Source organism: Streptomyces sp. ST2-7A (genome assembly GCF_021390475.1).
Lineage (GTDB): Bacteria > Actinomycetota > Actinomycetes > Streptomycetales > Streptomycetaceae > Streptomyces.
This window is the reverse complement of the sequence record NZ_JAJUWS010000037.1, coordinates 1-57,671: the sequence shown is the minus strand read 5'-3', so window position 1 is coordinate 57,671 and position 57,671 is coordinate 1. Positions and strand designations below refer to the sequence as shown.

Annotated in this window: 41 protein-coding genes, 2 rRNA genes and 1 other RNA gene (1 of these 44 running past the window's edge); 17 read left to right on the top strand and 27 right to left on the bottom strand. The window is 73.6% G+C overall.

The window, feature by feature from the left end; genetic code table 11:
- Positions 1–420, top strand: the 3' end of a protein-coding gene (locus tag LZF96_RS20235) for a helix-turn-helix transcriptional regulator (RefSeq protein ID WP_233874714.1). Its footprint begins 450 nt before the window's first position; the window shows 420 of its 870 coding nt (coding positions 451–870); its start codon lies beyond the left edge, outside the window; the stop codon is at positions 418–420.
- A 4-nt stretch (positions 421–424) separates the two neighbouring features.
- A complete protein-coding gene (locus LZF96_RS20230; RefSeq protein WP_233874712.1) occupies positions 425–706 on the top strand; it encodes a DUF397 domain-containing protein in 282 nt (93 codons plus the stop codon).
- Positions 707–755: 49 nt separating this feature from the next.
- On the opposite strand, the gene LZF96_RS20225 is transcribed toward LZF96_RS20230, so the two are convergent.
- Positions 756–1,430: a response regulator transcription factor gene (locus LZF96_RS20225; RefSeq protein ID WP_233874711.1), complete on the bottom strand. Its 675-nt coding sequence runs from the start codon at positions 1,428–1,430 to the stop codon at positions 756–758.
- A complete protein-coding gene (locus LZF96_RS20220) occupies positions 1,427–2,632 on the bottom strand; it encodes a sensor histidine kinase (protein WP_233874708.1) in 1,206 nt (401 codons plus the stop codon). The genes LZF96_RS20225 and LZF96_RS20220 overlap by 4 nt, the downstream gene beginning before the upstream one ends.
- A gap of 162 nt (positions 2,633–2,794) precedes the next feature.
- Here LZF96_RS20220 and LZF96_RS20215 point away from each other — a divergent pair, with 162 nt between their 5' ends.
- Positions 2,795–3,403, top strand: coding sequence for a VanZ family protein (locus tag LZF96_RS20215; protein WP_233874705.1), 609 nt, complete (start codon positions 2,795–2,797; stop codon positions 3,401–3,403).
- A gap of 68 nt (positions 3,404–3,471) precedes the next feature.
- Here LZF96_RS20215 and LZF96_RS20210 read toward each other — a convergent pair whose 3' ends face one another.
- From LZF96_RS20210 to ftsE, 6 genes are all read right to left on the bottom strand, one after another.
- Positions 3,472–4,062 carry a hypothetical protein gene (locus tag LZF96_RS20210; RefSeq protein WP_233874703.1) on the bottom strand — a complete coding sequence of 197 codons (591 nt, stop codon included), beginning with the start codon at positions 4,060–4,062 and terminating at the stop codon, positions 3,472–3,474.
- A 308-nt stretch (positions 4,063–4,370) separates the two neighbouring features.
- Positions 4,371–4,744: a transfer-messenger RNA gene (gene ssrA, locus LZF96_RS20205) on the bottom strand.
- A gap of 151 nt (positions 4,745–4,895) precedes the next feature.
- On the bottom strand, positions 4,896–5,405 hold the full coding sequence (gene smpB / locus LZF96_RS20200) for an SsrA-binding protein SmpB (protein WP_233874695.1): 510 nt from the start codon (positions 5,403–5,405) through the stop codon (positions 4,896–4,898).
- A gap of 83 nt (positions 5,406–5,488) precedes the next feature.
- Complete coding sequence (locus LZF96_RS20195; protein WP_233874691.1) at positions 5,489–6,751, bottom strand: S41 family peptidase; 1,263 nt, start codon at positions 6,749–6,751, stop codon at positions 5,489–5,491.
- A 127-nt stretch (positions 6,752–6,878) separates the two neighbouring features.
- On the bottom strand, positions 6,879–7,790 hold the full coding sequence (ftsX, locus tag LZF96_RS20190) for a permease-like cell division protein FtsX (RefSeq protein ID WP_233874688.1): 912 nt from the start codon (positions 7,788–7,790) through the stop codon (positions 6,879–6,881).
- A gap of 121 nt (positions 7,791–7,911) precedes the next feature.
- Positions 7,912–8,601: a cell division ATP-binding protein FtsE gene (ftsE, locus tag LZF96_RS20185; protein ID WP_233874685.1), complete on the bottom strand. Its 690-nt coding sequence runs from the start codon at positions 8,599–8,601 to the stop codon at positions 7,912–7,914.
- Positions 8,602–8,991: 390 nt separating this feature from the next.
- Between ftsE and LZF96_RS20180 the strand changes: the two genes are divergently transcribed.
- Positions 8,992–9,186: a hypothetical protein gene (locus tag LZF96_RS20180; protein ID WP_233874682.1), complete on the top strand. Its 195-nt coding sequence runs from the start codon at positions 8,992–8,994 to the stop codon at positions 9,184–9,186.
- 297 nt (positions 9,187–9,483) lie between these two features.
- On the opposite strand, the gene LZF96_RS20175 is transcribed toward LZF96_RS20180, so the two are convergent.
- The 4 genes from LZF96_RS20175 to LZF96_RS20160 form a co-directional block, all read right to left on the bottom strand.
- Positions 9,484–10,218: a hypothetical protein gene (locus LZF96_RS20175; RefSeq protein ID WP_233874680.1), complete on the bottom strand. Its 735-nt coding sequence runs from the start codon at positions 10,216–10,218 to the stop codon at positions 9,484–9,486.
- A gap of 279 nt (positions 10,219–10,497) precedes the next feature.
- Complete coding sequence (prfB, locus tag LZF96_RS20170) at positions 10,498–11,613, bottom strand: peptide chain release factor 2 (RefSeq protein ID WP_233874678.1); 1,116 nt, start codon at positions 11,611–11,613, stop codon at positions 10,498–10,500.
- 262 nt (positions 11,614–11,875) lie between these two features.
- Positions 11,876–13,435, bottom strand: coding sequence for a serine/threonine protein kinase (locus LZF96_RS20165; RefSeq protein WP_233874676.1), 1,560 nt, complete (start codon positions 13,433–13,435; stop codon positions 11,876–11,878).
- A gap of 125 nt (positions 13,436–13,560) precedes the next feature.
- Complete coding sequence (locus LZF96_RS20160) at positions 13,561–15,303, bottom strand: serine/threonine-protein kinase (protein WP_233874747.1); 1,743 nt, start codon at positions 15,301–15,303, stop codon at positions 13,561–13,563.
- Positions 15,304–16,360: 1,057 nt separating this feature from the next.
- Here LZF96_RS20160 and LZF96_RS20155 point away from each other — a divergent pair.
- The 4 genes from LZF96_RS20155 (at position 16,361) to LZF96_RS20140 (ending at position 23,776) form a co-directional block, all read left to right on the top strand.
- A complete protein-coding gene (locus tag LZF96_RS20155; RefSeq protein WP_233874674.1) occupies positions 16,361–19,240 on the top strand; it encodes an FtsK/SpoIIIE domain-containing protein in 2,880 nt (959 codons plus the stop codon).
- 431 nt (positions 19,241–19,671) lie between these two features.
- Complete coding sequence (locus LZF96_RS20150; RefSeq protein WP_233874672.1) at positions 19,672–21,012, top strand: extracellular solute-binding protein; 1,341 nt, start codon at positions 19,672–19,674, stop codon at positions 21,010–21,012.
- Between the two features lie 297 nt (positions 21,013–21,309).
- Positions 21,310–22,611, top strand: coding sequence for a carbohydrate ABC transporter permease (locus LZF96_RS20145; protein ID WP_233874663.1), 1,302 nt, complete (start codon positions 21,310–21,312; stop codon positions 22,609–22,611).
- 154 nt (positions 22,612–22,765) lie between these two features.
- The gene (locus tag LZF96_RS20140; RefSeq protein ID WP_374203283.1) at positions 22,766–23,776 is read left to right on the top strand and encodes a carbohydrate ABC transporter permease; all 1,011 of its coding nucleotides are present in this window, start codon (positions 22,766–22,768) and stop codon (positions 23,774–23,776) included.
- Positions 23,777–23,969: 193 nt separating this feature from the next.
- On the opposite strand, the gene LZF96_RS20135 is transcribed toward LZF96_RS20140, so the two are convergent.
- A complete protein-coding gene (locus tag LZF96_RS20135; RefSeq protein ID WP_233874660.1) occupies positions 23,970–24,329 on the bottom strand; it encodes a nuclear transport factor 2 family protein in 360 nt (119 codons plus the stop codon).
- Positions 24,330–24,753: 424 nt separating this feature from the next.
- Between LZF96_RS20135 and LZF96_RS20130 the strand changes: the two genes are divergently transcribed.
- Entirely contained in the window at positions 24,754–26,619 is a 1,866-nt protein-coding gene (locus tag LZF96_RS20130; RefSeq protein WP_374203285.1) for a stealth family protein, read from the top strand.
- A gap of 100 nt (positions 26,620–26,719) precedes the next feature.
- Here the strand turns inward: LZF96_RS20130 and LZF96_RS20125 are convergent, their stop codons facing one another.
- From LZF96_RS20125 to LZF96_RS20110, 4 genes are all read right to left on the bottom strand, one after another.
- Positions 26,720–27,583, bottom strand: a complete 864-nt coding sequence (locus LZF96_RS20125) for a polyprenol monophosphomannose synthase (RefSeq protein ID WP_233874656.1) — start codon at positions 27,581–27,583, stop codon at positions 26,720–26,722.
- A 267-nt stretch (positions 27,584–27,850) separates the two neighbouring features.
- A complete protein-coding gene (locus tag LZF96_RS20120; protein ID WP_233874653.1) occupies positions 27,851–33,037 on the bottom strand; it encodes an NAD-glutamate dehydrogenase in 5,187 nt (1,728 codons plus the stop codon).
- Positions 33,038–33,867: 830 nt separating this feature from the next.
- Positions 33,868–34,512, bottom strand: a complete 645-nt coding sequence (locus LZF96_RS20115) for an HAD family hydrolase (protein WP_233874741.1) — start codon at positions 34,510–34,512, stop codon at positions 33,868–33,870.
- Positions 34,513–34,886: 374 nt separating this feature from the next.
- Positions 34,887–35,393 (bottom strand): hypothetical protein, encoded by a 507-nt coding sequence (locus LZF96_RS20110; RefSeq protein WP_233874650.1) that lies wholly within the window; start codon positions 35,391–35,393, stop codon positions 34,887–34,889.
- Positions 35,394–35,656: 263 nt separating this feature from the next.
- Between LZF96_RS20110 and LZF96_RS26705 the strand changes: the two genes are divergently transcribed.
- The gene (locus LZF96_RS26705) at positions 35,657–36,580 is read left to right on the top strand and encodes an Rv3235 family protein (RefSeq protein ID WP_267941142.1); all 924 of its coding nucleotides are present in this window, start codon (positions 35,657–35,659) and stop codon (positions 36,578–36,580) included.
- A gap of 98 nt (positions 36,581–36,678) precedes the next feature.
- On the opposite strand, the gene secA is transcribed toward LZF96_RS26705, so the two are convergent.
- On the bottom strand, positions 36,679–39,504 hold the full coding sequence (gene secA, locus LZF96_RS20095) for a preprotein translocase subunit SecA (RefSeq protein WP_233874647.1): 2,826 nt from the start codon (positions 39,502–39,504) through the stop codon (positions 36,679–36,681).
- A gap of 222 nt (positions 39,505–39,726) precedes the next feature.
- Here secA and LZF96_RS20090 point away from each other — a divergent pair, with 222 nt between their 5' ends.
- Positions 39,727–41,142, top strand: coding sequence for a winged helix-turn-helix domain-containing protein (locus tag LZF96_RS20090; protein ID WP_233874644.1), 1,416 nt, complete (start codon positions 39,727–39,729; stop codon positions 41,140–41,142).
- 316 nt (positions 41,143–41,458) lie between these two features.
- Here the strand turns inward: LZF96_RS20090 and LZF96_RS20085 are convergent, their stop codons facing one another.
- The 7 genes from LZF96_RS20085 to mtnA form a co-directional block, all read right to left on the bottom strand.
- Positions 41,459–42,184: a response regulator transcription factor gene (locus tag LZF96_RS20085; RefSeq protein ID WP_233874641.1), complete on the bottom strand. Its 726-nt coding sequence runs from the start codon at positions 42,182–42,184 to the stop codon at positions 41,459–41,461.
- A gap of 382 nt (positions 42,185–42,566) precedes the next feature.
- A complete protein-coding gene (gene hpf / locus LZF96_RS20080) occupies positions 42,567–43,262 on the bottom strand; it encodes a ribosome hibernation-promoting factor, HPF/YfiA family (protein ID WP_374203282.1) in 696 nt (231 codons plus the stop codon).
- A gap of 549 nt (positions 43,263–43,811) precedes the next feature.
- Positions 43,812–44,627 carry a ComF family protein gene (locus tag LZF96_RS20075; protein ID WP_233874635.1) on the bottom strand — a complete coding sequence of 272 codons (816 nt, stop codon included), beginning with the start codon at positions 44,625–44,627 and terminating at the stop codon, positions 43,812–43,814.
- 156 nt (positions 44,628–44,783) lie between these two features.
- Positions 44,784–46,832 (bottom strand): LpqB family beta-propeller domain-containing protein, encoded by a 2,049-nt coding sequence (locus LZF96_RS27140; protein ID WP_233874632.1) that lies wholly within the window; start codon positions 46,830–46,832, stop codon positions 44,784–44,786.
- A 34-nt stretch (positions 46,833–46,866) separates the two neighbouring features.
- A complete protein-coding gene (gene mtrB / locus LZF96_RS20065) occupies positions 46,867–48,717 on the bottom strand; it encodes an MtrAB system histidine kinase MtrB (RefSeq protein WP_374203281.1) in 1,851 nt (616 codons plus the stop codon).
- 1 nt (position 48,718) lies between these two features.
- Positions 48,719–49,396 carry a two-component system response regulator MtrA gene (mtrA, locus tag LZF96_RS20060; protein WP_233874630.1) on the bottom strand — a complete coding sequence of 226 codons (678 nt, stop codon included), beginning with the start codon at positions 49,394–49,396 and terminating at the stop codon, positions 48,719–48,721.
- Complete coding sequence (mtnA, locus tag LZF96_RS20055; RefSeq protein ID WP_374203284.1) at positions 49,393–50,715, bottom strand: S-methyl-5-thioribose-1-phosphate isomerase; 1,323 nt, start codon at positions 50,713–50,715, stop codon at positions 49,393–49,395. Before mtnA ends, mtrA begins: the two co-directional genes overlap by 4 nt.
- A 127-nt stretch (positions 50,716–50,842) precedes the next feature.
- On the opposite strand from mtnA, the gene LZF96_RS20050 reads away from it, so the two are divergent.
- The 6 genes from LZF96_RS20050 to LZF96_RS20025 all read left to right on the top strand — a co-directional run bounded on the left by LZF96_RS20050 (position 50,843) and on the right by LZF96_RS20025 (position 57,232).
- Complete coding sequence (locus tag LZF96_RS20050; protein WP_233874616.1) at positions 50,843–52,060, top strand: glycerophosphoryl diester phosphodiesterase membrane domain-containing protein; 1,218 nt, start codon at positions 50,843–50,845, stop codon at positions 52,058–52,060.
- Positions 52,061–52,064: 4 nt separating this feature from the next.
- Positions 52,065–52,811: a DUF4129 domain-containing protein gene (locus tag LZF96_RS20045; protein WP_233874613.1), complete on the top strand. Its 747-nt coding sequence runs from the start codon at positions 52,065–52,067 to the stop codon at positions 52,809–52,811.
- A gap of 2 nt (positions 52,812–52,813) precedes the next feature.
- The gene (locus LZF96_RS20040; RefSeq protein WP_233874731.1) at positions 52,814–54,121 is read left to right on the top strand and encodes a DUF4350 domain-containing protein; all 1,308 of its coding nucleotides are present in this window, start codon (positions 52,814–52,816) and stop codon (positions 54,119–54,121) included.
- Complete coding sequence (locus tag LZF96_RS20035) at positions 54,118–55,083, top strand: MoxR family ATPase (protein ID WP_233874610.1); 966 nt, start codon at positions 54,118–54,120, stop codon at positions 55,081–55,083. The genes LZF96_RS20040 and LZF96_RS20035 overlap by 4 nt, the downstream gene beginning before the upstream one ends.
- Positions 55,084–55,099: 16 nt before the next feature.
- Positions 55,100–56,410, top strand: coding sequence for a DUF58 domain-containing protein (locus tag LZF96_RS20030; protein WP_233874608.1), 1,311 nt, complete (start codon positions 55,100–55,102; stop codon positions 56,408–56,410).
- A 291-nt stretch (positions 56,411–56,701) separates the two neighbouring features.
- On the top strand, positions 56,702–57,232 hold the full coding sequence (locus tag LZF96_RS20025) for a DinB family protein (RefSeq protein ID WP_233874728.1): 531 nt from the start codon (positions 56,702–56,704) through the stop codon (positions 57,230–57,232).
- Between the two features lie 120 nt (positions 57,233–57,352).
- Here LZF96_RS20025 and rrf read toward each other — a convergent pair.
- Positions 57,353–57,469: ribosomal RNA gene (gene rrf, locus LZF96_RS20020) — 5S ribosomal RNA — on the bottom strand.
- A 96-nt stretch (positions 57,470–57,565) separates the two neighbouring features.
- Positions 57,566–57,671: ribosomal RNA gene (locus tag LZF96_RS20015) — 23S ribosomal RNA — on the bottom strand; the annotation flags it as partial.

Below are 57,671 nucleotides of genomic sequence, written 5' to 3'. Positions count from 1 at the left end.
ATCCGCCTGGATCGACAACCCCTGCTGGAGCAGCCGGACGCCCCCTGGATCGTCTGCGTGCTCGACGAGGCCGTCCTGCACCGCCGGATCGGCAGCCGCGCCGTCATGGCCGACCAGTTGGGAAAACTGATCGAGGTGAACCGACTTCCGCGGGTCTCCATTCGCGTGGTGCCGTACTCCTCGGGCGCGCACGCGGGTACCGACGGCAGCTTCCGTTTGTTCGGCTACTCCTCGCCGGTGGATATGGACATCGTCTTTCTGGAACAGAAACAGAGTAGGATTTTCATCGAGGACGAAGCGGACCTGGTGCCCTACCGTGTCGCGGCGGAGCAATTGTGCGATCGCGCGCTCACCCCGGAGGCTTCCGAACGCCTCATCGCGGCCATCGCAGCCGATTTCCACGAGGATCAGCAGGAGTGACCCCATGCGACACGACCTTCCCACCGACCGGTGGCGGAGATCCAGCCGTTCCAGCGCCGCGAGCGGAAACTGTCTCGAGACGCAGACCACAGACGACGCGCTGATAGCCGTCGGCGACAGCAAGGCCCGCGACCACGGGGCGCTGGTCTTCCCCCCGGTCGCCTGGACGGCCTTCCTCTCCCGGACGGGAATCGGCATTCCCCCAGATCCCCCTTCCGGCCTCCCCCGTGATCACCACCGGGGCCGGTCGGCCCCCGGCGAACGGGGCCCGGCCGGAACCGGGTGACCATTCCCACTCCCGGCCCCCCTCGTCCCCGCGCCCCGACCGCGCCGGATCACACCCCGGCGGACGGGCCGTCGCGCCGCGCCAATCCCGTCTCCCACGCCCGAGCGGCGATCTCCACCCGGTTCCGGGCACCCCACTTGCGCTGCACGTTGGTCAGGTGCGTCTTGACCGTGCCCACGCCGATGGTCAGCGCCGCCGCCACCTCCGCGTTGGTCGCCCCGCGCGCCACCAGCGCCACCACCTCCCGCTCCCGCTCCGAGAGCGGATCGGCCCCGGGCCCGGGTTCCGGCCCCGGCTCGGCCGTCAGTCCGCGCAGCAGGGAGATGGTGATCGACGGGCTGATCAGCGCCTCCCCCGAGGCCGCCGCCCGCACCGCCTCCACCAGCAGGGTCGGGCCGGCGTCCTTGAGCAGGAACCCGTAGGCCCCGCCGCGCAGGGCCCGCCGCACGTACACGTCGTCGTCGAAGGTGGTCACCACGACCACCCGGGGCGGATCGACGACCCCCGGCCGGGTGAGCAGCCGCAGCGCCTCCAACCCGTCCAGCCGCGGCATCCGGATGTCCATCAGGACCACGTCGGGACGGTGACGGCGTGCCAGTTCGACGGCCTCCGCCCCGTCGGCGGCCTCCGCGACGACCTCGATGTCCTCCTCCGCGGCGAGGATCAGCCCGAACCCCGTGCGCACCATGGCCTGGTCGTCCGCGATCACCACCCGGATCGTCATCGGCCGACCGCCGCGCGGGCGAGGGGCAGTTCGGCGCGGACGGTCCAGCCGGCCCCCGGCTCCGGCCCGGCCCGCAACGTGCCGCCGATCAGCGAGACCCGCTCGTCCAGGCCCGTGAGCCCGAACCCGCGTCCCGCGCCGCGTCCGGGGCCGTGTCGGCGACGCCCGTCATCGGTCACCCGCACCACCAGACCCTCCTCCTCCCGTGCGAGGTCCACCTCCACCCGCCGGCAGTCCCTCGCGTGCCGGCGGGCATTGGTGAGGGCCTCCATGACCACGCGGTGCGCGGTCTCCACAACCTCCACCGGTGGCTCCCTTCCCGATTCCGCGACACCCTCGCCGATGGTCAGCCGGATGCGGGCGCCGTCGGGTGGCACGGCCCCGGAGACCAGCGCCTCGATCCGCTCCCGCAGGCCGCCCTCCCGGTCGGCGGCCCCGGGCACGGGAACGGCCGGTGACCCGCTCTCCCGCAATATCCCGACCATGCCCCTCATCGAGGTCAACGCCTCTCCCCCGGCCTCCTCGATCCGACGCAGGGCGGGCAGGACCGCCTCGGGACGCTTCTCGGCGATCGTCCGGGCGCCCTGGGCGAGCACCACCATGCCCGTCACGTGATGGGCGACGAAGTCGTGCAGGTCGCGGGCGAAGTCGGCGCGCTGCTCCAGCCGCACCGTCCGCTCCCGCCGGCGGCGGTCGATCGCCACGAACCGCACCGCCAGCCCGGCCCCGGCCACGACCATCACCACCACCGCCGACAGGAGCGCCAGGATGATCCCGATCTCCCCGACCCCGGGGGTCAGGGGACGCAGCACGACAGCCGTGATCATCAGTGGGACGGCACCGAACGCCACCGGCGCGGCGCCGCGCGCCGCGACCACGGCCAGCAGCGTCGTGAGGGCGAGGAGTTCGGCGAGGCCGTAGGGAGCGGCGCCGTTCCACCACGGCCGGGTACCGGCGGTGGTCACCAGTGAGAGGAGGGCGGCCCCCACACCGACCCATGCCAGGGCCCGGGCCCCGAGCAGGGGGGCCGGCGCGGCGAGTCCCGCGATGATCAGCCCGGTGTGGAGCACGAGCCCTCCCCTCGTGCCGTGGAAGGAGTCCGTCCACACGTACTCCAGGGCACCGACCGTGAGGAGGACCGCGCAGAGTCCGACCGCGAGGGCGGGGGCGAAACGGCCGACCGTTCCACGACGAGTGGTCATGCCGGGAGTTTAGGTCGGGCGGGGGACGGGACGGCTCGGCCGAAAGTCATAGCCGGGAGAGCGATGATCCCGCTTTCGGGAGATCCACCGGGCCGGGCGGGCCGAGCAGACTGCGGAGCGGGTCGGCAGGGTGCCGACCACAGCGCCCCCGAGGAGCCCCCGGTGAACGATTTCGACCTCTCCTTCCGTATCGACCCCGCCGTCGGGTTGGGCCCCCTGTTGGTCGCCTTCGCCGTCCTGGTGGCCGTGCGCGCCGCCCGGAACCGACCGGGATGGACGGGGCGCCACGCCGCCACCCGGCTGATGGCGGCCGGTTACGCGGCGGCCGTGGCAAGCATCACGATCTTCCCGATCGTGGCCACCTACGGCATGTACGCCAATCAGGTCGCCTGGTACAACATGCTCAACCCGATCCCGGTGCTGACCGTCGACTTCACCTTCCTGCCCAACATGATCATGTTCCTGCCATTGGGTGTCCTGCTGCCCCTGCTCTCCCGGCGGGCCCGCTCGGTGGGCCGGGCGACGCTGCTGTGCGCCCTGACGAGCCTGACCATCGAGACGGCCCAGTGCCTGTCCTACATCATGTTCAACAACGGCCGGTCGGTGGACGTCAACGACCTGCTGGCGAACACCCTCGGCGGGCTGCTCGGTCACCTGACCCTGCGCGGGGCGCTGCGCGTGTCCTTCATCGCGGACACGCTGCGCACCCTGGCGCTCCCCGGTTCGGCCCTCGCCCCGGAGCGGACGCCCACCGCCCCCGTCGCCGCGTGACGGTCCGGGGCCCCCGACCCGGGATACCGGGCCGGGGCCTCGTCGGGCGAACGGAACGGGGTCGCGGGTCAGTGCACCACGGCGCAGAGTCGCCTGAGGGGACGCGCGAGGACCGTGTCCATCCGGGTGTCCGGGGCCCCCGGGGCCTCCCGGGCGTGAACATCGCGAAGATGGTCGACGGCGGCCGTCACGGACGACTCCAGGCGCCGGAGGGAACGTTCGGTTCTCAGTAGGGAGATCCTGTTCCGCAGATCGAGAGGCCCCAGAGCCTCCCGCAGGGCGGTCGAGGCCGGGGGAAGCTCCCGGCGGGTGTAACGGAGGAACTCCCCCAGCTCATCGAGGGCCGCCGAGGCGTGCTCCCGCCGCTCCCGCTCATCTCCCGCCCCGGCCAGGGCGTCGATGTGTCCCTTCGCGTAGAGCAGTTGTTCCATCGCTCCCAGCGCGGTTTCCGTCACGAGTTCCCGGCCCCTGCGCACGGCGGTCGCCATTTCGAGCCGTTCCCCGGGGGACGGTGGTCCGTACCCCGGGCCGCGGTGGGCCAGCGCGTCCAGGAATCGCCCCGGGGAGGACCGCGTCTCCGGGAGGTTCCCGGGGTCGGATTCCGAGAGGTATCCCGGCCCGGAATGGGTGAGGGCGTCCACGAACCTCATCAGGGACATCGGGCATCACCTTCCTCGGACATCTCGGCCCCGCTTCCGGTCGCGTTCCCCTCCCGCGGGGCGGGGAGCGACCCGCCCGTCCTCCCCGGAGCCGATGGCATCGCCGGGTGACCCCGCTGCCATGCGTTGAAGAATGAGGGAGGCGCCGGCGCCGACCGCGAAAGCACCGAACGCGGTGAGTTGCCGTGAGGCCGCCAGGGCCCCGGCCACACCCGCGCCCCGCCCGGCGAGCGCCGGGCGGGGCGGGGCGGAACGAACACGACGAGGCCCCCGACCGGGAATCCGGGCGGGGGCCTCATTGTCATGGGGAGTGGAGATGGCGGGAATCGAACCCGCGTCCAACGGTGCGGAAGAAGGACTTCTCCGAGCGCAGTCCGCTTCGATTTTCTCGGCCCCGGAGATCACGCGGACAAGTCTCCGACGGGCTCAGTCACTGTTGAATGTCCCTATCGGCCCCCGTGACCGGGGTCGTAGGTAAAGTTCCCTAGCTGATGCCAGGACCCGGGACGGGAACACGCCCGGACTGACACTTCACGCTTGCTGCGTCAGGCAGCAAGCGCGAAGGAATCGCGCTTCTGGTTGGCGATTATTGTTTCACGGCGGGTGGTTAACGAGATCATCGCCGTGCTTCCTCGGCTCGCTTCCCCTGCCTCGACAGCCGCTGTCGAAACCGATCATCCCCATGTTGAGTTGACAAGCGGTGCTCCGGCCGAAGCCGATGCCACCGTTCACCTGCGGCCCATGATACAGGAGCCGCCGTCGTTCCGGCCGGCGGTTTTCCCCCCGATGTCCGGGGGGTGTGCCGGGGCCCGACCGCCGACCCTCCGGGACGCTCAGGAGCGCTGTCGCCGCCGGGCGGCGGACATCGCCCGGTCCGACTCGCGCCGGTCCTGCTTCTCGCGCAGCGTCTGCCGCTTGTCGTACTCCTTCTTGCCCCGGGCGAGGGCGATCTCGACCTTCACCCGGCCGTTGAGGAAGTACAGGCTCAGCGGCACCAGCGTCAGGCCGGTCTCCTGGAGCTTGCCGATCAGCTTGTCGATCTCCGACCGGTGCATCAGGAGCTTGCGCTTGCGACGGGCGCTGTGGTTGGTCCATGTGCCCTGCGCGTACTCCGGGATGTGGGCGTTGTGCAGCCACACCTCACCGGCGTCGATCTGTCCGAACCCGTCCACCAGGGAGGCCCGACCCTGGCGCAGCGACTTCACCTCGGTACCGGTGAGCACGACCCCGCATTCCCAGGTGTCCAGGATCTCGTAGTCGTGCCGCGCCTTCTTGTGCTGCGCGATGAGCTTGCGCCCCTCGGCGTCGGCCTTCTTCTTGTCAGCTTTCTTGGTCTTTGCCATGGCCGCACCATCCTACGATCCGGAAGCCCCGGGGGCCCCCGGTTTGTTCCCCACTCCGGTCACCCCACTCCCCGGGGCGGTCCTCAGGCGCCGCGGGAGAGCGCGGAGAGCACCCGCCCGGCCCGCACGACCGGATCCTCCCCCGGCTCCACCGGCACGTCCGGCTCCAGGCCCTCGCCCTCGACGGGCGTGGTGCCCGCCGGGGTCGCGTAGGTGCCGACCGTCAACTCCGCCACGCTGCCGTCCGGCTGCCGGCTCGGCATCTGGACGCTGCCCTTGCCGAAGGTGGGCCGTCCCACCACGACGGCCCGGTTGCGGTCCCGCAGCGCACCGGTCAGCAGTTCGGCCGAACTCATCGTTCCGCCGTCCACCAGGAGGACCACCGGGCGCTCGGTGTCCCCGCCGGGGTCGGCGCGCAGCGCGTGCTGGACGCCGCGCACGTCGTAGGTGCCCACCAGGCCGCCGTCGAGGAAGACCGACGCCGCCCCGGCCGCCTCGGTGATCAGGCCGCCGCTGTTGCCGCGCAGGTCGAGAACGACACCCTCGCCCTCCGGCATCCGACCCACCACCTCGCGCAGCCGCTCCGCCGACCCCTGCACGAAGGAGGAGATCCGCACCCGGGTCACCCCCGGCGCGTCCCGGTGGACGGTGACCGGCTCGCTGACGAGCACCGCGCGCTCCACCTCCACCTCGATCACCTCCCCGGCACCCGTGCCCACCCCGACGGCGCGGCCGGCGTCCGCGGAGCGGGAGACCCGGCCGGACGCCCCGTCGTCCCGAACCTCCCCGGGCGTCTCGGCCCCCCCGGGCGTGTCGGAGGTCCCGGCCCGGGCGGTTTCCGCACGCTCCACGCCCAGCCGCACCCGACTGCCCGGCCCCGCCTGCCCCGGCGGGAGAGCGCTGCCACGCAGGCGGGCGACCACCTCGGTCACCGGCAGATCCTCCACGGCCACGCCGTCCACGCTCCGCAGCGCGTCGCCCGGGCGCAAACCCGCGCGGTCCGCCGGGCCGCCCTCGTGCACGCGCTCGATCTCGATCCGGTCCTCGCCCACCCGACGCACGGAGATGCCGGTGCCCACGTACTCGCCCTCCAGGGAGAGCCGCCACGCCTCGTACTCCTCGGCGGTGTAGGAGGCCGACCACACGTCACCAGAACGACTCACCACGGCCTCGGCGTCGGCCGGGGCGGTGCTGCCCGGTCCGATGCCCGCCGGCGGGAGGTCGGCCACCACGTCGCCCCACGCCGCTCCCGCCGCACCCGCCGCGAGCGCGCCGACGAGCAGACCGGCGAGCGCCGTCCCGCGACGCACCGGACGGGTCGGGGTTCCGTTACGCACACGTGACATGGGTCGGGAGTCTAGACCGGCCGGCGGGAACGCGCGGCAGGATGCGCGGTGGCCGGAAGGTGATCTGTCACACCATCAGGCGGTGCGCGGCCGTACGGCACCGGAACCGGCCGGAGCCGGTGGGGCCTCAGACCTTCAGGTACTTGCGCAGCGCGAAGAGCGCCGCCACGGCGGGCATCAGAGCCCCCACCACCAGCAGGAACGGCAGCACCGAGAGCACCGCCTCCCAGCCGACGAAGTCGATCACCTGGATGCGCGAGTCGAGGAAGCCGTCGATCAGGAAGGACTTCCCGACCACCAGGATCAGACAGGCCAGCACCGCCCCGATGAGGCCGGCGATCGCCGCCTCCAGGATGAACGGCATCTGGATGTAGAAACTGGAGGCACCGACCAATCGCATGATCCCGGTCTCGCGTCTGCGGCTGAACGCGGAGACCCGGACCGTGTTCACGATCAACAACAGCGCCACCACCAGCATCAGCGCCATCAGTGCCAGGGCCGCGATGTTGACGCCGTTGAGGAGTTGGAAGAGGTTCTCCAACAGGGCGCGTTGGTCCTGGACCGAGTGCACCCCGTCCCGGCCCGCGAAGGCGGTCGAGATCACCTCGTAGCGCTCGGGGTCGCTCAGCTTGACCCGCAGCGACTCCTGCATCTGGTCCGGGGTGACGACGGCCGCGATCGGCGAGTCCTTCTGCTGCTCGGAGTAGTGCGCGTACGCCTCCTCCGCCGACTCGTGGAAGACGTCCTCGACGATGTCGTACTGCCGCAGCTCGGCCTCGAGTTCGTCGCGCTGCTCGTCGGTGACGGCGCCCCGGGCGCAGGCCGGGTCGGTCTCGGCGTCGATCTTGTTGCACAGGAAGATCGACACCTGGACCTTGTCGTACCAGAAGTCCTTCATGCTGGTGACCTGCTCGCGGGCCAGCAGCGACCCGCCCAGCAGGGACAACGACAGCGCGACGGAGACGATGACGGCCAGCGTCATCGTGACGTTGCGACGGAGACCGACGCCGATCTCCGACAGGACGAAGTTGGCGCGCATGGCGTCCTTCCCGTGGTGGTGCTCGTGGTCGGAAGCGGGAGCCCCGAAGGGGGCGGAGGGGGCGAGGGAACCGTCGGTGGGACGGTCCGGGCGCCGGAAAGGGGCCGAACCGTCCCGGTCGTCAGTTCTGGTAGCCGTAGACGCCGCGCGACTGGTCGCGGACGAGGCGGCCCTTGTCCAGCTCGATGACCCGCTTGCGCATCTGGTCCACGATCTGGGCGTCGTGGGTGGCCATGACCACGGTGGTGCCGGTGCGGTTGATGCGGTCCAGCAGCTTCATGATGCCGACCGAGGTCTGGGGGTCGAGGTTGCCCGTGGGTTCGTCCGCGATCAGCAACATGGGCTTGTTGACGAAGGCCCGCGCGATGGCCACGCGCTGCTGCTCACCACCGGACAGCTCGCCCGGCATCCGCTCTTCCTTGCCGGCCAGGCCGACCAGGTCGAGTACCTGGGGCACCGTCTTGCGGATCTCGATGCGGGACTTGCCGATGACCTCCATCGCGAAGGCGACGTTCTCCCCCACCGTCTTGTTCGGCAGGAGACGGAAGTCCTGGAAGACCGTGCCCAGCTTGCGGCGGACCTGGGGCACCTTCCAGTTGGAGAGGCGGCCGAGGTCCTTGCCGAGCACGTGGACGCTGCCCTGCGTGGCCCGCTCCTCCCGGAGGATCAGCCGCAGGAAGGTGGACTTGCCGGAGCCCGACGAGCCCACCAGGAAGACGAACTCGCCCCGCTCGATCTCCAGGGAGAGCTCGCGGAGGGCGGGCGCGTTCATCCGGGGGTAGGTCACGGAGACGCTGTCGAATCGGATCACGATTGCACCTGGCTGATACGGGGTAGATGCGGTAGGAGCACTGTGCGCGGCTCCCTCTTCGAGGGCCGACCCTACGCGACCGGGCGGGGCGCCGGCAGACACCGTCACACCCCGTGCCGATTACTCCCGCTTTGTCCCCACCGTTCTCCGCCGATCCCCGGCGTTCCGGCCGGGATTCGCCACGGGACCCAACCCCTCTCCCCCCGGGTCCCGCGCGCCTCCCCGTGCCCCGACGGGCGCCGTCCCCGTCGGCGACCGACCGGGTTCCCCGCCCCTCGGTTCCCCTGCCGGCGGGACGCCGCGTCGTGAACGCCGGCAGGATGGAGGGTGACGCGAACGTCACCGCCGCCCCTCGGGGAGGCGGAGAAGGTGACGGAAGGAGGCGATGGCATGACCGTCGGATGGGCCGAATGGCTGGTCTGCGCGAACTGCGCGGGCCGGGTGAGCGAGGGCCGCTGCGCGGTCTGCCGCGACCGGTTGGCCCGGATGCGCCGCGAGGGCGGACCGGTCGCCGGCTCGGCGATGCTGTTCGCCCTGTTGCTGGCCCTGCTCGCGGTGGCCCTGGTCGTGGCCCGTCCGGCCTGATCGGGCGCGGGAGGCCGGTGGGGCGGGAGAGGGCGCTCCGGGAGCGCACCGGGGGCCCCGGTGGGCCCCGGACGGGGACGGCACGCCACGACGACCGGGACGAAGCCGGATCGGGAACCGGATCGGGTGGGCGGGAACGCGGAACGGGCCCGGAGCGATGTGCTCCGGGCCCGTTCCCCTGCGCTGTCGCCGACGGGACCGTCCGTCCCGGTCACCGGCCGTGACCGGGTTCCGGCGACCCCGGAGGGCCGCCGAACCGCCGGGTGCCCGGGCCGTCCCGTCATCCCCGAAGGAGGATCAGGCGGTGGCGGAACCCTTGGCGACGATCTTCGGCAGGTAGCGGAAGGCCACCCCACCGGCGATCATCGTCGCGGCGCCGACCAGCAGCAGCATGTCGCCGCCGGAGGCACCGGTCTCGGCCAGCTCGCCGCGCTCCTCGCCACCGTCGGTGGTCGGGTCGTTCTGCACCGGCGGGGTGAGGCCCTCCTCGGCCTCGGGGGCCTCGAGACCCTCCTGGCCGCCGCTCAGCTGCGGGGAGCCGTTGCCACCGGTGCCACCGGTGGTGCCGTTGTCACCGGTGGTGCCTGTGGTGCCGGCGCCCTCGTCACCACCACCGGGAGTGCCGGGGCCACCAGTGGTGCCGGCGCCCTCGTCACCACCGCCCGGGGTGCCGGGGCCGCCGTCGCCACCCTGGTCGGCGCCCTCGTCACCACCACCGGGAGTGCCGGGGCCGCCGTCGCCACCCTGGTCGGCGCCCTCGTCACCACCACCGGGAGTGCCGGGGCCGCCGTCGCCACCCTGGTCGGCGCCCTCGTCACCACCACCGGGAGTGCCGGAAGCGCCCTCGTTGTCACCGCCGCCGCTGGTGTCGCAGTCGTCGTCGATGGTGGGAATGCAGTCCCCCGGCGGCGGCGTCGGGTCATCGCCCTCGTTCGCCTGGGCGACGCCCGCCACGGCGAACGAGGCGCCCGCCGCGAACACCGCGCCGGCTGCCACGCGGGCCGCCGCGATGCGAATCCTGGAATTGGCCATGAAAGCCACTACCCCCTGTGATTGATGGAGTTGTGTGTCAATGACGCGTCATCGAGGCAGACATACAGGGGCGACGGGCCGTGATCGAGGTCCCCGTCGTGCAGTTGAGCCCCCCGGGCCACACGCGCCCCGAACAGGGTCTGCCGAGCGAACAGCTTTCCCGTTCCACACAACCCCGTCAAGTCGGCTTTCCAGGGGGGTTCTCCGGGCATCCCGTGAAAAGGCCCGGCGGTGAACACCGCCGGGCCCGGGTCGTGATTCCCCCGAGGGGGTGGGGGGTTACACCCCCTCCTGCTCCCGCTGCTTGCGCCAACGGATGCCGGCCTCGAGGAAGTCGTCGATGTCGCCGTCCAGAACCGCCTGCGGGGTGCCGACCTCGTGCTCGGTGCGCAGATCCTTGACCATCTGGTACGGCTGCATCACGTACGAACGCATCTGGCTGCCCCAGGAGTTGCCGCCCTCGGTCTTGAGGGCGTCCATCTTGGCCTGGTCCTCCTCCTTGCGGCGGGCCAGCAGGCGGGCCTGCAGGACGCGCATGGCGGCGGCGCGGTTCTGGATCTGGGACTTCTCGTTCTGGCAGGAGACGACGATGCCGGTCGACAGGTGGGTGATGCGCACCGCCGAGTCGGTGGTGTTGACCGACTGCCCACCGGGTCCGGAGGAGCGGAAGACGTCGATCCGGATGTCGTTGTCCGGGATGTCGATGTGGTCGGTCTGCTCCACCACGGGCAGCACCTCGACGCCGGCGAAGGAGGTCTGCCGTCGCCCCTGGTTGTCGAAGGGGGAGATGCGGACCAGCCGGTGGGTGCCCTGTTCGACGGAGAGGGTGCCGTACGCGTAGGGGGCCTTGACCGTGAAGGTGGTGGACTTGATGCCCGCCTCCTCCGCGTAGGAGGTGTCGAGGATCTCGGTGGGGTAGCCCTTGCGCTCGGCCCAGCGCAGGTACATGCGCTGGAGCTGCTCGGCGAAGTCGGCGGCGTCCACGCCACCGGCCTCGGCGCGGACGCTGATCATGGCCTCGCGCTCGTCGTACTCGCCCGAGAGCAGCGTGCGGACCTCCAGCTCGGAGACCGCCTTGCGGACGGCGTCCAGCTCGACCCGCGACTCCTCCAGCGTCTCGGCGTCGCCCTCGGTCTCGGCCAGCTCGAAGAGGATGGCGAGGTCGCCGATGCGACCGCGCAGCTCCTCGGTGCGGCGCACCTGCCCCTGGAGGAAGGAGAGACGGGTGGTGACCTTCTGGGCGTTCTCGGGGTCGTCCCACAGGGAGGGGGCCGCCGCCTGCTCCTCGAGCACGGCGATCTCCGCCCTCAGCTTGTCCACGTCGAGGACGGCCTCTACGGACTCCATCGTGGTGGTGAGGGACTTCAGCGCTTCGGATACATCGACGACTGCCACGTCCCCCAGCCTAGCGGCTGGTGGGGCGCGGGCCCGCTCGCCGGGCACGCGGGTTTCCCGCCGGCCGATCGCCGGGGGTCGGTCCCGGCCCGGTGCCGGACGGTGCTGGACGGTGTCGGGGCAGGGTCCGGGGCAGGGTCCGGGCGGTGCCGGTGGGGGGTCGGGGCAGGGTCCGGGCGGTGCCGGGGCAGGGTCCGGGCGATGCCGGTGCGGTGCTGGACAGTGTCGGGGCGGGGTCCGGGACGACCGTGGGTGCCGGCGTTCAGCCGGTGAGCAGGATCACGACGAGGAGCAGCAGCGGGAGCAGCACGGCGACGAGGGTGAGGGCGAGCCGGCGACGGCGTTCGGCCGCGCCGTGGCGGGCCGAGCCGGCCCGGGGGCTGCGGGGGTCCCGGGGGACACGGGCGGTGCCCCGGGGCCCGCCGGTGAGCTCACCCGCGTCGGGGACCCTCATCCGGGTGTGGGTGACCCGTTCGTCGTCGGGGTCGGAACCGTCGACGAGGGGGACGGCGCCCCGGCGCGCGGCGGGGGCCTCGTCCTCCCCGTCCTGCTCGGGGAGGACGTGGGGCCCGGCGTGTCCGGCGTGATCGAGGCTCCCGGCGGGAACGCCGGGGCGTCCGGTCGTGCCGACCGGGCCGCCGGTCCGACCGCCGGGGGCGGGGGCGCCGACGGCGGAGGACGACGCGCCCCGCCCGTTGACGGCGCCGGGACGGCCACCGCCGGTGTGGGGCGCGCGGCCGTTGCGGGCCGCGGGCACGCCTCCCGCGGCGGAGCCGGCCTCCACCTCCAGAGCGGGCAGTCCTCGGAGCGCGGGGTGGATCTCGCGCAGCCGCGCGGCCAGTTCGGAGGCCCGCAGCCGTGAGGCGGGCGATTTGGCCAGACACTGCTGGATCAGGTGCCACAGTTCCCCGGGCAGGCCGGGCAGCGGGGCGGCCTGTTCGGTGACCTGCCGGCGCAACACGGCGCCGCTGTGGCCTCCACCGAAGGGGGTGAAGCCGGCGAGGAGTTCGTAGAGGACGGTGGCCAGGGCGTAGATGTCCACCGGCGCCCGGGAGGGCAGCCCCTCGATGATCTCGGGGGCCATGTAGTCGGGGGTGCCGACGACACCGGAGCCGGAGCCCCGCCGGGGCTCGTCGACGAGTTGGGCGACACCGAAGTCGGTGAGCAGTGCGACGGGGCGCTCACCGGCGGTGTCCAGCAGGATGTTCTCGGGTTTGACGTCGCGATGGACGATGCCCGCGGCGTGCGCGACGGCGAGTCCGGCGGCGATGTCCGCGACGATCGCGACCGCCCCGGCGGGGGCGAGCGGGCCGTGTTCGCGCAGGTGGGCCCGGAGGTCGGGGCCGCGCACGAGGTCCATCACCAGGGCGAGGTCGGGTCCGGGCCCGGTACGGGGCCCGGTACGGGGGCGGGGGACGCCGGCGGGGGCCCCGTCGGCGTCGGACTCCGTACCGGCGTCGGTGTCGCGGGCCGGCCCGCCGGTTCCGGGCGTGTCGCCGGTGGTCGTGTCGGCGCCGGGGGCCGGGGCACCGCCGGTCCCGCCGGCTCCGGACCCGCCACCCGTGCCCACGGGCTCGCGGCGGACGGGGTCCGAGACCGTGATCAGGTCGCGGACCCCCACGATGTTGGGGTGTTCCAGACCGAGCAGGGTGTGCCGCTCGTGGGCGAAGCGTTCGACCAGCTCGGGATCGGCGGCCAGGTCCTCCCGCATGACCTTGACGGCCACCGGACCGTCGGGCCCGTCCGCGAGCCAGACGGTGCCGGCGGCGCCGCGACCCAGGACTCGGTGGAGGGTGTACTGGCTGCCGATGTTCCGTGCCATGGCGGGAGGCTACGACGCGGGGCACGAATCGAGGGCCGAAGTCCAATGATTTTGTCCGTATCGTCCCGGAAAGACAGCCGGAAAATCTCCGGGGGAAGTCGACAAATTCCCTGGACGGCCGTCCCTCAGCCGCCGGGCAGGTTGTTCTGGAAATCCTCCACCGTGTCCCGGGCACCCTCGGCGAAGCCGAGCATCTCCTGCAGCGAGGCGAACCACTCCTGCACCGTCTCCCAGAAGCTCTGCCCCTCGGCGATCCAGTCGGGCAGCGGGGTGAAGTTCCAGGCGACGAAGACGAGGGCGGCCAGGACCAGCACGATGACCAGACAGCCCTTCAGGCACCCCAGACCGGGGATCCGGACCGGGTTGGCGCTGCGCCGCGGCTCCCGCGGCGGACGCGGTTCCCGCCGGGGCTCGGGCCTCGGCTGCGGACGTGGCCGGGGCTCGGGACGGCGCTCCGGGCGACGCGGTGGCTCGGGCTCGTAACGCTGCGGCCGGCCGTAATCGTCGGGACGCCGGGCGGGGGCCGACCGGCCGTAACCGGGATCGGCGGCCTGCCGGGGCCGCTGCGGCGGCTGCTGCTCGGGCCGGGGTCGCCGCTGCGGCGCCCGGTACAGGGGATCCTGCGCGGGGTCCAACGGTTGCACGGCGGTCTGTTCGTTGCGGTCGCGGGCCGCCCGCATCTGGCGCTCCCACGGATGGGGCTCCTCCCGGCCGCCGGGGCTCCCCGAGTCGTCGAAGCCGCCGGCCGGCATCGCCCGGGTGGCGTCCAAATCCCCCCGGTCACCCGGGCCGCCCGGCCCTCCGCCGGCGGCCGGGAGCACGCTGGTGGCGGCGTTCGGGTCCGTCCCGCCGAAGCCTCCGGAGCCGCCCGGAAGGGCCTGCGTCGGTTCGGCGCCGGGAGGGCCGGAGGGGGCGCCGCCGGTGCCGGGCACCCGCGCCGGGTCGGAGGGCGGGGCCAACAGCGCGGCGACGCCGAGTGCGGCGGTGCGCTCGTCGGGTCCGGCCCGGTCGGAGATGCCCGCCGCCACGGTGCGCAGGGCCCGGGCCAGGTTCTCGGCCGAGGGGCGCTCCGCCGGGTTCTTGCGCAGGCAGCGTTCGAGCACCGTCCACAGCGGACCGGGGACCTGCTCGGGGCGGGCGGGCTGCTCGGACAGGTGGCGCTGGAGGACCTCCAGGGCGGACCCGCCGCGGAACGGCGGCTGTCCGGTGAGGAGTTCGTACAACAGGATGCCGGCGCCGTAGATGTCCACGGCGGAGGTCTGACCGCGTCCCTCGGCGGACTCGGGAGCGACGTAGGAGGGAGTGCCGACGAACTCGTGGGCGCGGGTGACGCCCGGCGAGTCGGCGAGTCGGGCGATCCCGAAGTCGGTGAGCATCGGCCGCAGCGGTTCGTCGCCCCGGCCGCCGGCCAGCAGCACGTTGGCGGGCTTGAGGTCGCGGTGGACCACGCCCTTGGCATGCGCGGAGGCGAGCGCGTCGGCGATCTGCGCGGTGAGCAGGGCCGCGGCGATCGGGGTGAGCGGGCCGTTCTCGTAGAGGTGACGGTGCAGGTCTGGGCCGTCGACCAGGTCCATCACCAGGGCGAGGAGATCGCCCTCGACGACCATGTCGCGGACCCGCACGATGTTGGAGTGGTTGTCCTGGCCCAGACGCAGCAGCACGGAGCGCTCGCGCAGGAAGCGCATGACCACGTCGGGGTCGTGCGCCAACTCCTCCTTGAGGACCTTGATGGCGACCAGTTCGCCGGGGTGGCCGGGCACAGCGGCCTCGGCTCCGGCGGCCTCCCGTTGGCGGGCCCGCCACACGGTGCCGGTGGCACCGCGTCCGAGCGGTTCCTCCAGGAGGTACTTGCTCCCTACCGGCCGCACGCGCACTCCCGGGATCGTCTCGTCGGTGTCGCCGCCGGGGCGGTCCCCGCCGGCACGGTGGCGGGGCACGGGCGGGTGTCCCCGCGTCCGCTTCCCCGTCGTCGGGGTCGCCGTTCGGCGACCCCGGAGGCCCACTGTAATGCGCCCGTACGCGCGCACGTGTGTCGAACCCGAGGTCCGACGGTGCCGCGTCGGCCGTCCGGTCGCGGTGGGTCCGGAACGACTCGCCCCCGCCTCTCACCCCGTCACCGTCGGCGGCCGTCCCGGCACCGGCCGGCGCGGGTCCCCGGCCTCTCCCGACCGGCGTCGTTTCCCGACCACGACCGTTTCCCGACCACCGTCGCGTCGCGGACGACCACCCGACGGGAGGTGCTTCGCGCGCCCGGTGGGACGGGTCCTCCTGACGCGGCGCGTCGGTGGCGGGACGGGCGGTCGCCGATCGGTCGGAGGTGTCGGAGCCGCCCCCGGCCCGCGACCGTGGCACCTTCCCGCTCCGGCGACGCCGGAGCGCGGTCGCCGAACCCGGGAGGTGGGTGGCCGGGGTCCCGCGCCCCGGCGCCCGGGGGTGGGGGCCGCCGGGCGGGTCGTCCGTCGTCGCCGCCGAGGCCGGGATCGGGAGGCGGGACGCCCCTCCCGTTTTCCGGCCCCGCCGCCTCACCGGACCCCGGGGAGCGGGGCCGGGGCCGTGGTGCTCCTTCCGGCCCGGTGGCGCGGGATCGACCGGAAACGGACTTCGGGGGATGGGTGAACGGGCCCCGGGAAGGTCCGGGCACGGATCTGTCCGGATGTGTGCGTCCCGGTTTCCCTCCCACCGGTGGGGCGGCCGGCGGCGCGGCCCGTTTCCGGGGCCCGGGAGCGGTTTCGGGACCACTCCGGAACCCGCCCGATCGGTGGGTCCCGGCCGGCCGGATCCCGACGTCGCGGAGCGGTCGGATTCGGTCGGATACGACCAATCAAGATCAGCCCGGGAGGAGCCCGGAGCGGGGTGTCGGTGGGGGGTGCGAGGATGCCGGGGGCGGCCGGCGTGCCCGCCGTTGCGACCCGATCGGGAGGGCCGATGCAGATCAGGTTGACCGTTCTCGGCCCGCGGGGCGGCGAGGGTGCCGACGTGACCGTCACCGCACCCGTGGACACCCCCCTGGAAGCGGTGCTCGGCGATCTGGTGGCCGCGGCGGATCCCGCCGGCGGCGTCCCCGGGGTGGTCTGGTGCGGGGCCCGGCGCCTGGATCCGCGGCGCGCGCCCCTGGGCCGACCGCCGCTGATGGACGGCGCCGTGCTCGCCACCGACGGGCCGGTGGGGGTGGACCGCGCCGACGACTCCGTTCCCCGCCTGCTGGTGGTATCCGGCCCGGACGCGGGCGGCGTGCACCTATTGCACGGCGGCGAGGTCCGGATCGGCCGCTCCGCACGGGCCGACGTGCCCCTCGACGATCCCGATGTCTCCCGATTGCACTGCCTGTTGACCGTGCCCGACGGGCCCGGCCCGGTGACCGCGCGGGACCTCTGTTCGACCAACGGCACCACCCTGGAGGGTGTCGCCCTCCCCACCGATCGGGACCTGCCGCTGCCCCCCGGCTCCGAGTTGCGTCTCGGCGAATCCACGCTGCGGATCCTCGCCGCCCGGGGCGCCGACCCGGCGACGGAGGGGGCCGGCAGCGCCCCGGTCCCCCCACCGGAACCGCCGCCGGTGCCCGCCGCGGAGACTCCGCGCCGTCGACTCGGTGGTCGGTTGCTGCGCCGCGAGCGCCCCCCGGAGCCGTCCGCACCACCGGCGGAGGCCGGGGCGCGGACGCCCCGGCCCGCCGAGGAGGGAGCCGGACCGGATCCGGCGGAGTTGCTGCTGCGGGCCCTGGACGACCCGGCCGGGTTGTGGCCCGCCGCCCCGGCCCCCCGGAGGAAGACCCCTCCCCCGGCCGCGTCCCGACCGGCCCCCCGCGCCCGTTCCGGCTCCGACGCCATCCCCGAGCCGGCCGCGCCCTCGGCGCCCGCGGTGAGCCGCACCCCCGGCGGCCCGACCCCATGGGCGGGCGCCGTTCCCACCGGATCGACCCCCGCCCCGTCCTTCCCCTTCGCCCCCGACCTCCCGACCGGTGCCGTGCCGCGCGCCCGCACCCGGCCCGAGCACCCCACCGGACCGGCACCGGTCGCCCCCCGGCCGGACACCGGCGGGGCACCGACGCCCGCCGGCGCCTCGACCCCGCCGGCACCCCGGCCGCCGCTGATCGTGCGGCCCGGCACCGTCCACCGCTCCGGTGGCGGCCGGGAGCCGGTGGCCGTCTCCCTGGAGGCCATCGGTTCGCTGGGCCTCGTCGGCCCGCGTCGGCGACTGAGCGGCCTGGCACGCGGCCTGATCGCCCGTCTGATCGCCGAGCACCCGCCCGCCGCGCTGGAGTTGGTCGTGGTCGCCCCCGACCGGGCCGCCGAGTGGGCGTGGACCGGGTGGCTCCCGCACACCGCCCCCGGCCCCGGCCGGGCCTGCCGCCGACTGGTGGCCTTCGACCGTGAGCAGGCACTCGCCCGGCTGCGTGAGTTGGGCGAACGGGAGTCGGGCGAGCGGGACCCGGACGGTCCGCGCACCCTGCTGGTCCTCGACGGCGACCCCGGTGGCGCCGAGGCCCGCGCGGCGGCCGCCGAGTTGGTGGCGCGCGGTCGCGCGCGGGGGGTGCACGCCCTGTGCCTGGCCGAGGCGCCGGCCGCCACCCCGGCCTCACCGCTGGAACGCGGCCTGGCCTCGGCCCGGGCGGCGGTGCCCGCCCTGGTCGGTTGTGGCAGCACGGCCGTGCTGGTGGGCGAGGTGGCCACCACCGTCCGCCTGGTGTCGGCGGACGGCACGGTCGGACCGGCGGCGGCCGTGGACGCCGTCTCCAGCGCCTGGGCGGAGCGATTCGCCCGGGCGCTGGCGCCATTGGGCGGCGACCCCGACGAGCCCGACGAGGCGACGACCGGAGGGCCGTTGCCTTCCTCGGTCCGGCTGCTGGATCTGTTGGGGCTGCCCCGGGTCACCCCCGGAGTGCTGCGCGAACGCTGGAGCACGCCCCGGGCCGGGTTGCCGGTCCCGCTGGGCGTCGGCACCGGCGGCCCGGTGGTCCTCGACCCGGCCGCCCTGTCCGGGCCGCTGGTGGTGGAGGGCCCGCCGGGATCGGGGCGCAGCGAGACCCTGTGCTCGCTCGTCGTCGCGCTGGCCGCCGCCCGCGGGCCGCGTGAGCTGTCCCTGCTCCTGGTGGAGGGCGGTGGTGGAGGCCGTCTGGCCGCCTGCGCGGAGCTGCCGCAGACCGCGAGCCGGTTGCGGGCGAACGATCCGGTGCGGATGCGGGCCTTCGCCCGCGCCCTGCGGGCGGAGCTGAAACGGCGCGAGGACCTGCTCGACGGCCGGGGGTTCGCCGAGGACCGGCCGGGTGGGGGGCGGACCGGGTTCACCGTCCCCGAGCCGCCGGAGGAGGACGGCGTGCCCCTCCCGACGATGCTGGCTCCGGGCAGCGGGCCGCTGCCCCGCCTGATGGTCGTGGTGGACGACTCCGAGGCGCTGTGGGCGCCGGCGGCCGGTGATCCGGGCCGGCCGGCGGCGGGATCGATGGTGCGGATACTGGAGGCGGTCGCGGGTGCCGGCGCCCGGTTGGGTGTGCACCTGATCCTGGCGGGCGGACCGGCCCGGGCGCCCGGTGCCCGGGTCCGGTTGGCGGGTTCCCCCGCCGGGCGGGGGGAGTTGCTGCGGCCCGGTGCGGAGCCGGTGGAACTCCAGGTGGCCAGGGTGACCGGCCGCATCCCCCGCACCTCGACGCTGCGGCCCACCGTGGTGCCGCTGGACTGGGACCGGGCCGGGGATCCCCCCACCCGGCGGCCGGTGCGCGAGTTGGGGAACGGCCCCACCGACGCGGCGTTGTTGGCGAGCGCCGCCGCGCGGGCCGGAAGGAACGAACACGCCGCCTCGCCGGTGTGAGGCGGGGCCGGCGTGCCGCGCCGGGGCTCCGCCGGGCCCGCGTTCCCGGGGTACTCCGGTCGGCCCGGTCGCCCCGTCCACTCCGACCACCCCAAACGTCCCGAATGCCCCATGGGTCGGCCACGTGTACCCTCACCTGCGATTCCCCGAGCCCGGGGAATCGCTTCGGCTCGCCGCCTTCATTTTCCGATAACAGCCCTGTCACGAACCGGAGTTGAAGCAGTGCTCCGACTTGTGACGGGGGATGCCCCGGCGTAGGACCTTTGACGAACGGGACATGCGGCGTGGCGGTCCCGACCCCCGGTCGGTTCGCCACGCCCCGGGAAGAGAGCGATGACATGCGCGTGGTGAGGCGAGAGCCGGCGACGGGAATAACGAGGGCCGGTACGCGCCGGCGAGGGGGCGCGGCACGCACGGCGGGAGCCGTCGCGGTGGCCTCCGTCCTGGCCCTGACCACCGCCTGCGGCGGTGACAACGGCGATGACGGCGGAAACGGCGGAAACGGCGGTGACAACGGCGGGAGCGTCGAGTCCTCGATCGAACTGCCGGACCTGAGCGGTGAGAGTCTGGAGATCGCCGCGGTGTGGACCGGCGCCGAACAGGCCAACTTCATGGCGGCGGTCGCCGAGTTCGAGAGTCGAACGGGCGCGGAGGTGAACTTCGTCCCCTCGGGCGACAACGTGGCCACCTTCGTGGGCCAGAAGATCGCGGGCGGCTCGGCACCGGACGTCGTGCTGTTGCCGCAGGTCGGCGTGTTGCACGAGTTCGCAGAGCAGGGCTGGGCGGTTCCGGTGGACGACACCGTCATGGAGCAGCTGAACGCCAACTACGCCGATGGCTGGCGGGATCTGGGCGCCCATGACGGCGAGCAGTACGGCGTCTACGTCAAAGCCGCGAACAAATCACTGATCTGGTACAACACCACCTCCTTCGAGAACGCCGGGGTCTCCGAGCCGGGCACCTGGGAGGAGTTCATCGAGGTGGCGGAAACCATCTCCGACTCCGGCACCCCGCCGGTCTCCGTGGCGGGCGGCGACGGGTGGACCCTCACCGACTGGTTCGAGAACATCTACCTCTCGCAGGCGGGCCCCGAGATGTACGACCGACTCGCCGCCCACGAGATCCCGTGGACCGACGAGAGCGTCACCGAGGCACTGACCACACTGGCCGAACTCTTCGGCTCCGACCGCCTGTTGGCGGGCGGCGCGGACGGCGCGCTGCGCACCGACTTCCCGACCTCCGTCACGCAGACCTTCGCCGACCCGGAGAACCCGGCGGCGGGCATGGTCTACGAGGGTGACTTCGTGGCCTCGGTGATCGCCGACGGCACCGACGCCGTGGTCGGCGAGGACGCGCTGGTCTTCCCCTTCCCGTCGGTGGACGGTGACGCGCCGGTGGTCAGCGGTGGCGATGTCGCGGTCGCGCTGGCGCCCGAGGGCGAGGCGAGCGAGGCCCAGATGGCGCTGCTCGCCTGGTTCGCCTCCACCGACGCGGCCCGCATCTGGGCCGAGGGCGGCGGCTTCCTGTCCCCCAACCGCGAGCTGGACACCTCCGCCTACCCGGACGACGTGCAGCGGAACATCGCCGACGCGCTGATCGAGGCGGGCGACGACTTCCGTTTCGACCTCTCCGACCAGGCGCCGGCGGCGTTCGGCGGCACCACCGGTCAGGGCATGTGGCAGGCGCTCCAGGACTTCCTGCGCGACCCCGAGGACATCGACGGGGTTCAGCAGTACCTGGAGAACGAGGCGGCGCGGGCCTACGGGGACTGACCCCCGACTCCCGCCCCGCCGTCGGGGCCGGGGAGCCGTCCACATCGGAGCGGCTCCCCGGCCCCGGCCGGTCGGGGTGGGCCCCGACGGATTCCCGGTCGCCCCGGGCCGCCGTGCGCGGGGTCGCGGGCCACGCGCCGGCGCCGGGACGGGCGCCGGCCCGGAGCCGGGGACCCGTCCGCCCGTCCCCCTCGACCCGCCCGATCCCCGCGCGACGCGCGGGGACCCCACACCCGATGGGTCCGCGTCCGACGGACCCGCACCCGATGGACCGACATCCGATGGATGGAGTGACGGATGGCTGATGGCCGACCGGCGGTGATACGCGCCCGCCCATGGGCCGTGGCGTGCTTCCTGCTGCCCGCCCTGCTGCTGCTGGGGGCGCTGGTGGTGTACCCGATCGGGTACTCCCTGTGGCGCAGCCTTTTCGACGCCCCCGGTACCGGCTTCGTGGGGCTGGACAACTACCGGGAGATGTTCGCCAACCCCGCCATCCGGCGGGCCCTGCAGAACAACCTGATCTGGATCCTGGTGGCGCCGGCCGCGGCGACCGCCCTGGGTCTGATCTTCGCGGTGCTGACCGAGCGGATCCGCTGGTCCACCGCCTTCAAGCTGGTGATCTTCATGCCGATGGCCATCTCCATGCTGGCCGCCGGCATCATCTTCCGCCTGGTGTACGAGGCGGACCCGGACCGGGGCGTGGCCAACGCCATCCTGGTCTCGGTGAACGACACCTTCTCCGAGGGCGCGCCCTGGCCCGACGCCCGTCCCCGCCCGGACAGCGGGTTCGAGCCGGGACCGGAGGAGAGTCTGGTGGCCGCCGAACCGGCCGCGGTGGGCGAACCGGCGCTGCTGCCACTGGTCGGTGTGGCACCGCCGCGGGTGGCGGACGCCGGACAGGCGGTGACCCCGGAGCCCGCCCCGGACGCGGTGGTCGGCGTGGTGTGGCTGGACTTCGCCCCCGGTGGGGGTGGTGATCCCGGGGTGGTCGACGAGGACGAGCGGGGCCTGCCGGGGATGGTCGTGGAGGCGGTGCGCGACGGCACGGTGGTCGCCACCGCGACCGCCGGGGACGACGGGACCTTCTCGCTGCCCGCCGAGGCGGACGGCGCCGAACTGCGCTTGGCCGCAGGCAACTTCGCCGCCTCGTTCAACGGGGTGGACTGGCTGGGTCCGACTCTGGTGACCCCGGCCATCATCAGCAGCTACGTGTGGATGTGGGCGGGCTTCGCGATGGTCCTGATCGCCGCCGGGTTGGCCGGGGTTCCGCGCGAGATGTTGGAGGCCGCCCGGGTGGACGGCGCCAACGAGTGGCAGGTGTTCCGGCGGATCACGGTCCCGTTGCTGGCGCCGGTGCTGGCGGTGGTGCTGGTGACCCTGATGATCAACGTGCTGAAGGTCTTCGACCTGGTGCTGATCATCGCCCCGGGCTCGACCCAACCGGACGCCAACGTGCTGGCGTTGCAGTTGTACTTCTCCTCCTTCGGGACCAGTCCCAACCAGGGCCTGGGCAGCGCCATCGCGGTCTTCCTGCTGCTGTTGGTGGTGCCGGTGATGATCTTCAACATCCGACGACTGCGACAGGAGCGCAAGGGATGAGGCGGGACACGCACGCCCCCGGCCGGCCGGTCCGGCGCCCCGACGCGTCGGCCGCACCGGGACCGGGGGGAGAACCGGGACGGCGTCGAGGGGCACGCCCGGGACCCCACCGGGAAGCACACCGGGGAGCACACCGGGGACAGGAGGAATCACGATGAGCACACCCGAGATCCCCGCCTCCTCCGCCGACTCCGGCCGGGGGGACGGTTCGGACGCCGGCACGCCGGGGGCCCTGTCCCCCGCCCGGCCCGAGCCACCGCGCCATCCGGTGACCGACGGTCCGGCCGGGCCCGTCGGCCGTGACCGGGACACACGGCGCTCCCCGGCCTCCCGTCTGGTCTCGATGACCGCCGGCGGCGCGGCGCGGGTGACCCTGATCCTGTTCGGGTTGGTATGGCTGCTGCCGACCGCCGGTCTGTTCGTGTCCTCCTTCAGGAGCCCGCGGGACATCTCCGCCGACGGCTGGTGGACGGCCCTGACCGACGCCTCGCAGTGGTCGATGGAGAACTACTCGAACCTGCTGGGGAACTCCGCCTTCACCGGCTCCATCTGGACGACGGTGGCGATCACGCTGCCCTCGACGGTGCTGGTGGTGGCGGTCGGCGCGATGGCCGCGTACGTCTTCGCCTGGCTGGACTTCCCCGGTCGGGATTGGCTGTTCCTGCTGGTGGTGGCGCTGTTGGTGGTGCCCATCCAGGTGGCGCTGATCCCGGTGGCGCGGTTGTTCAACGTCCTGGGGATCTTCGAGACGATCCCCGGGGTGGTCCTCTTCCACGCCGCCTTCGGGTTGCCGTTCGCCATCTTCCTGCTGCGGAACTTCTTCGCGGAGATCCCCCGCGAACTGCTGGAGGCGGCACGGCTGGACGGGGCCGGCGAGATACGGCTGTTCACCCGGGTGGTGCTGCCGCTGGGCGGCCCGGCGATCGCGGCACTGGCGATCTTCCAGTTCATGTGGGTGTGGAACGACATGCTGGTGGCGTTGATCTTCGCCTCCTCGAGCAGCCCGCCGATGACGGTGGCGCTGCAACAGGAGATGCGGCAGTTCGGGGCGAACATCGACGTGTTGGCGCCCGGTGCGTTCATCTCGATGCTGGTACCGCTGGCGGTGTTCTTCGCGTTCCAGCGTCAGTTCGTGGCGGGGGTGATGGCCGGCTCCGTGAAGTGAGGACGACCGGCACGCCCGTGCCGGCGCCCACCCCCGCACGTTCGCCCCAACGGGCGGCGCGCGGGGGTTTTCTCACGCTCACCCGAAAGGGTGAGTTACACACCGCTTCCACGGACCGTTCGAACACCTGTCGACCGGGCGGGGGAGGCCCGCGGACGGTCCCCGGCCGATCGGGCCCCCGCGTCCTCCCCGCTCACGCCCCCGACTCCCGGCTCCCGCCGATCTCGACCCGTGACACCCGGTCCTCCCGCAACTCGAAGGCCCACCGGCCGGTCACCGGCTCGGCGCCTTCCCCCGCCCGGAACCGGCCGGACACCACGAGGCCGCCCACCTCCTCGTCCACCACCTCCACATGTCCGCCCGGGTCCAGGACCTCCCGGTCCAACCACGGCTCCACCTCGCGTTCCCCACCGTCCACCACCAGTACGGCGTCGGTGGTCAGCAGGGCGAGCAGCGCGGTGCGGTCACCGGTGTTGACCGCCTGGAAGAAGGCGCGGACGACGGGGTTCGAGGGGCGTGAGGGGCGATCGAGACGGATATCGGCGTCGGTCATGCGACCAGGAGACCCCCTTCGGACGCCCCGCGCATCCCGGCACGCCGCACACCCCGGCACTCCCACGCCCCCACCCCGCGTTCACCACCGGACGGCACCACCCACACGTGACGCGCACCTCTTCCCCACGCCGGCGACGCATGGGTTTCCGAAACCGTGGAAGGTGCCGATCGTGACATCACGCTGTGCACCGATTTCCACCTCATCCGCCGCCGCGTCGGACGCGAACCGAAGGCTCCCTCGGTCGCCGCGTCGTATCGTGACAGTTATGCGGCGTTTCATCAGGTATGCAGCTCTTGTTCAGGTCGGGCGGCCACGCGCCGTGAGCGACCGAGCCGAGACCGGGGCCCACCCGGTGTCGGCCGACGGCTCCGGGACGGGGGGCGCCGCCCGCGCGGCCGGTCGACCGGCCGGTTCCTCGGCCGTGTCCCGGGGGCACCACCCGCCGGTCAATCCCGAGGCGTCCCCCCTGGTGGCCCTCTACCGCCGGGTGGTGCCCCTGAGCGCCCGCCGCGCGGTGGTCGGCCGGGTCTCCCCGCAGGTACGGGGTTCCGTCAAGCGCACCCTCTCCGAAGCCGCCCGGGCCGTGCCCGAGCGGATGGCGGAGGTTCGCGCGGAGCGCGCCCGTCGCGGCCGACCGGATCTGTTCTCCGCTCCCGAACGCCGCATGGTGCAGGTCAACCGACAGCCCAAGGCCGCCACGGTGATGGAGTTCCCCACCCCCCTGGCCGTCCGGGACGAGTCCCTGCACAGGGTGTGCGAGGCGCTCGAGGAGGCCGGCGTCCACTACTTCTGTGTGCGCGGCGTGGACCCGGCGGGCTCCACCGTCGCCGTGCCGGAGCACGAACGGCTGCGGGCCGCCCGCGCGCTGGCCCGCCTGTGCTCGCGCACCGCCGGTTACATAGGGGTTCGTTCCCACCGCCGCCGGCGGCGGCGGGGGCCGCGCCACACCGTGCCCGGCGACTCACAGGCCGCCCGCCGGCTGTGGACCTCCGCCCCGCTGGTGCGGCTGTGCTGGTACGTCACCGACCGGCGCGGCACCCACGCCATCGGACAACGCTACGGCTGCACCGTCGAGTTCTGGAAGACCGACGAACGCGGCATGCTCGTCGCCCCGCGCCGCAATCGGTGCACCGAGGAGATCTCCCCCGACACCCCGCGGGTCACCGTGCCGCTCGCCCGGGTCGACCAACTGCACCCGGCCCCCGAACCCGCGACCGACACCGACGCCGGGCCCCCCACCCACACCGACATCATGACCGCCGGCGTCGCGGCCCCGGCGCGGAAGGGCGCCGTCGCCCGTCCGGTGGTCACCATCCCGGAGTTCTCCCGCCCCCTTCCCGACGACGTGCCCTTCCCCGTGGACGCCGTCTACACCTGGGTGGACGGCGCCGACCCCGAGTGGCTGGCCCGGCGCGCCCTGCATGCCGGCGAGACCTACCACGCCGAGGCCGCCAACGCCGCCCGCTACCTCAGCCGCGACGAACTGCGCTACTCGCTGCGCTCGCTGCACCAGTACGCGCCGTGGATCCGACACGTCTACCTGGTCACCGATCGCCAGGTGCCGTCCTGGCTGAACACCGACCACCCCGGGCTGACGGTGGTCGACCACCGAGAGATCTTCTCCGACACCTCGCTGCTGCCGACCTTCAACTCACACGCCATCGAGAGCCAGTTGCACCACATCGAGGGCCTGGCCGAACACTTCCTCTACCTGAACGACGACGTGTTCTTCGGCCGCCTGACGGTGCCCCAGCACTTCTTCCTGGGCAACGGCCTCACCCGGTTCTTCCTCTCCAAGGCACACATCCCCTACGGGCTGCCCACCCCGGACGACGTTCCGGTGTCGGTGGCGGGCAAGAACAACCGGATGCTGTTGGAGGAGCGCTTCGGCGCGGTCATCACGCAGAAGATGAAGCACGTTCCGCACGCCCTGCGGCGCAGCGTGCTGTACGAGATCGAGGAGGAGTTCGCGGACCGGCACACGACCACCGCCGCCAACCGCTTCCGTGACCTCGACGATCTGTCGGTGACCTCCTCCCTGCACCACTACTACGCGTTCCTCACCGGACGCGCGGTGCCCGGCGGCATCCCGTACGACTACTTCGACATGGCGCACCCGGCGATCGAGACGCGGTTGGGGCGACTACTGGCAGCGCACAACCGCACGGTGTTCTGTCTCAACGACACCGTCTCCGACGAGAAGAACCTGGCGACCCAGCTGTCGATCATGGAGCCGTTCCTACGGGCGTACTTCCCCTTCGCGAGCCCCTACGAGCGGGACGCCTGAGTACCGCGCCCCACCGGCCCCCGGGGCTTTCTCCCGTCCACCGCGCCCGCCCCGGCCAACGACCGCCCGGGGCGGGCGCGGTGGGGGCCGGTGTGGAGGACTACCGGCGCCGCAGCAGCAGGCGCCACGGCAACAGTGCCGCCTCCCACTGCACCGCGGCCGACAGCTTGGAGTGCCCGGCGCGGCGCGCCCCGAAGCGGATCGGCACCTCCACCACCCGCACCCCGCGCACCACCGCCCGGTGCTTGAGTTCCACCTGGAAGGCGTACCCCGCGCCGGCCGCCTCCTGCGGGGCCGCCGCCCGCAGCGCCTCCTCGCGCCACAGGTTGAACCCGCCGGTCAGGTCCCGGATGCCCGTCCCGAGCAGGGCCCCGGCGTAGACGTTGGCCCCGCGTGAGAGCATCCGCCGGTGCCGCTCCCAATCGGCGGCCAACCGCCCGCCCGCCACGTACCGGCTGCCGACCACCAGACCGGCCCCGGTACTGCGGGCCACCCCCAGCATCACCGGCAGCGCGGCGGCCGGATGGCTGCCGTCGGCATCCATCTGGACCACGTACCCGGCGGCAACCCCGGAGCTCCCCGGCTCGGTGACGAGCTCCCGGGCCCTGCGCATCCCCGCCACGTAGGCCCGCCCCAGCCCCAGCTTCGCGGGCCGGTGCAGCACCGTCACCCGCGCGGGGCGCCCCGGCACGGCGTACCTGCGGGCCAGGCCCTCGGCGATCCGGCCGGTGCCGTCCGGGCTGGCGTCGTCCACGACCAGCAGCCGCAGGCCGGACAGCGGCAGCGCCATCAACTCCGCCACCACCCCCGGCAGGGCACCCGCCTCGTTGTAGGTCGGCATCACCACCAGGACCGGGGTACGGGCCCACTCCCCCGGCAGGGTCGTCGCGGCCGGGGCCCGACCGGGGGCGGGCATCGGGGCGGTCGCCCGACCGACACCGCTGGTGGTCATCAGTGGCTCCATGCCCGTCACCCTAGGAACCGAGGGCTTGTCGTACCGCCTTTTCCCGGGCCGTGCGGGGGACCGGGCCATGCGGGGGACCGGGCCGTGCGGGGGACCGGGCCATGCGGGGGACCGGGCCATGCGGGGGACCGGGCCAAGCGGGGGACCGGGCCGTGCGGGGACGGGCGGCCCCCGGCCGACCCCGCCCGCACCCGGCACGGGTGCGGAAACACCCGCGCCCCCGGGCCGGTGGTTCCCGGCCCGGGGGCGCGTCGGCCTCCGTCGGCGTCAGCGGTTGCTGCGCAGCAGGGTGCGCATCGTCCGCATCGCCACCGAAAGGTTGGCCAGGTCGAAGCCGTCGGAGTTCTGGATCTCCGCCAGCGTGGAGCGCGCCCGGGTGAGGATCGCCCGGTTGCGGGAGGCCCACGCCTCCCACATCTCCTCCGGGTCGGCCCCCGGCTCCCCAGCGGCCAGTACGTCGGCCGTGATCAGCTGATGCGCCGCGTAGAGATCCTCGCGGATCGAGGTGCGCGCCATCGACTGCCAGCGGTCGGCGCGCGGCAGCATGCTGATCCGGTCCTGGAGCCGGGAGATCCCCAGCTGGTCGGCGAGGTGGTAGTACACCTGCGCCACGTCCATCAGGTCGCGCCCGGTACGGTCGGCGACGGCCACCACGTCCAGGGCCGGGAAGACCGCCGTGAACCCGGCGACCTGCTGGGCCAGCTCGGCCGGCACTCCGCTGCCCACCAGCTCGTCGTGGGTGGCGCTGTGCACCTCCAGGTCCCGGCCGCGCAGCAGCTTGGGCAGCTCGAGCCACACCTTCCCCAGCGGGTCGGAGAACACCTCGATGGTCTCCGCCAGCCTCAGCGGCTGCGGCCGGTTGTTCAGCAACCAGCGGGCGCCGCGCTCGACCATCCGCCGCGAGTGCAGCCGGATGCGGGTCAGGACGGTCGCCGGAACATCGTTGGCCAGCTGTTCGGCGGTGTCCCAGATCCGGTGCAGGCCGAAGATCGCCCGGGCGGCGCTGTGCGCCCGGACGATCTCCTCCACCGAGGCACCGGACTCCTCGTGCAGCCGGTGCAGGAAGGACGGTCCGCCGACGTTGATCGTGTCGTTGACCAGGAGGGTGGTGATGATCTCCCGGCGCAGCGCGTGGCGCTCGATCCGGTCCGGGAAGCGCTCGCGCAGCGGGCCGGGGAAGTACACCGCCAGCAGCCGTTGCAGGTACGGGTCCTCGGGGAGGTCGGTGTCGACCAGCGCCTCGGTGGTGGTGAGCTTGGCGTACGCCAGCAGCACCGCCAGCTCCGGCTGGGTCAGCCCCTCCCCCACGTGCAGCCGGTCGGAGATCTCCTCGTCGTCCGGCAGGAACTCCAGTCGCCGGTCCAGCCGGCCGTCCACCTCCAGGGAGCGGATGAAGCGCTGGTGGGCCAGGAGCAGGCCGGGCGCGGTGGCCTCGGAGGTGGCCAGCACCACGTTCTGCGCGTGGTTGTTGCGCAGCACGATGTCGGAGACCTCGTCGGTCATCTCCGCCAGCAGCAGGTTGCGCTGCTTGACGGTGAGGTCCCCGTTGGCGACCACGTCGTTGAGCAGGATCTTGATGTTCACCTCGTGGTCGGAGGTGTCCACCCCGGCGCTGTTGTCGATGGCGTCGGTGTTGCAGTGCCCACCGGATCGGGCGAACTCGATGCGGCCCAACTGCGTCAGGCCCAGATTGCCGCCCTCGCCGATCACCTTGACCCGCAGGTCCCGGCCGTCCACCCGGATCGCGTCGTTGGCGCGGTCGCCGACGGCGGCGTGGCTCTCCGTGGACGCCTTGACGTAGGTGCCGATGCCGCCGTTCCACAGCAGGTCCACCGGGGCCCGCAGGATCGCCCGCATCAGGTCGGCGGGGGTCATCGCCACAACCGTGGACGGGATGTCCAGGGCCGCGCGCACCTGCGGGGTGAGCGGGATGGACTTGGCCGAGCGCGGGTGCACGCCGCCGCCCTTGGAGAGCAGCGAGGTGTCGTAGTCGGCCCAGGACGAGCGGGGCAGCTCGAACAGCCGGCGGCGCTCCAGGTGGGAGATCTCGGCGTCGGGGTCGGGGTCCAGGAAGATGTGCCGGTGGTCGAAGGCCGCGACCAGCCGGATGTGCTCCGACAGCAGCATGCCGTTGCCGAAGACGTCACCGGACATGTCACCGATGCCGACGACCGTGAAGTCCTGCGTCTGGGTGTCGTGGCCCAGTTCGCGGAAGTGTCGGCGGACCGACTCCCAGGCGCCCCGGGCGGTGATGCCCATGGCCTTGTGGTCGTAGCCGGCGGAGCCACCGGAGGCGAAGGCGTCGCCCAGCCAGAAGCCGTACTCGCCGGCGACCTCGTTGGCGATGTCGGAGAAGGTGGCGGTGCCCTTGTCCGCGGCGACCACGAGGTAGGTGTCGTCGCCGTCGTGGCGCACCACCCCGGGCGGCGGCACGACCCGGCCGTCCACCAGGTTGTCGGTGATGTCCAACAGTCCGCGGATGAAGGTGCGGTAGCAGGCGACGCCCTCCGCCAGCCACGCCTCCCGCCGGGTCGGGCTCGGCAGCCGCTTGGCGACGAACCCGCCCTTGGCGCCGACCGGCACGATGACGGTGTTCTTCACCTCCTGCGCCTTGACCAGGCCCAGGATCTCGGTGCGGAAGTCCTCGCGCCGGTCGGACCAGCGCAGACCGCCCCGGGCTACCTTGCCGAAGCGCAGGTGGACGCCCTCCACACGCGGGGAGTACACCCAGATCTCGTAGGCCGGGCGCGGCTCGGGCAGGTCGGGGATGGCCTGCGGGTCGAGCTTCATCGACAGGTAGGGCCGGGGTCGCCCGGCCTCCGTGCCGTCGGCGGTCGTACCGGCGGGGACATCGCCGTCGGAACGGAAGTAGTTGCAGCGCAGGGTGGCCCGGATGACGGTCCGGAAGGCGCGCAGGATGCGGTCCTCGTCCAGGTTGGAGACCTGGTCCAGGGCACCGTCCAGTTCCTCCAGGATGCCGTCGGTCAACTCGTGACCGGCGTGCTGTCGTTCGGGGTGCAGGCGGGCTTCGAAGAGGTTGACCAGCAGGCGGGTGGTGTGGACGTTGCGGCAGAGCGTGGCCTCCATGTTCTCCTTGGAGAACCTCGCCCCCGCCTGCCACAGGTACTTGGCGTAGGCGCGCAGGACCATCGCCTGCCGCCAGGTCAGCCCCGCCGACAGCACCAGGGCGTTGATCCCGTCGTTCTCCGCCTCGCCGGTCCAGGCGGCGGAGAACGCCTCCTGGAAGCGCTCGCGGACGTCGGCGCCGGTGGATTTGGCGACCGCCTCCGGGACGCGCAGGCCGAAGTCGTAGATCCAGGCGGTGGAACCGTCTGCCGGGCGCAGCTCGTAGGGCCGCTCGTCGACGACCTCCACTCCGAGGTTCTGCAACACCGGCAGGACCGCCGAGAGGGTCACCGGCTCACCGGTGCGGTAGATCTTGAAGCGGCGCTCGCCGGGGGCGGCGCCGACCGGCTCGTAGAGGCTGAGGGCGAAGTCCGGCTCGTCCTCCCCGGTGCGCAGGCCGAGCACGTACTGCAGGTCGGCGACGGCGGCGCGCGGCGGGTGGTCCGCCTTGTACCCCTCGGGGAAGGCGTGTTGGAAGCGCCGGCCCAGTTCGGCCGCCTGTTCCTCGCCCAGTTCGGAGAGGAGGGCGTCGACGAAACCGTCGGTCCACGAGCGGGAGGCGTCGGCCAGCCGTGCCTCGATTCGATCCCGGTCGGCCTCGGTGATCTCCGGCAGTTCGGTACCGGTCGGGACCCGGATCACGAAGTGCAGCCGGGAGAGCACCGACTCGGTGTTCCAGGCGGTGAAGTCGGTGGTGGTGCCGCCCAGTTCCTCGCAGAGGATGTCACTCAGCCGCAGCCGCACCGAGGTGGTCCAACGGTCCCGGGGGAGGTAGACGAGGGCGGAGTAGTAGCGGCCGTACTCGTCCTGGCGCAGGAACAGCCGCAGCCGGCGGCGTTCCTGGAGGTGCAGCACGGCTGTGGTGATGGACCGCAGGGTCGGCACCGAGGTCTGGAACAGTTCGTCGCGCGGGTAGGTCTCCAGGATCTGGAGCAGGTCCCGGCCGCTGTGGCTGTCGGGGGCGAACCCGGCGGAGGCCAACACCTCGGCCACCTTGCGGCGGATCACCGGCACCCGGCGCACCGACTCGGTGTAGGCCGCCGAGGAGAACAGGCCCAGGAAGCGGCGCTCGCCGATCACGCGGCCCTCGGCGTCGAACTTCTTGACGCCGATGTAGTCCAGGTAGGAGCGGCGGTGCACGGTGGCACGGCTGTTGGCCTTGGTGAGGATGAGCACCCGGGGCTCGCGGGCCTTGGCCCGGGCGGCGGGTGTCAGTCGACTGAACGCCGGGGAGGAGGGCGTCGGGATGCCGGGGTGGTAGTCACCGATGTCGGTGCGGCCGGACGCGGTGCGGCCGGGGGTCGCGCCGCCGCTTCCGGTGTCGGTGCCGTCCCCGGCGGTGCCCTCCGGCAGGACATGGGTGGGGTCGGAGCGCAGGATGCCCAGACCGGTGCCGGGGACGGCCGCCAACACGTCACCCTCGCCGCCGTTGTCCTCCCGCACCAGCCGGTACTCGCGGTAGCCGAGGAAGGTGAAGTGGTCGGCGGCCAGCCAGCGGAGCAGTTCGCGGGCCTCCTCGATCTCCAGGACGCGCCGACGCTCCTCCGCCTCGTCCCGGGCGGCGGTGTCGGTCGCCCCGTCGGTGTCGGCGTCGAGGGCGGTCGCGTCGTCGTCCTCGGCGGTGTCGGTCACCAGGACGGGCGGGACGGTCAGCTCGTCGGCGATGGACAGCGCCCGCTCGCGCATCTTCCGCCAGTCCTCCACGGACTCGCGGACGTCGTTGAGGACCCGCCGCAGGTCGGCCTCGATGCGCCGCAGATCCTCGTGGTCGGTCTCCCGGTCCACCTCGACGTGGATCCAGGACTCGATCACGGCGTCGTCCGGCAGCTCACCCGGCTCGTGGGTGTGGGTCCGGGCGCCGAAGGGGTCGCGCCCGGCGTCCAGGACCTCCAGGAGCTCTCCGGCGACGTCCCGGCGGACGATCATCTGCGGGTGGATGACGATGTGGATGCCCCGGTCCTGCCGGGAGAGTTCGTTGGTGACCGAGTCCACCAGGAAGGGCATGTCGTCGGTGACGACCTCCACCACGGTGTGACTGCAGGTCCAGCCGACCTCCTCGACCGTCGGCGTGTGCACGCGGATGTCGGCGGTGCCCTGCGGGCGGCGGGCGGCGAGCCGGCGGTGGGAGAGCGCGGCGCCGTAGAGGTCGACCGGATCGCGCCCCTGGAGGTCCTCCGGGGAGACGTACAGGTAGTAGCGCTGGAGATACGCCCGGAGTTCGTCGGCGTCCGGGTGCCGGGCGGTTCTGCTCCCCGCCGGTCCGTGATCGGCGACCTCGGCCGCGCGGTCCAGCAATTCGGCTTTGACGTCATCCAGCTTGCTGTGCATGTCCTCTGACTCCTGTCGCGCCTCGTCGCACGACGTCGGGAACTCGATGTCGGATGCAGCGGGCGACGCTCGGTCGGGGATGACGGGCGATCCCCGCCGCGTCCTTCGACGACCGGCCGCACCGGGCCGCGCGGGGTGCGCGGAACCGGACCCCGCGCGGAGCGGACTCCGCGATCGGGGCGGGGGAGGCGACGCTGCCTCCGGCGGGTATCGCGCTGATCACGGGCTCAGGCTACCGCTCCCGTGTCGGCGCTCCCGCCGCCGTTCGTACAAAGCGGGGGACGATATTTTGACCGGGTGGACAAGAACCGCGAGCGGGGCCGCGGGCGAGCCACGTGCTGTTGTCGGTCGGCTGTGTGGCGTTGTCGGTCGTCGGCGGGGCGTGCCGCACGGCGAGCGCACCGTCACGTGGCGTCGCGCGGTGTTCCCCGTGCGCGGGGTGCGGCCCGGCGCCGAACGGATCGGCCGGCCGCGACGGGCACCGTCGACTTCCCTCCCCGGTCGGGAACGGGGCGACCGACGGTGTGACGCGCGGATCCCGGAGGGGACGGCGTCCGCCGTACGCCGGAGCGGACGGCGACCCGGACCCGTCAGCCGGTACGGCGGGCGGACGGGCCTCCACGGGAACGGTACCGCAGGGCCGGGTGCCGGTCGGGGACACCGGAGGGGGCGTGTCGGGGTCGGGGGCGCCCCCGGGGCGCACGCCCCGGGATACCGGGTGGAGCGTCCGGCGGCCGTCGGCGCCCACCGGCGCGGGGCGGGGCGGGCACCGGGCGGTCGGGCCCGGCACCCGGCGGACGGCCCCGCGCGCCCGTACTTCACGCCGGCGCTCAGGAGGTGAGGTTCCCCGCCACCTCCACGGCCTCCTCCAGGGTGTCCACGACGGGGACGCCGGCGGCCAGCAGGCTGCGGCGGCTGTGCGAGCCGCCCGTGTACAGCACGGCCCGGGCACCGGCCGCGGCGGCGGCGACCGCGTCGTCGGTGGCGTCCCCGATGACCACGGTGCGGGTGGGGTCCACGCCCTCCAGTGCCATGAGGTGGCGCACCATCTGCTCGGCCTTGCCCTCGCGCGGCCCGCCACCCGGGTGGCCGTCCACCCTGGTGAAGTGGTGGTGGATGTCCAGACGCACCAGCCAGTCGGACAGGTGGTCGTGACCGGCGAGCGAGCAGACGGACTGGGTGCCACCGGCTCCGCCCCACGCGGCGAGGAGATCGACCGCCCCCTCGGTGAGGGCGGTGCGCTCGATCCGCGCGAAGTAGTGGCGGTGGAAGGCGCCGTCCATCACCACCCATTCGTCGTCGGTGGGCAGCCGTCCGAGCAGGCGCTCGTAGAACTTCGGGATGGGGACACAGAACAGGTCGCGGTACCGGTCGAGGGTCAGGACGGGCAGTCCCAGCTCACCGAAGGCGGCGTTGGTGGCCTCCAGCACGACGTGGATGTCGTGCAGCAGCGTGCCGTTCCAGTCCCAGACCAGGTGCGGGGAGTCCGATGGGGCCGGTGCGGGGGTCGGTGTCCGACCCGGCCCGGTGGGCGGGTCGGAGAGACCGGGCACCGAGGGCGGCGGCGCCGCCGGCGGGCCCGACGACGGGGGCGGACCGGACGGGATGGGCGGGGGAATCGGGGCCCCGGACCGGAGCGGGGGTTGGTGGGGTCGGCTGTCCTGACGCATGACACCGACGGTACGCGCGATCACCGACAGCCGGCCGGCGGTTTCCCCGCCGAGCGGGAGATGGTTCCCCTCCGTCTCGACGCCACACCCAGCGTTCGGACGATATGTCGACCAGACGTTCGAGTCGTTTTCCCGGTGCGGAACCGCGCCCGGGGACGGATCCGGGGACCCGGCGGACCTCAGGAGTCGAGGTCGGGGATCTCCTGCACGGCGTACCACAGCAGTTCGTGGTCGGTGGCGCCCTCGACGACGAACCGGGCATCGGGGTCCCCCTTCTCGGCGGCCGGGAGGGCGTCGGCGGCGGCCACCAGATCGGTCTCCGCGTCGGCCGAGTCCACGTGCGCCGACACCCAACGGGCCACCGGGACCGCCTCGGCGAGCGTCACCTCGCCCAACGCCTCGACGAGCAGGGCCCGGTCGGGGTCGACCCGCACCCACTCGTCGGGCACGTCGACGGCGAGCACCACCCGGCGCGGCGGCGCGCCCCGGTCGGCGGCGACCAACCGCAGCGAGGCGAGGGCTGCCCGGCCGAGGGCGGTGTACTCCAACTCCTCCTCGTCGCCGGAGAGATACCACTCGCGCAGGCCGGGGGTGACGGCCCGGGCCGTCAGGGGGGCGGGCCCGACCTCCCCCGCCCGATACGCCTCGGCGAGCCCGGGAAGGGTGAGCGGGAGATAGACGCGCATGGGGCTCAGGATAGAGCAGCGCGGGCCGGGATCGGTGGGGCGAACGGACCCCGACGCGCGGGAGGTGTCGCCGGGGCCCCGCCGGGGTCCGGCCCCTCCCCGACGGGCGACCCCCGCTCGGAGCAACGTGCTTGGTCGACGCGTGTGACCGTGGTTACACTCCGCCATGTTACCGACTGGTAGCCCCTGCTCGTGGGGTCTTCGCACGGGCCGGGGCCGACGATCCGGCCGACCCCGCGAGGGCCCCGGATGGGAGTGGCGTCATGACGACGGACACAGCTGACACGACCACAGCTGACACGACACACGGGACACCGACCACGGATACGACGGGCGCCACGACGACCACGGGCACGACCCGGCGGGCGGGCTCCGGCGTCACCGGTGCCGCCACCGGGCCCGCCCCGGGGCACCCGGCAACGCCGACCGGCGCGACCGGCGCACCGGTCGGCGGACCCCTCCGGTACCGCACCCCGGGGCCGCGCCGTCCGCACCACCCGGACCGCCCCACCGGTGAACCCGGGGCGGCACCGACGACCGCGCACCGCCGGTCGACCACCCGCACCACCCCCCGAACCCCCCGGCCACACGGATGTCCCCCGCCGGGGGCCACCCGCTCCGACCTCACCGCCCACCCGATCGCCTCCCGTCCGCGCCCCGCCCGTCGCGCGATCGTTCCCACCGGCCCCACACCCCCCACGGGTCCCGCCGGACCCGCCCTCCGGCTCGGCCGGCTCACCCGGGCCGACACCGCGGGAGAACCCCTCGGCCGGCCCGACCCCGTCAACCCGCACCACTGGTTCGCCCGGACGCTCCTCCTCGTCCTGGGCGGCCGGCTCCCGCTCCACACCCTGGTCGGGCACACCGACGCCGACACCTACGAGCACCTGATCCCCCGGACCCCGCTCGCCCCGCTGCGCCCCACCGGCACCCACCCGACCGCCCCGCCCACCCTGCTCGGGGTCGGCTCCTGCCGTCCCCGACCCGATGTGCTGGAGGCGTTCGCCCGGGTGGCCGTCCCGGATGATCGGGTCCACGCCCTCGCCTTCCGGCTCGGGCGGGGGCCCCGGAGCTGGCGCTGCGAGGCCGTGGACCTGGGCCCCCTCGACCCCCTCGCCGCCCCCACCCGGTCCGCCCCCACCGGTCACGGACCCGCGCGCCGGTCCCGCCCCCGGTGCCCCCGCTGATCGAAAGGCTCCGGAAACGACGGTGCCGGTCCGTCCCCCCGGGGGGACGGACCGGCACCCTCACACCTCGTCCGGGGTCCGCGGACCCCGGCCCGGGCTCACTTCCGGCGGCGGCGACCGCTCGCCTTCTGCGCCTTGCGGCGCTCGGCCCGGCTCATCCCGTCACCGGGCGGGGAGGCACCGGCCGCGGCGTCGAAGTCGCCCTCGACCACCCCGCCCTCGCCGTCCACACTCGGGGCCGAGAAGTGCAGTCGCTCCGCCCGCTGCGGGGCCTCCAGGCCCTTGGCCCGGATGGCCGGCCGGGCCGGGGCCGCCGCCGGAGCCGGGGCGTCGGACTCCTTGGTGAGCTGCGGCGCGCCGGTCGGCGCCTCCACCGGCACCTCCTCGACCCGGCGCTCCACCTGGACCTCCAGGTTGAACAGGTAACCGACCGACTCCTCCTTGATGGCGTCCATCATGGCGGTGAACATGTCGAAGCCCTCGCGCTGGAACTCCACCACCGGGTCGCGCTGGGCCATCGCCCGCAGGCCGATGCCCTCCTGGAGGTAGTCCATCTCGTAGAGGTGCTCGCGCCACTTGCGGTCCAGCACCGAGAGCACCACGCGACGCTCCAGCTCCCGCATGACCTCGGCGCCGAGCTGCTCCTCGCGGGCGTCGTACTGCTCGTTGACGTCGCGCTTGACCTCCTCGGCGATGAACTCGGGGGTCAGGCCCTCGCGTTCGCCGACCGCCTCGATCAACTCGTCGATCGTCACCGACACCGGATAGAGCTGCTTGAAGGCGCCCCACAGCCGGTCCAGGTCCCACTCCTCGGCGAAGCCCTCGACCGTCTCCGCCCGGACGTACGCCTCGATGGTGTCCTCCATGAAGAAGCGCACCTGCTCGTGCAGGTCGGCGCCCTCCAGCACCCGGCGGCGCTCGGCGTAGATCACCTCGCGCTGCCGGTTGAGGACCTCGTCGTACTTCAGGACGTTCTTGCGGATCTCGAAGTTCTGCTGCTCGACCTGGCCCTGGGCCGAGGCGATGGCCCGGGTCACCATCTTGTTCTCGATCGGCACGTCGTCCGGCACGTTGGCCATCGACATGACGCGCTCGACCATCTGCGCCTTGAACAGTCGCATCAGGTCGTCGCCCAGCGACAGGTAGAAGCGGGACTCGCCCGGGTCGCCCTGACGTCCGGAACGACCGCGCAGCTGGTTGTCGATGCGCCGCGACTCGTGGCGCTCGGTACCCAGCACGTAGAGGCCGCCGAGCTCCTTGACCTCCTCGAACTCCTGGCTGACCGACTGCTCGGCACGCTCCAGGGCGGCGGGCAGCGCCGCCGCCCACTCCTCGGAGTGCTCCACCGGGTCCAGGCCCTTGGCGCGCAGCTCGTCCTCGGCCATCTCCTCGGGGTTGCCGCCGAGCTTGATGTCGGTACCGCGACCGGCCATGTTGGTGGCCACGGTCACCGCGCCCCGCCGGCCGGCGGCGGCGACGATCTGCGCCTCCCGCTCGTGGTTCTTCGCGTTGAGCACCTCGTGGCGCACCCCGCGCTTGGCCAACTGCTGGGAGAGGTACTCGGACTTCTCCACGGAGGTGGTACCGACCAGCACCGGCTGGCCGCTCTCGTGCTTCTCGACGATGTCCTCGACCACCGCGTTGAACTTGGCGACCTCGGTCCGGTAGATGAGGTCGGCCTGGTCGACACGGGCCGGGACCCGGTGGGTGGGGATGGGCACCACGCCGAGCTTGTAGATCTGGTGGAACTCCGCCGCCTCGGTCATCGCCGTACCGGTCATGCCGGAGAGCTTGTCGTAGAGGCGGAAATAGTTCTGAAGGGTGATCTTGGCGAGGGTCTGGTTCTCGTCCTTGATCTTCACCCCTTCCTTCGCCTCGATCGCCTGGTGCATGCCCTCGTTGTAGCGACGCCCGGCGAGGATGCGACCGGTGTGCTCGTCGACGATCACGACCTCGCCGTCGACGACGACGTAGTCCTTGTCCCGCTTGTACAGCTCCTTCGCCTTGATGGCGTTGTTCAGGTAGCCGACCAGGGGGGTGTTCACCGACTCGTAGAGGTTGTCGATGCCCAGCCAGTCCTCGACCTTGGCGACGCCGGCGTCGTGGATGGCGACGGTGCGCTTCTTCTCGTCGACGTCGTAGTCGGCGGTCTCCGCCTGCTGACGGGTCGGGACGGCGGCCTCGCCGCGCTCCAGTCGGGTGACCAGCTTCGCGAAGTCCGCGTACCACTTGGTCGCCTGGTCGGCCGGGCCGGAGATGATCAGCGGGGTGCGGGCCTCGTCGACGAGGATGGAGTCCACCTCGTCGACCACCGCGAAGTTGTGGCCGCGCTGCACCAGCTCCTCCTTCGACCACGCCATGTTGTCGCGCAGGTAGTCGAAGCCGAACTCGTTGTTGGTGCCGTAGGTGATGTCGCAGGCGTACTGCTCGCGCCGCTTGGCCGGCGGCATACCACCGGTGATGCACCCCACGGACAGGCCCAGGAAGCGGTGGACGCGGCCCATCCACTCCGAGTCGCGCTGCGCCAGGTAGTCGTTGACCGTGATGAGGTGGACGCCCTTGCCGGAGAGCCCGTTGAGGTAGGTCGGCAGGGTGCCGACGAGGGTCTTGCCCTCACCGGTCTTCATCTCCGCCACGTACCCCAGGTGAAGGGCGGCGCCACCCATGATCTGCACGTCGTAGTGACGCTGCCCCAGCACCCGCTTGGCCGCCTCACGCACGGTGGCGAATGCCTCGGGCAGCAGGTCGTCCAGGGTCTCCCCCGCCTCCAGGCGTTCCCGGTATTCATCGGTCAGGGCGCGCAGCTCGGCGTCCGACAGGTCCAGGAAGTCCTCTTCAATCGAATTCACCTGTTTGGCGATGCGGTGCAGCTTGCGCAGGATCTTCCCTTCGCCTGCACGCATGAGTTTGCTGAAGACGGACACGAGGGTTGGTCTCCTTGCCGGTCGGGCCTGACACGTCACGGTCGGGTGCGTGGGCGCGGCGTTCCATTCAGGCGGCCCCGCCGCACCGGCCATCGTATGCGAGGGCGGGACGAGGTGTCAGTGCCGTGACGCCCGCCGTGACGGGACGATCACAACGGACGCTCCGGAGGCGACCGGTGGGCACTGTCGGTGACTGTCGGCGGTCGGCCCTACGATCCGGTCATGTCCCGCATCCCGCCCGGGGTACCCGCCCCCCGCCCGCACTCCGAGACCGCCACCGGACCCGACGCCCGGAACGACGCCGGGCCCGGCCCGACCACGCCGCCGGCCGGCGGGCGAGCCGAACCGGACGGCACTCCCGACGGCCCCCGGCCCGACGCCGTCCCGACCGGGGCCCGCCGGGCGGGGCGCGGCAGCGCGCCGGAGGCGGAGCTGTCGGCGGACGACGCCCGCCGCCTCGCGCTGCGTGCCCAGGGCCTGCTCGGCGCGCCCGACCACCGTGCGGGCGTGCACGGCATGTTGCGCGATCTGGGCGCGGTGCAGCTGGACACCATCTCGGTGCTGGCCCGCTCCCACGAACTGGTCCCCTACGCCCGGTTGGGCGCCGTCGGCCGCCCAACCGTGGAGGCCGCCTACTGGACGCCGGGCCACTCCTTCGAGTACTGGTCGCACGCGGCCTGCATCCTCCCGATCGAGGACTGGCCGCTGTTCGCCTTCCGCCGTCGGGCCCGTCGCGGCCGCGGTTACCGCTGGCATCAGCTGGAGGACTCCGCCTCCGCCCTCGCGACGGTCCGGGAACGTCTCGCCGCCGAGGGGCCGTTGACCGCCACCGAGTTGGGCGGTGCCAAGCGCGGCGGGCCGTGGTGGGACTGGTCGCAGACGAAGATCGCCGTGGAGTGGCTGCTGGACGTCGGCGAGGTGGTCTGCCGCGAGCGGCGCGGCTGGAAGCGGGTCTACGAGCTCGCCGAGCGGGCCGTTCCCGGCGAGCTGTTCCACGACGATCTGGACGACGACGCCTGTGTGCGGGAGCTGGTGGGCCGCGCGGGGCGGGCGCTGGGGGTGGCGACCGTCGCCGACCTGGCCGATCAGCACCGCCTGGGCATCGCCTCCGTCACCGGGGCGCTGCCCGACACCGATCTGGTGCCGGTGGCGGTGGAGGGCTGGCGCGAACCGGCGTGGGCGGACCCGGTCGCGCTGCGGGAGACCCCGCGCGGCCGGCACCGCACCACCCTGCTCTCCCCCTTCGACTCCCTGATCTGGGACCGCCGCCGCACCGAACGGATCTTCGGCATGGCGCACCGGCTCGAGGCCTACACCCCGAAGGAGAAGCGGGTGCACGGTTACTTCGCGATGCCGGTGCTCGCCGGCGGACGGCTGGTCGCCCGGGTGGATCCCGCGCGCGAGCGCGGCGGGGTGCTGGTCGCCCGGCGGGTCGGCTTCGAGGGCACCCCCGCCGTCGCGCGACGGTCGGCTCCGGCGGTGGCGACCGCGCTGCGCGAGGCCGCGAGCTGGGTGGGGGCCGAGCGGATCCGGGTGGAGCGGGTGGTCCCGGCCGCCGCGGCTCCGGCGCTGGTGGAGGCGCTCGGGGCGCACGCGATCGGGGAGCCGACCGACCTCCCCTCGGGCGGGGTCCGCTGAGCGGGCACCACCCCGGGGGTCACGGCGGCGTGGCCCCCGGGGTGGGACAGGACCCCCGCGGGACGAGGCCGGCGCGAAGCCGCGGCTGCTTGTGGCCCGCGGGTTCCCCGGGACGCCACCGAACCGGGGTGACCCGGGACCGGCACCGTGAGCACGACCCCGGGATCGGACCGGCACGGACCCCGCCCACGGCCCGGGACGAACACGGGCCCGGGGCGAACACGGGCCGGCGCGGAACCGGATAGGCGCGGGACGGCCGTGGGGCCCGGCGGTGGGGTGCCGGGCCGGAACGGGGAAACGGTGGCGGGCCGGCGCGTCAGCCACCCTCGAGATCGAGGATCTTCTCCCGCACCGCGTAGACCACGGCCTCCATCCGGGAGTGCAGTTGCAGCTTCTCCAGGATGTTCCGGACGTGGTTCTTGACGGTGTTCTCGCTGATGTAGAGATCCCGGGCGATCTCCCGGTTGTTCTTCCCGGTGGCGACGAGCTTGAGGACCTCGAGCTCGCGGGAGGTCAGTCGGGGCGCCGGCACCAGTCGCTGCTCCTCCCCGGTGCGCTGGACCATCGCCTTGAACTCGGTGAGCAGTTTCACCGCCATCGAGGGGCTGATCTGGGACTGCCCGTCGGCGACCGCCCGGATCGCGGCGGTGACCTCGTCGGTGGAGATCTCCTTCAGCAGGTAACCGGTGGCGCCCGCCTTGATCGCCTCGTAGAGGTCGGCCTCCTCGTCACTGATCGTCAGCATGATGATCCGGGCACTGGGGGCCACCTCCTTGATGGAGGTGCAGGCCTCGATCCCGCCCCGGCGGGGCATCCGCACGTCCATCAGCACGATGTCCGGCAGCAGGTCGGCGGCCTTCTCCACGGCCTCCGCCCCATCCCCCGCCTCGCCCACCACCAGGATGTCCGGCTCGTGGGCGAGCACGATCTCCAGGCCCCGACGAAAGAGTTCGTGATCGTCGACGACCAGGACCCGGATCGGCTCCGCGCGGGAATCCCCTGACGCCGAACCGCCGGCCCCGGGGCCGAAGCCGTTCACCATGATCCCTCTTTTCCCCCGTGAGCCGGCTCGTCCCCGGTCGGTCACCACGGGAGGCCGATCGGGCACGGGCCATGATTCCACGGCCCGTGCCCGGGTCACCGCCCCTCGGTTCCCGGAGGTCGCCCCGGGCCGAAGAGCGACCGAAGAGCGACCGGCGAACGACCGAAGAACACCGATGACCGGGGGAACAGTCGGAACCGGGAAACGAGCGGAGGTCCGCCGGACCGGGCGGCCCCGGACCCGGCACCCCACCCACCCATGGGTGTGCCCGCGTCCGGGAAGGGGTTGTCGGGGATCGACCGACTCACCGGCCGGTCCCCGACAACCTCCGCCGGGGGCCGGCCCCATGGGGTGCCCGGGACCGATCGGGCGCCCGCCCCGTTCAGATGCCCAGCGAGTCCCCGGCCTCCGGCGGGGCGGAGTCCGCCAGCGGGTCGCTCTTCAGTCGGATCACCCCGTAGTCGTAGGCGTGGCGGCGGTAGACGACGCTGGGTTCCTTGGTCTCGGCGTCCACGAACAGGTAGAAGTCGTGGCCGACCAGCTCCATCTCGTACAGCGCCTGGTCCAGGGCCATCGGGGCGGCGGTGTGGGTCTTCTCCCGCACCACCAGCGGCCCGTCACCCTCCACCTCCAGCGGTCCCACCCGTCGGACGCGCGACTCCTCGCTCTCCTCCGCGGAGCTCGTGACCAGCTCGCCGTCGCCGTTGAGGGTGGCGGCTCCGATGACCGTCTCGGGCACGGCGCTCGCGGGGATGCGGTCGCGACCGCGCCGGGAGGTGCGCTTGTCGTGCCGCCTGCGCAGCCGGGTCTCGAGCTTCTCCACCGCGAGGTCCAGGGCGCCGTACGGGTCGGAGGCGGAGGCTTCCGCCCTGATCACCGGCCCCCGGTGCCGCAACGTGATCTCCACCCGGTCGGAGCGGTCCGCCTGCCGGGGGTTGGGCTCCTTGGAGACTTCCACGTCGAGGCTGAGGATCTTCGTGTCGATCCTCTGGATTTTGTCGATCTTGAGCTTTTCGGCCACGTGCTTCCGGAAGCGCTCCGGCACCTCCGTCTTGCGGCCCTTGACGACAATGTCCACGCAGAACTCCGTTCCCGGGCGGCCCGCTCCCGGCGGTCGCCGCCCTTGGTACACCGACTCCGAGGGGTCCGGGGGATCTTCCGGCGCTCCCCTCGGGTTACATCGGGGTGCGGCTGCCACCTCCTCGATCCGGATCCCTCCGAGCGCCTCCGGGTACCCACCCGGAGGACTTCTCCCCGGTGGCGGGGGCGGAGGGCCCCGTGGGGGACGGGAGGGGAACCCCACGTCCCGGGGATCCGCCCGCGCACCGGTACGTCACTCCATACCCGGGGTCGAAGCGGCAAACCCGCACCATGCCCTCAACCCCTCTTCGGAGTGTCCACCGCGTCCGGTCCCGGGGGTGGCGCCTCCCCGTTCCCGCAGCTCCGGCGCCCGATTCCGCGGGACCGTCGGTGGAAGGTTCTGTTCCTCGAAAATACCTCCGATGCCGGGGGTACGGCACCCGCTGAACGGCCCGTGAGAGGCCCGATCGGCCCCGTGCGGCGGGCGGGACCGCCGGGACCGGGCCACCGGACACCGGACACCGCCACGGTGACCCGGCGCCGGTGTTCACGGGACCATCCCCGGCTCCCCCGCCGGCCGCTCCCGTCCGGGGACCGGTGTACCGGGCCGGCCGCCGCTCGGCGGGCCGGCGACCACCGCGGCCACCAGCGCGTCCCCCACCTCCCCGGGCGACCGTCCCCCCGGGACCCAGCCGGCCTCGCGCAGCGCGCGGGCGGCCTCCGCGAGTGTCGCCCCGGTGGTGATCAGGTCGTCCACGAGCACCACCGGTCCCCGTCCGGCCGCCGCGGAGGCGGGCGGACGGCCGGCGACCAGCGCGCCGGTCAGGTTCTCCCACCGCTCGGCCGACCCCAGCCCGACCTGGTCGGCCACCGCCCGATCCCGCCCCAGGCAGGGCACCACTCGCGCGCCCCGTCCCGAGCGGCGCAGACAGGCCGCCGCCGCACGGGCGATCCGCAGTACCGGGTCGTGGCCGCGCCGCGCCACCGCCGCCCGCTCGGAGGGCACGGGCACCAGCCACAGCAGCTCCCCCGGCCGGGGCCGGGCCCAATCCGGCGCGGCCGACACCGCCGCCGACACCGCCCCCGCCAGGGCCACGCCCAGCGGGCCGGCCAACGGGAGCCGCCCGCGCTCCTTGTGCGCGAGCAGCACCGCGCGGGTCTGGTCGGCGTACACCGCGGCGGCGAGGACCGGGGGCAGCCCCGGTGGCTCGGGACGCGGCCGGATCCGGTGCGGCCCCTCCCGGGTCAGCAACCCCCGACAGGAACCGCAGAGCAGGGCGCCCCGCCCGGCGCACCCCGCGCAGGCGGCGGGCAGCATCAGGGAGACCAATTCCTCGGGCCATCGCGGCCCCGGTACGAGCACCCCACCACTGTGGCGGACCAGGGGTGACCCGGGCCACCCCTGTGGAAAAACGCCGTGCCGATCCGAGCGGTTTCGGCCTTCCGGCGAACCGGGTCGGGACCGACGCCTCCGCGCCCGGCGCGCCCCGGGCGCGCGCCCGGGGCGGGAAGCCGCCGGTCAGCCCGGATAGACCGGCCCGGTGCCGTCCGCCATGACCACCTTCCACTGCGCGTCCTGCTGTTGGAGCCGGGCCACACCGTCCGCCGACTCCGCCAGCAACGGCCGGTCCTCGCGCTCCGAGGCCGCCACCCCGGTGACGTCGCTCAGGCCGGGTACCGGCGCCGTCGGCGCCGTGGAGCCGTCCACGCCCACATACTGGATCTGGTCCACGCCGCCCTCCGGCCGGCCCGCGACCACCAGTCGTCCGGCCCCGGCCCACGAGACGGCCACCACGTTCTGCAGGTGCGGCGCGATCGGCCGCAGGCCGTCCACCACCACCGCGGTGCCGTCGTCGCCCGCACCGTTCCCGACGGCGTCCCCGGGGTCGGCCGCCTCCTCCGCCGTGCCGGCGGACCGCTCGATCCGCCCCAGGTACAGGGCGGTGCGGTCGCGCTGCGAGATCAGCATCGCGACCCGGGTGCCGTCGGAGGAGACCCGCAGCGCCTCCAGGCGCTGTCCGGACCGCAGGCCGCGGACCTCGACCTCCTCCGGGGCCGCGCCGCCGCGCGGGAGCCGGTACAGCGCGCCGGTACCGCCGGAGACCGCCTCGGCGTCGCGGTCGGCGAACCACAGGTCGCCCAGTCCGTCCCAGCTCGGGGTGGTGAGACCACCGGTGGGCGCGGCGAGCGGCGTGTCGACCCCCTCGGGGTCCTCAGCCCCCTCCGAGCCGGCTGGGCCCTCGGCGCCGTCCCCGGCGGCCGGGTCGTCCTCCCCGGCGCCCTCCTCCGAGGGGGCGGTCGGCGGGGCGGCGCCGTTCCCGGCGGAGACGTACAGCGGTTCGTCGGGGAGGTCGGCGTTGCCGGTCAGCTCGGTCACCCACAGAGTGGCCCCGTCCGCCGACACGGCCGCCGCCACCTCCTCGTCCCTCCGCACCGCCACCGCACGCGGCTCCACGCCCTCACGGCCCAGCGGGCCGGCCACCGGACGCGGCTGCCCCTCGTCCTCGATGGCGACCAGCCGTCGTTCCTCGTCCAGCAGGTACTGCCGCTCCTGGGAACCGATCAGCAGCCCCGGCGCCCTGGTCTGGGCCTCCAGCGCCGTCAGCGAGCACAGATCCCGCCCCGCCCGGGACGCCAGCCGGACCTCGGTGACCTCGGCCGCGCCCACCCCCCGCACGGTGTGCAGGGTCTGCGCGGCCATCCGCTCGCACCGGGTGCGCCCCAGATCGGCGGGGAGCCCGCCGAGCCGCAGCGTCAGCACGCCCGACTCGTCCGGCGCCGGCCGGCTGTCGCCCACCAGGCGCGCGTCCTCGGGGAAGTGGGTGGTCACCACCGGCTCCAGCCACGGGCTGGGCCCGTCGATCAGCGCGGCGACCGCCTCGCCCACCGGGTCCACCCGGCTGCGCACCTGGATCGGGTCGGCCACCAGCACCCCCGAGGCTCCGGGCACCAGGCTCGCCTCCGGGCCGGCGTCCGCGTAGTAGTAGCGGTTGACCCCTCGGTGGATACGGCGGAAGTCGGACTCCCCCAGCACCAGACCGTCGGGGAGCCGGTCGATCCGCCACTCGTCGTCCACCTGCCGCAGCGACAGCCGCTCGCGGTAGACGCCCTCCTCCGGCTCGTACACGTGCCCCGCGTCCACCACCGCCAACCGGGTGCCGGAGATCTCGAACGCGAAGCCGCTGCCGTCGATCGCCGGGTCCGCCGGCCGGCCGGCCAACAGCGGGCCGTCCGCGAGCACCGTGGTGGACGCCATCGGGTCCCAGTCCTCGGCCGCCTCCGGGGTCAGGTACTCGCGGGCGGTCGCGAAGTCCGCCTCGTCGCTGGTGATCGCCTCCAGGAAGCCGCGCGCGATGTCCTGCGGCAGCGCGCCGGGCTGCGGGCTGACGCCGAAGACCCGAACCTGGCTGTCGGCGTCCGCCCGCCGATCGGACTCCACCCGCTGCACGGGCCCGGAGCCCGGCATCGAGGCACAGCCGCCCACCAGCAGGCCGCAGGCGACGAGCGCGCCGCCCAGCCGGCGCAGCCGGGCGGCGCGCGGCGCCCGGAGGACCCCGCCGTTCGTCACGCGTCCCGTCGTTCCACCGTGCGGAATCGGTCCCTCACCACCCACGGCCGGCCTCCTCCCGGCTGTCGGCGCCCCGCTCCGGTCCGTGCCCGGAGCCGTGTCCGGCCTCCCGCGCGGAGAGGGCCGTGGCGCCCGAGCCGGCGGCGGCACCGGCCGCGCCGGGGGCTCCGCCGGGCCCGGCGTCCGCCGGCTCGAGCTCGATCGGCGATCCGCCCAGCGGACCGTCCGCCGTGCGCGGCAGGGTCAGCCGGAACTGCGCCCCGCGCCCCGGCGCACCCCAGGCCTCCAGCCGGCCGCCGTGCAGCCGGGTGTCCTCCAACGCGATCGACAACCCCAGGCCGGTGCCGCCGGTGGTCCGCGCCCGCGCCGGATCGGCCCGCCAGAACCGGTTGAACACCCGCTCCGCCTCGCCGGGCCCCAGCCCGATGCCGTGGTCGCGCACCGCCACCGCCACCGCCCCGTCCTCGCCGGGGGCGACGGCCAACCGCACCACCACGTCGCGTCCCTCACCGTGTTCGATGGCGTTGACCACCAGGTTGCGCAGCACCCGTTCCACCCGCCTCGGGTCCACCTCCGCCACCACGGGCCGTTCGTCGCCGCGCACCACCAGTCGGGTGCCCTTGCGCCCGGCCAGCGGTTCGGCCGCCTCCAGGACCCGCCGCACCGAGTCCCGCAGGTCGGTCGGTTCGGCCTCCAGGGCCGCCGCGCCCGCGTCGAAGCGGCTGATCTCCAGCAGTTCCGCGAGCATGGCCTCGAACCGGTCCAGCTGGTCGATGAGGAGTTCCGCCGAACGGGCGGTCATCGGGTCGAAGTCGCTCTTGGACTCGTGGATGACGTCGGCCGCCATCCGCACCGTCGTCAACGGCGTGCGCAGCTCGTGCGAAACGTCCGAGACGAACCGTCGCTGCATCCGCGACAGCTCCTCGAGCTGGTGGATCTTGGCCTGGAGGCTGCGGGCCATCTTGTTGAACGACTCGCCGAGCCGGGCGATGTCGTCCTCGCCGCTGACCTTCATCCGTTCCTGCAACCGGCCCGCCGCCAGGCGCTCGGCGATCCGCGCCGCCATCCGCACCGGCGTCACCGCCTGCCGGACCACCAGCCACGCGATGGCGCCCAGCAGCGCCACCAGGAACACCCCGGCGGTGGTGATGGTGCCCTTGACCAGCGCCAACGACTTCTCCTCCTGCGTGAAGGGGAAGAGGTAGTACAGCTGGTAGGGGTTGCCGTGGTTGTCGGTCAGCCGGCGGCCGACGATCAGCGCCGTCTGGGTGGACCCGTCCGGGCGCACGATCGTGCCGTACCGGCGATGGGTGCCGGCGTTGCCGTCCAGCGCGTCCCGCATGTCCTGCGGCACGCTCTCCTCGGGTCTGATGTCCGCCGAGGAGCGCGGGCCGCGCGGCGCGCCGCCGGCCGTCTCCCCGCCGAACGGCTGGCCGGATAGCTGCGAGGGCAGCGCCACCACCGAGTACACGCCCTGCCCGCCGCTGGCCAGCTGCTCGACCATCCCGGTCAGCCACACGCCCGGGTCGGTGGCCCGACCCGGGGTGCCGTCACCGGGGTCCGTGCCGGTGACGGCCCGATCCGCCCGGTCCGCGGCCACCGCGAACCCGCCGTCGGCCTGGCTGATCGCCGTCTGCCGCTTGGCTTCCAGCAGGCCGTTGCGGACCTGGCCGATGACGACCACGCCCAGCACCAGCACCACGGCCAGCGACAGCAGCAGGGTCGAGACCACCACGCGCAGCTGGATGTTGCGCCGCCACAGCCGGAGCACCGGCAGCAACGGCCCACGGGCCCACCGTCCGAAGATCCGGATGGCGGGCTGCGCCCTGCTGCCGGTCGCCCCCTCGGGCAGTAGCAGGGCCGTGCGACGGGACCACTCGGTCACCTCAGCCGGACCCGGCCTTGTAGCCGACGCCCCGGACCGTCACGACGATCTCCGGGCGCTCGGGATCCTTCTCGATCTTCGAGCGCAGCCGCTGGACGTGCACGTTGACCAGGCGGGTGTCGGCGGCGTGCCGGTACCCCCACACCTGCTCGAGCAGCACCTCGCGGGTGAACACCTGCCACGGCTTGCGGGCCAGCGCCACCAGCAGGTCGAACTCCAGCGGGGTCAGCGAGATGGCCTTGCCGCCGCGCTTGACGGAGTGCCCGGCGACGTCGATCGCCAGATCACCGATGGCCAACTGCTCCGGCGCGGGTTCCTCCGATCGCCGCAGTCGGGCCCGGATCCGCGCCACCAGTTCCTTGGGCTTGAACGGTTTGACGATGTAGTCGTCGGCCCCGGACTCCAGGCCGACCACCACATCCACCGTGTCGCTCTTGGCGGTGAGCATCACGATCGGCACCCCGGACTCACCCCGGATCAGGCGGCACACCTCGATGCCGTCCCGACCCGGCAGCATCAGGTCCAGCAGCACCAGATCGGGCTTGATCTCCCGAAACGCCGCCAGGGCCTTGTCTCCGTCCGCCACGAACGACGGCTCGAAGCCCTCGCCGCGCAGGACGATGCCGAGCATCTCCGCCAGAGCGGTGTCGTCATCGACGACGAGAACGCGTCCCTTCATGGCTTCATCATCCCATTGGCCGGATCGTGACTGTCGACATCCTGTTTCCTCCCGACCCGCGAGGGGTCCTGATCCTGGTTCGCGCCGTTTCGTCCGGCGCTGTTTTTCCCGGTGTTCCCGGTGTTCCCGGTGTCCGCCGGGCCGCCGGTATCCGGCACCGACCCGGACGCCGCCTCCGACAACAGCGTCGCCCACCGCTCCCGGTCCGACGACCGCACCGCGCCGCGCTCGGTCACCACCGCCGTCACCAGTTCCCCGGGTGTCACATCGAACGCCGGGTTGTACGCCCCGGCGCCCTCCGGCGCCATCCGCACCCCCGGTCGCGCCGTCGTCACCTCGTCCCCCTCCCGTTCCTCGATCACGATCCCCGCCCCCGAGGGCGTGGCCGGATCGACCGTGCTCACCGGGGCGACCACCAGAAACGGCACCCCGTGATGCCGTGCCAGCACCGCCAGCGGGTACGTGCCCACCTTGTTGGCCACCGCCCCGTCCGCCGCGATCCGGTCGGCCCCCACCACCACCGCGTCCACCCGACCGGCCGCGAACAACGACCCGGCGGCGGCGTCCGCCAGCACCGCGTACGGCATCCCCTCCCGTCCGGCCTCCCAGGCGGTCAGCCGCGCACCCTGCCACAGCGGACGGGTCTCGTCCACCCACAGCCGTTCCAGCAGACCCGCGCGGTGCGCGGCGCGCACCACCGCCAGCGCGGTGCCCCCGCCGCCGGAGACCAGTGTCCCGGTGTTGCAGTGCGTCAGCAGCCGCCAACCGGCTCGTCCCTCCCCCGGCTCCGGCAACAGCTCCCGCAGCAACCGCAGGCCCTCCCCGGCCATCGCCTCAGAGGCCAGAGCGTCCTCCCGGTGCAGTTCCCGGGCTGCCGCCAGTGCGGCCCCCGCCCCGGCCCGGGGACCCGATCCGACCGCGGCCCGGTGGGCGTCCAGCGCCCGCGCCACCCCGAAGCCGAGGTTCACCGCCGTCGGCCGCGCCCCCGCCAATCGCCCGGCAGCCGCCTCCACGTCCTCACCGCGGGCCGCCGCCAGCGCCACCCCGTAGGCCCCCGCCAACCCCAGCACCGGGGCGCCGCGCACCGCCAGCGACCGGATCGCCGCCACCAGCGCGGGTACGTCCCGGCACACCAGCTCCCGCTCCTCCGCCGGCAGCCGGGTCTGGTCCAGCAGCACCACCGCCGGACCGTCGAGCCCGCCGTCGGATCCCGCGTAGACCCCGTCGGCCCGCTCCCCGGAGGTGTCGAACCACCGCAGCGCCGGAGAGAAACCATCCACCGGTCCCCCGCCGTCGGGCAGGCCCCCGCTTCCCGTCATCCGCTCCGTCATCCGCACAGTCTGCCGGGCGGAAACGGAACAGAGGGACACCGGGACCGGTATCCGCCGCACCGACGGCAGGGGGTACATGGCACGATGGGCGCCAGGATGCGGTGAAGGAGCGATGATGAGCGACCGTTGGACCTCCCCGGGATCATCCGGATCGGGGGACGATCCGCACGACCCGGAGGCGGGCCGGGGGCCGAACCTCGACAAGAATTCCGCACCACCCACCGGCGGGGGGACACCGCCCACCGGCTGGAGCGCCCACCCGCCCGCCGGCGGGCCCGGCGGCCCGGGTTGGGGCGCCGGTCCCGGCGCGCCCGGCGGCCCCGGTTGGGGCGGCCACTCGTGGGCACCCAAGCCCGGCGTGATCCCGCTGCGCCCGCTCGGCGTCGGCGAGATCCTCGACGGCGCCGTCTCCACCGCCCGCGCCCACTGGCGCACCGTCCTCGGCATCTCCCTGGCCGTGGCGGTCTTCATCCAGCTGATCTCGCTGTTCGCGCTGCGTTCCTGGTTCGGCGACGGCTCCGCCATCGGCGCGCTGGAGGGGAACACCGACCCCACCGAGGAAGAGCTGGTCGACGCCTTCGCCGACATCTTCGCCCTCGGCTCGGTGACCGGCATCGCCACCCTCGTCGGGTCCGTCATCGCCACCGCCATGCTGACCGTGGTCATCGCCCGGGCCGTCCTGGGCCGGGAGATCTCCATCGCCGAGGCGTGGGCGGAGTCCCGGGGCCGGCTGCTGCGCCTCTTCGGCCTGATCGTCCTCACCGGTCTGATCGGCGTCCTGGCGATGGCGGTGCCGCCCCTGCTGGCCGCGGTGCCGGGTTTCCTCCTCGGCGGAGCCGGCGTCGTCCTGATCCCTCTCGGTCTCTTCGCCGGAGTGGTCCTCGCCGTGTGGCTGTGGATCCGGTTCTCCCTCGCCGCCCCCGCCCTGATGCTCGAGCGGCAGGGGGTGTTCGCCTCCCTGGGCCGCTCGTGGAAGCTGGTGGGCGGTTCCTGGTGGCGGATCTTCGGCATCCAACTGCTCATCCTGGTGCTGGTGCTCGTCGTCTCCGGGATCATCGAGTTCCCGCTGACCTTCCTCGCCGAGTTCATCTCCAACGGCGGCACCAATCTGTTCGTCGGCGCCGAGATGACCTGGACCTACCTGCTGATCACCGGTGCGGGCGCGGTGATCTCCTCCACCATCACCCTGCCGATCAGCGCCGGCGTCACCGCGCTCCTGTACATGGACCAGCGGATGCGCCGCGAGGCCCTGGACCTGGAGTTGGCCCGGGCCGCCGGCTTCGACACCCCGAACGACCCCGGGGCCGACGGCCCCGGGCAGCCGGGGTACTGAGCGGATGACGGGGGCGTTCGGCGCGCTCGCCCACCCGCTCACGGCCGTCGTCGGGCGGGCGCTGCCGCGCTCGGCCGACGAGCCGCCCGTCGGCATCGACCGCGACCCCGCCCGCGAGGCAGCCGAACGGGAGCTCTCGAAGGAGATCTACACCCGCCACGAACCCGGCCCCGTCCGCCGGGCCTTCGACTGGATGTGGGAGACCGTCTCCGACCTGATCACCGGGGTCACCGTGGTCACCCCCGGTGGCTGGTTCGGTCTGCTGCTCATCGTCCTGATCGTGCTCGCCCTGCTCATCGCGCTGCGGCTGCGCCTGGGATCGGTCCGGACAGCCGGCGGCGCCGGGGGACCCGAGGTGCTGGGAGCGGCGGCCCGCACCGCCGCCGAGCACCGGGCCGAGGCCGACCGACACGCCGGGGCCGGCCACTGGGACCTCGCCGTGCGCGAACGCGTCCGCGCCCTGGTCCGCTCCCTGGAGGAGCGCGCCCTGCTCGACCCCCGTCCCGGCCGTACCGCCGACGAGGCCGCCCGGGAGGCAGCCGTCCCCATGCCCGCCTTCGCCGACCGGCTGCGCGCCGCCGCCCGCACCTTCGACGACGTCACCTACGGCGGCCGGGGCGCCGACGCCGCCGACCACCACCGGGTGGACGAACTCGACCGCGAGCTGCGCGCCGCCCGCCCCGCCGTACCCTCCCGGCCCGTCGGTGAAGTCCCGACCGGCGCTTCCCCGAGCGGTGGGGCCGCCCGGTGAGCATGTCCACCGGTGGCGCCCCCGTCACCTCCGTCTCCCCCGACGGCCGCAGACTGTGGCACGCCGCCCGGGGGCCGCTGCTGGCCGCCGCCGTCATCCTGTTGACCGCCGCCCTGGTCGCCCTCCTCACCACCGGTGAGAGCGGCTACCTCAATCCCCGTTCCGCCACCCCGCAGGGCGCCCACGCGGTCGTCGAGCTCCTCGCCGAACGCGGCGTGGAGACCACCGAGGTCTCCGGTCCCGAGGAGGCGGCCGAGGCCGCCGGCCCCGACACCACCCTCCTGGTCGTCGTACCCGATCTGCTGAGCGCCGACAGCGCCCGTCTGCTGCACAACGCCCGCGGGTCCGGCGCTCCCGGCCGCACCGTGCTGCTGGCCCCCACCTCTCCGGCGGTGCTGGACCTCTTCGCGCCCGGCGTCACCCCCGCCGAGCCCGTGGAGGTGGGGACCGGTGCCCCCGAGTGCCGCACCGACGGCCCCCACCGTGCCGGCCCCGCCGAACTCGGCGGGATGCGCTGGGACCCCGGGGCCGACGCCGAGCGTCCCGGCGGCGCCCGCACCGAGGTCTGTCACCTGCGCGAGGGCCTGCCCACGCTGCTCTTCCTCACCCCGCCGGACGCCTCCGACGGCAGCGACACCGTGCTCCTCGGCACCCCCCACCCGCTGCTGAACGAGAACCTCGCCGAGGAGGGCAACGCCGCCCTCGCCCTGAACCTGCTGGGCGCGCACCCCGAGCTGGTCTGGTACGTGCCCGTCCCCGAGGACCTGCCCGGGGGCGGCGACGAGTCCTTCGTCGCCCTCCTCGATCCCGCCTGGCGCTGGGCCGCCCTCCAGTTGGGCATCGCCACCCTGCTCGCCGCCCTGTGGCGGGGACGCCGACTGGGACCGGTCGTCGCCGAGCGGCTGCCCGCCGTGGTGCGGGCCGCCGAGACCACCGAGGGCCGCGCCCGTCTCTACCACCGGGCCGGGGCACGCGACCGCGCCGCCGACGCCTTGCGCGGTGCCACCCGCCGACGGCTGGCACCGCGCGTGGGACTCACCCGGGGGGACGCCCGGGACGCCGGCGCCCTCGCCGGGGCCGTCGCCGCCCGCACCGGCGAACCGGTCGCCGCGCTGCACGCCCTGCTGCACGGCCCCCGGGTCCCCGCCGACGACCGGGAGCTGGTGCGCCTGGCCGATGAGCTGGACGCGCTGGAACGCCGGGTGGCCGACCCCGTCGGCGACTCCCCCGCCGATAGCCCCCGGGAGACCGGCACGGCAGCCGCCCACCGAACCGACCCGACGCCGAACACGAAGGACGAGACCCCGTGAGCGACCCGACCACGTCCAGCCCCCTCGCCTCCCTGGAGGCCCTGCGCGGCGAGATCGGCAAGGCCGTCGTCGGCCAGGACTCGGCCGTCACCGGCCTGGTGGTGGCCCTGCTGTGCCGGGGTCACGTCCTGCTCGAGGGCGTTCCCGGCGTCGCCAAGACACTGCTGGTCCGGGCCCTCGCCGGCTCCCTGGAACTGGACACCAAGCGGGTGCAGTTCACCCCCGACCTGATGCCCGGTGACATCACCGGCTCCCTCGTCTACGACGCCCGCAGCGCCGAGTTCTCCTTCCAGGAGGGCCCGGTCTTCACCAATCTGCTGCTCGCCGACGAGATCAACCGCACCCCGCCCAAGACCCAGGCGTCGTTGCTGGAGGCGATGGAGGAGCGGCAGGTCTCCGTGGACGGCCTCCCCCGCCCGCTGCCCGAGCCGTTCATGGTCGCCGCCACCCAGAACCCGATCGAGTACGAGGGCACCTACCCGCTGCCCGAGGCCCAGCTCGACCGCTTCCTCCTCAAGTTGAACCTCTCGTTGCCCTCCCGCGAGCAGGAGATCGATGTCCTCACCCGGCACGCGAACGGCTTCGACCCCCGGGACCTGACCGCCGCCGGCCTCCGCGCCGTCGCGGGCCCCGCCCAACTGGCCGCCGCCCGCGAGGAGGTCCGCAAGGTCACCGTCGCCGCGGAGGTCGCCGGTTACATCGTGGACCTGTGCCGGGCCACCCGCGAGTCGCCCTCGCTCGCCCTGGGCGTCTCCCCCCGTGGCGCGACGGCCCTGCTGAGCGCCTCCCGTGCCTGGGCCTGGCTCTCCGGGCGCGACTACCTCACCCCCGACGACGTCAAGGCCCTCGCCCTGCCGGCGCTGCGCCACCGCGTGCGGCTGCGGCCCGAGGCCGAGATGGAGGGCGTGACGGCCGACTCGGTGATCACCGGTCTGCTCTCCCACGTCCCCGTGCCCCGCTGAGCGGGCGGTTCGAGTCATGGCCCTCACCGGACGGACCGTCCTCATCGCCGCGCTCGGCGCGCTCGTCGTGGCCGCCCTGCCCGGGTGGCACGGCGTCCTCCTCGTGGCGGTGCCGCTGCTGCTCGCCGTCCTCCTCGACCTCGCCCTCGCCGCACCGGTGCGCGGGCTGCGTCTGGAGCGCGACGGCGCGGAGTCGGTGCGCGCCGGTGAGGAGGCCCGGGTCCGGCTGACGGTGACCAACCCCTCGCGCCGCGCGCTGCGCGGCGAACTGCGGGACGCCTGGACCCCGGGCGCCTTCTCCGACCCCGACGAGGCGTACCGCGCCACCCGGCACCGTCTCACGGTGCCCGCCGGGGAACGCCGCCGGATGGAAACGGTGCTGCGACCCTCCCGCCGGGGCGAACGGCGGCCGGACCGGGTGACCGTGCGCTCCCGGGGGCCGCTCGGACTCGCCGCCCGCCAGGGCGCCCACCGGGTGCCGTGGGCGTTGCGGGTGCTGCCACCCTTCACCAGCCGCAGGCACCTGCCGGCCAAGCTGGCACGACTGCGCGAGTTGGACGGCCGGACCAGCGTGCTCGTCCGCGGTGAGGGCACCGAGTTCGACAGCCTGCGCGAGTACGTGCCCGGTGACGAGGTCCGCTCGATCGACTGGCGGGCCACCGCCCGGCGGGGAAGCGTCGCCGTCCGTACCTGGCGGCCCGAGCGCGACCGACACCTGCTGCTGGTCCTGGACACCGGTCGGACCTCGGCCGGCCGGGTCGGCGACATCCCGCGGCTGGACGTGTCCATGGACGCCGCCCTGCTGCTGACCGCCCTGGCCAGCCGGGCCGGGGACCGGGTGGACCTGATCGCCCGGGACCGGCACACCCGGATCTCCGTGCGCGGACGCTCGGGGCGCGAGGTGCTGCCCGCGATGGTGCGGTCGATGGTGGACCTGGAGCCCGCCCTGGTGGAGACCGACGCCCCCGGCCTGGCGGCGGCGGCCCGCACCGCCGCCCCGCACCGTTCGCTGATCGTCCTGTTCACCGCGCTGGATCCCGGTCCGGCCGACACCGGCCTGCTGCCGATCCTGCCGGAGCTGCTGCGCCGGCACTCGGTGATGATCGCCTCCGTCTCCGATCCGAGGGTCGCGGAGATGGCCCGTACCCGGGGCACCGTGTCCGGCGTGTACGAGGCGGCGGCCGCCGCCCGGCACCAGGAGGAGCGCGAGGAGATCATCGCCCGCGTCCGCCGCATGGGGGCGACCGTGGTCGAGGGCTCGCCGGAGGGTCTGGCGCCGGCCGTCGCGGACGCCTACCTGGCGTTGAAGGCCGCCGGCCGCCTCTGAGGAGCCCGTGGCCTCCCCGTCCGTCCCTTGTGGTCCGGGCAGAGCCCGCCCGTGCCCCCGTGCCCCCGTGCCCCCGTGCCCCCGTGCCCCCGTGCCCCCGAAAAGCCGTGGCGATGCGGAGCGGCCCGGGGAAGGCTTCACGCCATGACGAACAGCGACGGTGACGGCGGGCCCCGTCCCGATACCGGCACCGACACGACCACCGGCACGGGAATCCGCGCCGGAACCGGGGCGGACCCCGCGGGTGAGGGAGTCTCCACCTTTCCTCCTCGACGGTTCGGGTGGTCCGACATGTTCCTCCCCCGGGAGGAGGATCCCCGCACCGACGGCGGTTTCCGCGGCGAACGGGACGTGATCATCGGTTACCTGGAAGACCAACGTCGGACGTTGATGATGAAGTGCGCCGACCTGACCCCCGAGCAGTTGAGCCGCCGGGCCGTGGAGCCCTCCAACCTCTCGCTGTTGGGCCTGGTGCGGCACATGGCGGACGTGGAACGGGGCTGGTTCCGCCGGGTGATGGCCGGTGAGGACGCGCCGCCGCTCTGGCGTCGGCGTCCGGACCGGGAGGACCCCGACGGGGACTTCAACGGGGCCGCGGCCGATCCCGCGGTGGTGGCCGAGGCGTGGGAGCGATGGGAGGAGGAGGTCGCGTTCGCGCGGCGCCTGGTGGCCGGCGCACCGGATCTCGGCGTCATCGGCACGGGGAGGGGGAAGTCCGTGGAACTGCGGGAGGTCCTGGTCCACATGATCGAGGAGTACGCCCGGCACAACGGCCACGCCGACCTCCTGCGGGAGCGTATCGACGGCAGGGTCGGCCAGTAGTCTCTCCTCCGGTTCGGTTCCGCACGGGAACACCCCGGGAACACCCCGGGAACACAAAAAAGAAGAGGGCTTCTTCCCCCGGCTGATACCGGGAAAAGAAACCCTCTTCCTTCAATGATTGTTCGGCGGCGACCTACTCTCCCACACGGTCCCCCATGCAGTACCATCGGCGCGGAAAGGCTTAGCTTCCGGGTTCGGAATGTAACCGGGCGTTTCCCCTTCGCCATGACCACCGAAACACTATGAAACACACATCAACCGAACCCACCAGCCCCTCTACAGACCGGTGACCGGGTTGTGGTTTCAGAACCAACACAGTGGACGCGAGCACCTGAGGACAAGCCCTCGGCTTATTAGTACCGGTCAACTCCACCCCTCACAGGGCTTCCATCTCCGGCCTATCAACCCCGTCGTCTACAGGGAGCCTTACCCCATCAAG

Coding starts and splice junctions, on each gene's coding strand:
- LZF96_RS20230 (WP_233874712.1), top strand. CDS start 425: ATGCGACACGACCTTCCCACCGACCGGTGGCGGAGATCCAGCCGTTCC.
- LZF96_RS20225 (WP_233874711.1), bottom strand. CDS start 1,430: ATGACGATCCGGGTGGTGATCGCGGACGACCAGGCCATGGTGCGCACG.
- LZF96_RS20220 (WP_233874708.1), bottom strand. CDS start 2,632: ATGACCACTCGTCGTGGAACGGTCGGCCGTTTCGCCCCCGCCCTCGCG.
- LZF96_RS20210 (WP_233874703.1), bottom strand. CDS start 4,062: ATGTCCCTGATGAGGTTCGTGGACGCCCTCACCCATTCCGGGCCGGGA.
- smpB (WP_233874695.1), bottom strand. CDS start 5,405: ATGGCAAAGACCAAGAAAGCTGACAAGAAGAAGGCCGACGCCGAGGGG.
- LZF96_RS20195 (WP_233874691.1), bottom strand. CDS start 6,751: ATGTCACGTGTGCGTAACGGAACCCCGACCCGTCCGGTGCGTCGCGGG.
- ftsX (WP_233874688.1), bottom strand. CDS start 7,790: ATGCGCGCCAACTTCGTCCTGTCGGAGATCGGCGTCGGTCTCCGTCGC.
- LZF96_RS20180 (WP_233874682.1), top strand. CDS start 8,992: ATGACCGTCGGATGGGCCGAATGGCTGGTCTGCGCGAACTGCGCGGGC.
- LZF96_RS20175 (WP_233874680.1), bottom strand. CDS start 10,218: ATGGCCAATTCCAGGATTCGCATCGCGGCGGCCCGCGTGGCAGCCGGC.
- LZF96_RS20165 (WP_233874676.1), bottom strand. CDS start 13,435: ATGGCACGGAACATCGGCAGCCAGTACACCCTCCACCGAGTCCTGGGT.
- LZF96_RS20155 (WP_233874674.1), top strand. CDS start 16,361: ATGCAGATCAGGTTGACCGTTCTCGGCCCGCGGGGCGGCGAGGGTGCC.
- LZF96_RS20145 (WP_233874663.1), top strand. CDS start 21,310: ATGGCTGATGGCCGACCGGCGGTGATACGCGCCCGCCCATGGGCCGTG.
- LZF96_RS20140 (WP_374203283.1), top strand. CDS start 22,766: ATGAGCACACCCGAGATCCCCGCCTCCTCCGCCGACTCCGGCCGGGGG.
- LZF96_RS20135 (WP_233874660.1), bottom strand. CDS start 24,329: ATGACCGACGCCGATATCCGTCTCGATCGCCCCTCACGCCCCTCGAAC.
- LZF96_RS20125 (WP_233874656.1), bottom strand. CDS start 27,583: ATGGAGCCACTGATGACCACCAGCGGTGTCGGTCGGGCGACCGCCCCG.
- LZF96_RS20120 (WP_233874653.1), bottom strand. CDS start 33,037: ATGCACAGCAAGCTGGATGACGTCAAAGCCGAATTGCTGGACCGCGCG.
- LZF96_RS20110 (WP_233874650.1), bottom strand. CDS start 35,393: ATGCGCGTCTATCTCCCGCTCACCCTTCCCGGGCTCGCCGAGGCGTAT.
- LZF96_RS26705 (WP_267941142.1), top strand. CDS start 35,657: ATGACGACGGACACAGCTGACACGACCACAGCTGACACGACACACGGG.
- LZF96_RS20090 (WP_233874644.1), top strand. CDS start 39,727: ATGTCCCGCATCCCGCCCGGGGTACCCGCCCCCCGCCCGCACTCCGAG.
- LZF96_RS20085 (WP_233874641.1), bottom strand. CDS start 42,184: ATGGTGAACGGCTTCGGCCCCGGGGCCGGCGGTTCGGCGTCAGGGGAT.
- mtrA (WP_233874630.1), bottom strand. CDS start 49,396: ATGAAGGGACGCGTTCTCGTCGTCGATGACGACACCGCTCTGGCGGAG.
- mtnA (WP_374203284.1), bottom strand. CDS start 50,715: ATGACGGGAAGCGGGGGCCTGCCCGACGGCGGGGGACCGGTGGATGGT.
- LZF96_RS20050 (WP_233874616.1), top strand. CDS start 50,843: ATGAGCGACCGTTGGACCTCCCCGGGATCATCCGGATCGGGGGACGAT.
- LZF96_RS20045 (WP_233874613.1), top strand. CDS start 52,065: ATGACGGGGGCGTTCGGCGCGCTCGCCCACCCGCTCACGGCCGTCGTC.
- LZF96_RS20040 (WP_233874731.1), top strand. CDS start 52,814: ATGTCCACCGGTGGCGCCCCCGTCACCTCCGTCTCCCCCGACGGCCGC.
- LZF96_RS20030 (WP_233874608.1), top strand. CDS start 55,100: ATGGCCCTCACCGGACGGACCGTCCTCATCGCCGCGCTCGGCGCGCTC.
- LZF96_RS20025 (WP_233874728.1), top strand. CDS start 56,702: ATGTTCCTCCCCCGGGAGGAGGATCCCCGCACCGACGGCGGTTTCCGC.